This is a genomic window from Acidobacteriota bacterium, assembly GCA_039030395.1.
Lineage (GTDB): Bacteria > Acidobacteriota > Thermoanaerobaculia > Multivoradales > JBCCEF01 > JBCCEF01.
In genome coordinates this window covers 115343-173013 of record JBCCEF010000004.1, presented here as the reverse complement: position 1 = coordinate 173013, position 57671 = coordinate 115343, and the positions used below count along the sequence as shown (strand labels likewise).

General features: G+C 66.2%; 36 protein-coding genes (2 of these 36 running past the window's edge). 12 read left to right on the top strand and 24 right to left on the bottom strand.

Annotated elements, in window-relative coordinates; genetic code table 11:
- Positions 1 to 243 carry the 3' portion of a hypothetical protein gene (locus AAF481_06550; protein ID MEM7480815.1) on the top strand. 165 nt of this gene lie to the left of the window's left edge, so 243 of the gene's 408 nt are visible here — the last part of the coding sequence; its start codon lies off the left edge, out of view; its stop codon occupies positions 241 to 243.
- 191 nt (positions 244 to 434) lie between these two features.
- On the opposite strand, the gene AAF481_06545 is transcribed toward AAF481_06550, so the two are convergent.
- Together AAF481_06545 and AAF481_06540 are read right to left on the bottom strand one after the other, a co-directional pair.
- On the bottom strand, positions 435 to 1304 hold the full coding sequence (locus AAF481_06545) for a hypothetical protein (protein MEM7480814.1): 870 nt from the start codon (positions 1302 to 1304) through the stop codon (positions 435 to 437).
- Positions 1305 to 1630: 326 nt separating this feature from the next.
- Positions 1631 to 2488 carry a hypothetical protein gene (locus tag AAF481_06540; protein ID MEM7480813.1) on the bottom strand — a complete coding sequence of 286 codons (858 nt, stop codon included), beginning with the start codon at positions 2486 to 2488 and terminating at the stop codon, positions 1631 to 1633.
- A gap of 338 nt (positions 2489 to 2826) precedes the next feature.
- Between AAF481_06540 and AAF481_06535 the strand changes: the two genes are divergently transcribed.
- The 4 genes from AAF481_06535 (at position 2827) to AAF481_06520 (ending at position 10839) form a co-directional block, all read left to right on the top strand.
- A complete protein-coding gene (locus tag AAF481_06535; GenBank protein ID MEM7480812.1) occupies positions 2827 to 4770 on the top strand; it encodes a multicopper oxidase family protein in 1944 nt (647 codons plus the stop codon).
- A gap of 137 nt (positions 4771 to 4907) precedes the next feature.
- Positions 4908 to 7088: a M23 family metallopeptidase gene (locus tag AAF481_06530; protein ID MEM7480811.1), complete on the top strand. Its 2181-nt coding sequence runs from the start codon at positions 4908 to 4910 to the stop codon at positions 7086 to 7088.
- Between the two features lie 191 nt (positions 7089 to 7279).
- Positions 7280 to 9466 carry a M23 family metallopeptidase gene (locus AAF481_06525; protein ID MEM7480810.1) on the top strand — a complete coding sequence of 729 codons (2187 nt, stop codon included), beginning with the start codon at positions 7280 to 7282 and terminating at the stop codon, positions 9464 to 9466.
- 242 nt (positions 9467 to 9708) lie between these two features.
- A complete protein-coding gene (locus AAF481_06520) occupies positions 9709 to 10839 on the top strand; it encodes a hypothetical protein (GenBank protein ID MEM7480809.1) in 1131 nt (376 codons plus the stop codon).
- Positions 10840 to 10959: 120 nt separating this feature from the next.
- Here the strand turns inward: AAF481_06520 and AAF481_06515 are convergent, their stop codons facing one another.
- The 10 genes from AAF481_06515 to AAF481_06470 form a co-directional block, all read right to left on the bottom strand.
- Positions 10960 to 11364, bottom strand: a complete 405-nt coding sequence (locus tag AAF481_06515) for a PIN domain-containing protein (GenBank protein ID MEM7480808.1) — start codon at positions 11362 to 11364, stop codon at positions 10960 to 10962.
- Positions 11361 to 11606 (bottom strand): AbrB/MazE/SpoVT family DNA-binding domain-containing protein, encoded by a 246-nt coding sequence (locus tag AAF481_06510; protein ID MEM7480807.1) that lies wholly within the window; start codon positions 11604 to 11606, stop codon positions 11361 to 11363. Before AAF481_06510 ends, AAF481_06515 begins: the two co-directional genes overlap by 4 nt.
- A 50-nt stretch (positions 11607 to 11656) precedes the next feature.
- Positions 11657 to 12643, bottom strand: a complete 987-nt coding sequence (locus AAF481_06505; GenBank protein MEM7480806.1) for a hypothetical protein — start codon at positions 12641 to 12643, stop codon at positions 11657 to 11659.
- Between the two features lie 114 nt (positions 12644 to 12757).
- Positions 12758 to 15361, bottom strand: coding sequence for a CHAT domain-containing protein (locus AAF481_06500; protein ID MEM7480805.1), 2604 nt, complete (start codon positions 15359 to 15361; stop codon positions 12758 to 12760).
- 92 nt (positions 15362 to 15453) lie between these two features.
- On the bottom strand, positions 15454 to 16470 hold the full coding sequence (locus AAF481_06495) for a hypothetical protein (GenBank protein ID MEM7480804.1): 1017 nt from the start codon (positions 16468 to 16470) through the stop codon (positions 15454 to 15456).
- A 68-nt stretch (positions 16471 to 16538) separates the two neighbouring features.
- Complete coding sequence (locus AAF481_06490; protein MEM7480803.1) at positions 16539 to 17555, bottom strand: hypothetical protein; 1017 nt, start codon at positions 17553 to 17555, stop codon at positions 16539 to 16541.
- A 241-nt stretch (positions 17556 to 17796) separates the two neighbouring features.
- Positions 17797 to 18516: a hypothetical protein gene (locus AAF481_06485; GenBank protein ID MEM7480802.1), complete on the bottom strand. Its 720-nt coding sequence runs from the start codon at positions 18514 to 18516 to the stop codon at positions 17797 to 17799.
- Positions 18513 to 19079 (bottom strand): RNA polymerase sigma factor, encoded by a 567-nt coding sequence (locus AAF481_06480; protein ID MEM7480801.1) that lies wholly within the window; start codon positions 19077 to 19079, stop codon positions 18513 to 18515. Before AAF481_06480 ends, AAF481_06485 begins: the two co-directional genes overlap by 4 nt.
- A 511-nt stretch (positions 19080 to 19590) precedes the next feature.
- Positions 19591 to 22920: a choice-of-anchor D domain-containing protein gene (locus AAF481_06475; protein MEM7480800.1), complete on the bottom strand. Its 3330-nt coding sequence runs from the start codon at positions 22918 to 22920 to the stop codon at positions 19591 to 19593.
- Complete coding sequence (locus AAF481_06470; protein ID MEM7480799.1) at positions 22917 to 23594, bottom strand: hypothetical protein; 678 nt, start codon at positions 23592 to 23594, stop codon at positions 22917 to 22919. The genes AAF481_06475 and AAF481_06470 overlap by 4 nt, the downstream gene beginning before the upstream one ends.
- 231 nt (positions 23595 to 23825) lie before the next feature.
- On the opposite strand from AAF481_06470, the gene AAF481_06465 reads away from it, so the two are divergent.
- Genes AAF481_06465 through AAF481_06455 form a run of 3 tightly spaced genes read left to right on the top strand, consistent with a single transcriptional unit; the run spans position 23826 to position 31477 of the window.
- Complete coding sequence (locus AAF481_06465; protein ID MEM7480798.1) at positions 23826 to 26975, top strand: efflux RND transporter permease subunit; 3150 nt, start codon at positions 23826 to 23828, stop codon at positions 26973 to 26975.
- Positions 26976 to 26980: 5 nt separating this feature from the next.
- Positions 26981 to 28291, top strand: a complete 1311-nt coding sequence (locus AAF481_06460; GenBank protein ID MEM7480797.1) for an efflux RND transporter periplasmic adaptor subunit — start codon at positions 26981 to 26983, stop codon at positions 28289 to 28291.
- A 9-nt stretch (positions 28292 to 28300) separates the two neighbouring features.
- Entirely contained in the window at positions 28301 to 31477 is a 3177-nt protein-coding gene (locus tag AAF481_06455; protein ID MEM7480796.1) for an efflux RND transporter permease subunit, read from the top strand.
- Between the two features lie 40 nt (positions 31478 to 31517).
- Here the strand turns inward: AAF481_06455 and AAF481_06450 are convergent, their stop codons facing one another.
- Positions 31518 to 32462 (bottom strand): hypothetical protein, encoded by a 945-nt coding sequence (locus AAF481_06450; GenBank protein ID MEM7480795.1) that lies wholly within the window; start codon positions 32460 to 32462, stop codon positions 31518 to 31520.
- 751 nt (positions 32463 to 33213) lie between these two features.
- Between AAF481_06450 and AAF481_06445 the strand changes: the two genes are divergently transcribed.
- Positions 33214 to 34731: an L-histidine N(alpha)-methyltransferase gene (locus AAF481_06445; protein ID MEM7480794.1), complete on the top strand. Its 1518-nt coding sequence runs from the start codon at positions 33214 to 33216 to the stop codon at positions 34729 to 34731.
- Positions 34732 to 34790: 59 nt separating this feature from the next.
- On the opposite strand, the gene AAF481_06440 is transcribed toward AAF481_06445, so the two are convergent.
- The 7 genes from AAF481_06440 to AAF481_06410 all read right to left on the bottom strand — a co-directional run bounded on the left by AAF481_06440 (position 34791) and on the right by AAF481_06410 (position 44157).
- Entirely contained in the window at positions 34791 to 35360 is a 570-nt protein-coding gene (locus AAF481_06440) for a TetR/AcrR family transcriptional regulator (GenBank protein MEM7480793.1), read from the bottom strand.
- Entirely contained in the window at positions 35357 to 35485 is a 129-nt protein-coding gene (locus AAF481_06435; GenBank protein ID MEM7480792.1) for a hypothetical protein, read from the bottom strand. Before AAF481_06435 ends, AAF481_06440 begins: the two co-directional genes overlap by 4 nt.
- Entirely contained in the window at positions 35485 to 37449 is a 1965-nt protein-coding gene (locus AAF481_06430; protein ID MEM7480791.1) for a redoxin family protein, read from the bottom strand. The genes AAF481_06435 and AAF481_06430 overlap by 1 nt, the downstream gene beginning before the upstream one ends.
- Before the next feature lie 132 nt (positions 37450 to 37581).
- The gene (locus tag AAF481_06425) at positions 37582 to 40785 is read right to left on the bottom strand and encodes an efflux RND transporter permease subunit (protein ID MEM7480790.1); all 3204 of its coding nucleotides are present in this window, start codon (positions 40783 to 40785) and stop codon (positions 37582 to 37584) included.
- Positions 40782 to 41948, bottom strand: a complete 1167-nt coding sequence (locus tag AAF481_06420) for an efflux RND transporter periplasmic adaptor subunit (protein MEM7480789.1) — start codon at positions 41946 to 41948, stop codon at positions 40782 to 40784. The genes AAF481_06425 and AAF481_06420 overlap by 4 nt, the downstream gene beginning before the upstream one ends.
- On the bottom strand, positions 41945 to 43492 hold the full coding sequence (locus AAF481_06415) for an efflux transporter outer membrane subunit (protein MEM7480788.1): 1548 nt from the start codon (positions 43490 to 43492) through the stop codon (positions 41945 to 41947). Before AAF481_06415 ends, AAF481_06420 begins: the two co-directional genes overlap by 4 nt.
- On the bottom strand, positions 43489 to 44157 hold the full coding sequence (locus AAF481_06410) for a TetR/AcrR family transcriptional regulator (GenBank protein ID MEM7480787.1): 669 nt from the start codon (positions 44155 to 44157) through the stop codon (positions 43489 to 43491). The genes AAF481_06415 and AAF481_06410 overlap by 4 nt, the downstream gene beginning before the upstream one ends.
- 299 nt (positions 44158 to 44456) lie before the next feature.
- Here AAF481_06410 and AAF481_06405 point away from each other — a divergent pair, with 299 nt between their 5' ends.
- From AAF481_06405 to AAF481_06395, 3 genes are read left to right on the top strand one after another with little or no spacing between them, the layout of a single operon-like run.
- A complete protein-coding gene (locus AAF481_06405) occupies positions 44457 to 45605 on the top strand; it encodes an efflux RND transporter periplasmic adaptor subunit (protein MEM7480786.1) in 1149 nt (382 codons plus the stop codon).
- On the top strand, positions 45602 to 49198 hold the full coding sequence (locus AAF481_06400) for an efflux RND transporter permease subunit (protein MEM7480785.1): 3597 nt from the start codon (positions 45602 to 45604) through the stop codon (positions 49196 to 49198). Before AAF481_06405 ends, AAF481_06400 begins: the two co-directional genes overlap by 4 nt.
- On the top strand, positions 49198 to 52386 hold the full coding sequence (locus AAF481_06395) for an efflux RND transporter permease subunit (GenBank protein ID MEM7480784.1): 3189 nt from the start codon (positions 49198 to 49200) through the stop codon (positions 52384 to 52386). Before AAF481_06400 ends, AAF481_06395 begins: the two co-directional genes overlap by 1 nt.
- Positions 52387 to 52557: 171 nt before the next feature.
- On the opposite strand, the gene AAF481_06390 is transcribed toward AAF481_06395, so the two are convergent.
- The 4 genes from AAF481_06390 to AAF481_06375 all read right to left on the bottom strand — a co-directional run.
- On the bottom strand, positions 52558 to 53874 hold the full coding sequence (locus AAF481_06390; GenBank protein ID MEM7480783.1) for a glycosyltransferase family 2 protein: 1317 nt from the start codon (positions 53872 to 53874) through the stop codon (positions 52558 to 52560).
- Positions 53871 to 55307: a glycosyltransferase family 4 protein gene (locus AAF481_06385; GenBank protein MEM7480782.1), complete on the bottom strand. Its 1437-nt coding sequence runs from the start codon at positions 55305 to 55307 to the stop codon at positions 53871 to 53873. Before AAF481_06385 ends, AAF481_06390 begins: the two co-directional genes overlap by 4 nt.
- Positions 55308 to 55325: 18 nt before the next feature.
- Positions 55326 to 57221, bottom strand: coding sequence for a PIG-L family deacetylase (locus tag AAF481_06380; GenBank protein ID MEM7480781.1), 1896 nt, complete (start codon positions 57219 to 57221; stop codon positions 55326 to 55328).
- Positions 57222 to 57297: 76 nt separating this feature from the next.
- A protein-coding gene (locus AAF481_06375; protein ID MEM7480780.1) for a sulfatase crosses the window boundary here: on the bottom strand, positions 57298 to 57671 show its final stretch. The gene runs 1906 nt beyond the window's last position; 374 of the gene's 2280 nt are visible here — the last part of the coding sequence; the start codon falls outside the window, past its right edge; it ends in the stop codon at positions 57298 to 57300.

Below are 57671 nucleotides of genomic sequence, written 5' to 3'. Positions count from 1 at the left end.
CGGGACCAGTTCGGTCTGAGCCACGACCAGGTGATCCGGCCACGCTACCTGTGCAACCCGGTGAGCAAGAACTTCGAGCCGATTCCGCATCCCGAAGTCCACCTCGTATGTTTCGAGATCATCGAGGAGAGCGAACCGCGCGAGGTCAAGGTGCTGGTGCGCAACCAGTTCGGTGAGCAGACTTTGAAGGTGCAACAGCCGGAGCTGCTCTGCCTACCGTCGTCCAAGGAGCACGTCGAGTAGCAAACCGTTGACAACGAGCTTCGCTCGTGGCTCTGAGGGCAATGCTCAGCGCCCTGTTGCCCCGTTCGGCGTTTGGATCGCCGGGCGGGGTTTTGGTGCATTGTTCTTCAGAAAATGGTGGAGGCTGCGGGGGAAGCAAAGCGCGCCGGCGGCACGGCGCGTTCTCGGTCGGGGAGACCGGGTACTGTGGTTTAGTTGGCGCCGTGCACAATCGGCTCGAAGGGCTCGACAGGCTCCTCATCGACCGGCTCGAGGTCGGGATCGTCGTCCGGGCAGTCCTCGCCGCAGGGCTCCGTCTCGTGCTCGGCGCAGTTGTTCGAGAACTCGTAGTAGTTGAAAGGCTCGGGGGTCGGTCCCGGGCTGTAGCCCGGGTGGAAGTTGCCGGAGAAGCCCGGCAGGTTCTTGACGTAGTGGCCGTTGGTCGCCTGGATCGTGCTGGCCGGAACGCCCCAACTCGGCACACCGACATCCAGATGCACGATCTGACCGTCGGAGATGCGGGTGAAGCTGAAGCGCGGTATCACCGTCAAGCTACTAGAGAAGGTTCCGCCACCGGACCAGGTCTTGGTGGCCGTCAGGGAGCCCCACGGCTGGGGCGCAACGGTTGACAGACCGACGTGAACGTCCCACAGCTCGGTCGGCGATCCATTGCCGTAGTCCACCGAAATGGGGTTGATGCTTTCCAAGCTCAGTCCGTGCATCTTGATCGAGACGGTCGTTGTATCGCCGATGTTCGGCAGGTTCGGATCGCTCACCCTGCGAACGGACGTGTCGGCGTTGGCGGACAGGCCATGTCCGGCGCTCCGACCGAAGGGAACGCCGACGCAGTCGATCGTGTACTCCTCGCCGATCGAGGTGGGTCCGAAGAAGCCGTTCGGAATGTCGACGGTGACGTGGGTCCCGCCGGACGTCTTCCAGTAGTCGAAGATCTTGTTCACCGGCTGGTATTGGAACGGACCCGCCGGATGGGCCTGGGTTTGGGTACGAATCTGAGCCCCGGCCGCTGAGGCGATCGCCGCCATCACGGTCAATGCGAGGCCGGCAACGAAGATACGACGCATAAGCACTACCTCCTTGAGTCAACAGCGGCCCGAACACCGGGCCGCTACCCAACAAAGCGGGAAAGGCCAAGGCGGGGAATAGGTGCGAAGGATCTGGACGACCCGCGCGTTCGCCGGGACATCGGCGTGATCATCGCCTCGGGTACATCCGGGCGCTGAGTTCGCCTTCCGGTCCCTCGGCTGTCGGCCGTTCGCGGCAGGCCCGGGGGATCGGTGGCTAGGCCTTCGGCAAGGGCTTGGCCTGGCAGGGCAGACGTACTGTGGGGGGAGGATACGTGCGCCGGCGGCACGGCGCGTTCTCGGTCGGGGAGACCGAAGATCAAAAGTTAGTGGACACCGTGCACGACGGGCTCGAAGGGCTCGTGCTCGTCGATCGGCTCAACATCCGGACCGTCCTCGGGGCAGTCCTCGCAGGGCTCCGCCTCATGCTCGGCGCAGTTGTTCGAGAACTCGACGTAGGCGATCTGCTCAGGGGTCGGCCCCTGGCTGTAGCCGGGGTGGAAGGCACCGGACTTGCCGGGATAGTTGGAGATGTAGTGCGTGCCGGCGGCGGTGATCGTGCTGGCGGGAACTCCCGAGCTCGGCTCGCCGACGTCCAGCACCATGATGGTGCCGTTCGACACGCGGGTGAAGGTGAACTCCGGGATCACCGTCAGGCTGCTGTCGAAGGTGCCGCCGCCGGACCAGGTCTTGGTGGCGGTCAGAGATCCCCAGGGCTGCGGCGCAGAGCTCGACAGCCCGACGTGGACATCCCAAAACTCAGGACTGCCGCCGCCGTTGTAGGTCACCGTGATCGGTGAGGTACTGGCGAGGCTCAAGCCCCTCATCTTGATGGACGTGGTCGCCGACTGGCCGATGCCCGACGGCTTGGGGTCCTTCAACCGGCGCACGGAGGTGTCGGCGTTCGCCGGCAATCCCTGCCCGGCACCCGGACCGAAGGGCTGACCGACCAGGTCGATGGTGTAGGACCCAGCGTCCGAACCCGGTCCGAAGAAGCCGGCCGGCAGATCGACATCGACGTGGGTGCCCCCGGAGGTCTCCCAGTAGTCGAAGATCTTGTTCACCGGCTGGTACCGCACAGGGCCGATCGGCTGGAGCTGGGTGCGCTGAATCTGCGCCATGGCCGTCGAGGCGATCGCCGCCATCACGGTCAAGGCGAGTCCAACAAGGAAGATACGACGCATAAACACTTCCTCCTTAGGTCTAATAGCGACTCGATTAGCCGAGCCGCTATACGTCAAAGCGCAAAAGACCATGTCCAGCAATAGCCGGGGGGCAAGAGCAGAATGGGATGGAAGATGCCCAAAGAGCCGGAGTCCTCCGGCGACTCGTCCTGAAATGAATCCGCCTGGCACTACACTTAGTATTGAGAGAACCATTAAAAACAGCTTGCGCGACGCGCTGTCTCGGGGACCTGAGGTGTCTTCGGGTTCCAATCCAAGAGAGGCCGGATCTACAACCTCTCGTCAGTGGGAGCCCCCATCCGGCGTGCTGTTCGAGCACATCCATCGAGGGAGGACTCATGCATCATCCAGCGCACCGTTTCTCGACCGGCATCTGGATTCGTCCATATCCGCTCCTCGCCCTTGCCCTGATGGCTGCCGTCTGCCTTGCGGTGCCTGCCGCCTTGGCCCAGGATCCACCGAGCGACGAACGTCCCCTCTTCCGCTCGATGGACCGTCTCGAAGGCGGCAACGATGCATTGGTGACCCTGATCGCCAGTCAGCAGATCGACGACACCGGCCAGCGCCATCTCACCTACAACGGCACCTTTCCGGGACCCGAGATCCACGTTTCGCCCGGTGCCAACCTGGGGATTCGGCTCTACAACGCGCTGGAAAAGCTCACCGTCGCAGACCTGCAGGCCTTCAGTCCGCCGGTGGTCGGCAACCAGGACTCGGACAAGGTCAAGGAGTTCCTCGCCTCCCAGTCCGCCGTCACCAACCTCCACACCCACGGCTTCCATGTTTCACCCGCCGGGCGCGCCGACAACGTGCTGCTCAAGATCGATCAGCGCCGAAACAATACCTACACCTATGCCCTGCCGCCCGATCACGCGCCCGGCACGCACTGGTACCACGCACATCTCCACGGCGCCACGGCGCTCCAGGTGCAGGGAGGAATGGCGGGGGCCTTGATTGTCGACGCACCTCCCGGCCAAGGCCTGAATCCACCGGGGTTCCCGGTACAGGAACGAGTGCTGGTCATGCAGTTCGGCGACGGAGGCGGACTCGATCCGGACTCAGGGAACGCCGCAGGCGCGGGTGGCGGCGCGCCGAGGCTGTCCGCCGACGGGCAAGAACTCATCGGTCTTCCGACCCTCCGGATCAACGGACTGGAGCGTCCGCGGGCCCAAGTTCAGCAGGACGTTGCGGTTCAGCGGCTTCGCATCATCAACGCCGGTTCCAGGAGAAGCGATTACAAGAGCCTGTGGATCGAGGGTTATCCGATGTATCTCGCGGCCTTCGACGGCGTCAATCTCACCTCCTTGCCGACGAATGCCGGCGGCCAATTTATTGCCTATGACCAGGCGAATCCCCTGGTACTCGCTCCGGGGAACCGTGCCGATGTCTACTTCCTGCCGACGGAGGAGGGTTCCTTCTCACTGATGATGGAGGGAGAAATCGGCCTGCGCGACGATCCGGCCGTCTTGTCCCGTCAGGCCGATGCGGCCAAGATGGCCGTGGCGCGGCAGAAGTTCGTTCGCGAACTCATGACCTTCGAGGTGTCGGGACCCGACCTGTCCCCGCAATCAGCGGCAGGCGCCATCCCCCTGGAGAAGTTCCTGAAGGAACTGAACGCCCACCTCATCAAGCTCCAGCAAACGACCCCCTACAGCACGGGCTATCTGCGCCCCTTCACTCAAAGGACAGCAATCCGGCGCCAGATGACCTTCGACATCGAGAACAGCGGCACCCAGCAGCGTTCCTTCCTGATCAATGATCGTAGCTACAACGAGATCGTCAACGGCGTGATGCGGGGACAGAAAGACTACCTGGGCAAGGTTGCGGGCGACGGAGGCCGCGGCCCCCAGGGGCAGACCCCTTGGCCGCTCCGCTCCGGCACCGAGGAGCTTTGGAAGATCACCAACGTCTCGACCGTTCGCCACCCCTTCCACGTCCATGTGAGTCCGTTCTGGGTCCTCGACATCGAAGAAGATGATGGCACCGGCGCCATCGTCAGCGTGCGAAAGACCAATCCGAATGACCCGCGCCTCGATCGTTGGCAGGACGTCATCGACCTGCCGCCGAACGGCGGTTCGGTCACGGTGCAGCACCGGGTGAGCAAATTCACCGGCGTCTACGTGATCCACTGCCACATCCTGCAGCACGAGGACCGCGGCATGATGATCAACGTCATGACCATCCCGAACCAGAACACCCAGCCGCAAGCCGCCTTCGATGACTTCATGAAGAAAAACGCCAAGATCAACAAGGAGATCAACGGCCACGCGATGGCGCACTGACTTTCTGAGGGCTCGATGAGTCATTCGGCTCACTGACTTCGTTCCTTCCTCGACGCCGAGAAGTCTCGGCCGATGAATCCGGCGGGCGGTTTTTCCGCTCGCCGGCCTTTCACTCAACGAATCGAGGAAGGAACGTCATGAATACTTTTCGCACACTCGCTCTCTCGCTGGCGCTCGTCGCCAGTCTCCTGTCCCTGCCGGCTCTGGCGCAGCCGAACGTCGCGATCGTCGACATTCAGCCGTCCTTTGCCAACAACGCTCAGGCCTTCCCGTTGGCCGCGGCGAGTTCTCTCGACGACGAGACCTTCGAGATCTCCCTCGACGTGACCCTGCGCAATGACGAACTGGTTCGGGTGGAACTCGTCAGCGCGGACCTCGTGTTCGGCGCCGGCTTCACGCCGATGACGTCGAGCCTCTTTCCCACCCTGATGATGCAGTGCGGCGGCGGCAACATGACTCCGCTCACGCTGCAAAACCGCATCGCCCCGGGGCAGACCTGCCGGCTGTTGTTGACGGAAGACACCCGTCTCGAGCCCTGGGTACCGCAGCAGTTCACCCTCAACCTGTTCTTCTCCGGCTTCAGCCCGCTGTCGACGATCGTCCCGATCGTCAATTACTCCAACTCTCAACCGCGCGGGGGCTTCTTGTTCCCGGCCAAGGTGAGCGACCTGGCACCGGACGAGTTCTGGTCCACCCGCAGCACCGGCGCGGCCAACAGCCATCGGCAAAGCCCGGGACAGATGTTCGCCTACGATGCGGGCGTAGCCCGCTGGGACGCCGATGCCGGCGTCTGGACGGCATTCCATCCGCTCGACCCCGGCGAGCCAGGCAACGGCGACGAGAACGAGGATTGGCTGGTGTGGGGCAAACCGATCTACGCCATGGCCGACGGCGTGGTGCGCTCCTGTACCGACGGCATCGCCGACAACGTGCCCGGCGTGCGCGGCAACACCTCCAACAGCTTCGTGATCGATCACGGCCCGGAGCGGGCGAGCTACCTTCACTTGATGAACGGCAGCACCAACGGCGCCATCTGCTTCAACGGCGCCGCGGTCCAGGCGGGCGACTTCCTCGGCCTAGCCGGCAACTCCGGCTGGTCCTCGGCGCCCCACCTCCACGTGCATGTGCAGCGCGGCGGCCAGGGCTTCCCGCTATTGTTTCGGGACGCCTTCCTGGTCGACCGCAACACCTACCTCGATCCGCCGAACGGCAACGCCGACTGGGAGTACGTCGACGGCAAGGGCATTCCCTGGGAGGAGCTGGTCATCTGGCCTTCGCCGCTTCGCCGCCGGGACACCCTCACGGCGGGCACCGCTTGGAGCATCGACCTTCTCGACCTGAGCGCCGACACGGTGGTGGAGGCGCGGACCCACGAGTCCGGCAGCATGGAGCTGCGCACCTGGGGCCGCATCGGCAACGGGGACCTCTCGCCCTTCGAAAAAGAGCTGGAAGCCTCGATCAAGCGAGTCGCCCTCGCCAAGCCCTCCGTCACCAGCCAGTTCGTCACGGCGGTGCAGACAGAGAGCGACCAACTCAAAGTGATCGCCTGGGACGGATTCATCGGCCGCCAGGGCGACGCCAGCGGCGGCCAGATTCTCGATGTCGCCGCGACCACCTCACCGCACATGCCGGGGGTGGTGACCGCCGTGCGCACCGATGGCGGCTCGCTCCAGGTCACCGGCTGGCAGGTGGACAACTGGGGCAATGTGCAGAAAGGCGGCAACGACGTCCACGGTCCGATCAGCAGTGTCGCCATCGCCACGGCGCCGGCCATGGGCGGGGTGGTGACCGCCGTGCGCACCGGCGGCGGCGAGCTGCGGTTGAGTAGCTGGGTGGTCTCCAACAACGAGAACTTTGTCGACTGGCGGGACGACTACACCGATCAGCCGGTGTGGGATCTCGACATCGCCTACCTCGGCGAGGTCAACGGCCGCGACCGCTTCTTGACGGCGGCCGAGAACGCCGCCGGCAATCTCTACCTGGTCACCTGGGAGGTCGAGGGCAACGGCGACATCCACCGCCTGGACGAGGCCTTCGGCGGACCGGTCGAAGACGTGTCGGTGTCCGACGGCGGCGACTCCCACGCCCTGACGGCGGTGATCCAGGGGGACGACAAGTTCAAGCTGATCGGCTGGGACATCGCCTCCGACGGCACCATCGAACGCCACGGCGAGGCCGTCGCCGAAGAGGTGAGCCGGGTCGCCATTGGCAACGCCATGTTGGTCAACCCCACCAACCGCCGCCAAGCCGTTTCGGTGGTGCGGGAAACCGACGGCGACTGGCGCATCTCCTCCTGGGAGGTGGCCCTCGAGCCCTAGAGGCTCCACCAATCGAAGCCCTGCGAGCCGGCGGCGCATCAGCGTCGCCGGCTTCTTTTTTTCAAGCCCGGAATTTCTTCCGAGTGAGTCATTCGCTCACCCCTCGTCGTTCCTCCCTCAGGCGCCGAGCCGTCTCAGCGCACCGGCCCCACGGGGCCGCCCTCAACCATCATCTGGAAGGAAGCTGCATCATGAAGTTTCTTCGCCCTCACGTCCTCGCTCTGGCGGTCACCGCCAGCCTTCTCACCCTCCCCGTTCTGGCGCAGCCGAACGTCACCATTCTCGACCTTCAGCCGTCCCTGGCGAATGCCGCCCAGGCCTTTCCGCTGGCGGCGCAGACCTCACTCGACGACGAGACCTACGAGATCTCCTTCAACGTGACGCTGCGCAATGACGAGCCGACCCGGGTGGAACTCGCCGGTGTCGACCTGGTATTCGGTGCCGGATTCACCCCCTTCGCCAACAGCCTCGCTCCCCAGGCCTTGATGCGCTGCGGCAGCGGTGCCCTGCAGACCCTGACCACCAGCGGACGGATCAACCCGGGAGAAACCTGTCGCCTGATGCTGACCGATGACACCCGCATCGAACCGTGGGTGCCGGAGTGGATCACCATGAACATGTTCTTCACGGACTACAGTCCGCTGGTGACACTCATCCCCGCCGTCGCCTACTACAACGATCAACCCCGCGGTGGCTTCTTGTTTCCGGCTTCGACCAACGATCTGGCGCCCGGTGAGTTCTGGTCCGGCCGCAGCAAGGCGGAGGCCGACGCCCACCGACGCACCTCGGATCAGATGTTCGCCTACGACATGGGCGTGGGGCGCTGGGATCCCGATGCGGGCGAATGGACGCCCTTTCATCCGCTCGCCCCCGGAGAGCCGGAAAACGGCGATGAAAACGAGGATTGGCTGGTGTGGGGCAAGCCGATCTATGCCATGGCCGACGGCGTGGTCCAGGCCTGCACCGACGGCGTCGCGGACAACGTTCCCCGGCAGTCCGGTACCGGCTCCGGCAACGGCTTCGGGATCATGCACGGTAGCGAGCGGGCTTCCTACGTCCACTTCATCAACGGCAGCACCAATCCGGCTCTCTGCTTCGTCGGCGCGGTGGTCAAGGCCGGAGACTTCCTGGGACTGGCCGGCAACTCCGGTTCGTCGACCGCCCCCCATCTCCACGTACACATCCGGCGCGGCGGCCAGGGATTTCCAATCCTGTTTCGCGACACCTTCATCGTCGACCGCAACACCCACCCGGATCCACCCCTCGGCAACGCCGACTGGCAATACGTCGACGGCAAGGGCCTACCCTGGGAGGAGCTGATCGTTTGGCCCTCGCCGCTCCTCCGCCGGGACAGCCTGGCGACCGGCGACGGCTGGAACATCGACGTGCTGGATCTGGATTCAGACACCATCGCCGTGGCGCAGTCCCTCGACCAGGGCGGGTTGACGCTCCGCACCGTGGGACGGGACGGCAACGGCGACCTCTGGTTCGGCGACAAGATGCCCATCCCCTCCGCCAAACGAGCCGCCTTGGCCAAAACCTCGGTGACCAACGACTTCGTCACCGCCGTACAGAACGACAACGACGAACTGCAGATGACCGTCTGGGACGGCTTTCTCGGCCTGCGCAGCAGCGCCGTCGCCGGCGACTCGATTCTCGACGTCGCGGTGACCTCTTCGCCGCATCTACCCGGGGTGGTCACCGCTGCCCGCACGGAGAGCGGAGATCTGCGAGTCACCGGCTGGGAGGTCGACGGTTGGGGCGTCATCCAGGAGGGTGACAGCGACAGCCACGGCCCGATCAGCAGCGTCGCCGTCGCCACCGCGCCGACCTTCGGCGGCGTGGTGACGGCGGTACGCACCGGCGGCGGGCTCCTGCGCCTCAGTAGCTGGTTGGTCTCCAACGACGAGAGCTCCGTCGGCGTCCTCGGCGACTACGACGACCTGCCGGTGTGGGACCTCGACATCGCCTACCTCGGCGTGGTCAACGGCAAGGACCGCTTTCTCACCGCGGCGGAAAATGCCGCCGGCAACCTCTACCTGGTCACCTGGGAAGTCCAGGCCAATGGCGTCATCAACCGCCTGGACGACTATGTGGGAGGCCCGGTCGAAGACGTCGCCGTATCCGACGGCGGCGATTCCCACGCCTTGACGGCGGTGGTTCGCGGCTCCGGGCACTTCAAGCTGATCGGCTGGAACATCGCGAACGACGGCAGCATCGAAGTCCACGGCGAGGCGACCGCCGAGGAGGTGACCTGGGTCGCCCTCGGCAACGCCATGTTCGTCAACCCCACCAACCGCCGCCAGGCGGTGTCGGTGGCGAGACAGTCCGACGGCGAGATCCGCATCTCCTCCTGGGAGGTGGCGCTAGAGCCCTAACGGATCCTCCAGCGATCCACTCGAAGCCGGCGGCGCCTCCGCGTCGCCGGCTTCACTTGTTCAGCCCCCCGGCAAAGGCCGTGAGGCATTCACCCGCCGAGGTTCGTTCCTCACCTCAGTAGGTCTTGTAGTCGTCAGCTCATGCACGCGGGATTCGACTTCGATGCTCCTCAACGGTGGTCCCTTGCTGCTTCGCACTGAGGCGGTGAGGGACCCCCAACTTGGACTCAAAGGAGAACATCATGTCCAACCCCCACCCTCGGATGCGTGCCCGCGGCATCACCTTCACCGTGGCGATACTGCTCGCCCTGACCTTCCTGGGAGCCGATACCGCCCTCGCCGATGCCGGCATGGTGACGGCCATTCGCGACAACCAGGACCAACTCAAACTCATTCACTGGGACATCTCGGATGACGGAGAGGTGACCCGCCAGGGCAGCGCCTCGGCCGGACAGATCGGCGACCACTTCACCATGGACATCAGCCGACTGCGCGACCGGCGCCTGGCGACGACGGTGCGCACCGCATCGGACAAGCTCAAGATCATCTCCTGGCAGGTCACCGACAATGGCCAACTGCGGCGGCTCCATAGCGCCGGAGCCGGCGAGGTGCTGGGGGTCTCCACCACCTCCGCGGACAATTGCCTGGTGACGGCGGTGATCGATTCGGCAGGCGATCTCAAGGTCATCGCCTGGGGCGTCCGAAACGACGGACGCATCCGTCGCCAGGGCAGTGCCCAAGGCGGCAGGACGAAGGTGGTCGACGCCACCTTCATCGGCTCCTCGAACCTCGTGGCGACGGCCGTGAGGGACAGCGACGACCACCTCAAGATCATCACCTGGAGGATTTCCAACTCCGGTCAGGTCAGCCGCCTCGCCGACACCTCGGCCGGCGAAATCGAGTTCGTGCGGGTGGTGCGCCTCGGCGAAACCCTCCTGACGACGGTGGTTCTCGATTCCAACTGGAACCTGAAGATCATCGCCTGGGACATCGCCTCCAACGGCCAGATCAGCCGCCTGGGCGATGCGACGGCCGGCAAGGTCGAACGAGGTCTCGACGCCTTTGCCCTGAACGGTCCTCGGCTGGCGACGGTGCTCGGAGACGACGACGGCAACTTCAAGATCATCACCTGGTCCGTGTCCCCAGGATCCGGCGCGGTGACCCGTCTGGGCCAGGCTTCGGCCGGCGAGATCTACCGGGTTTCCGGAACGGCCTGCGCCAACAACCGCATTCAAACGGCGGTGGCGGACAGCGACAGCAAGCTCAAGGTCATCAGTTGGCGAACGAGCAACGACAGCGCCACCATCACCCGCCAAGGCAGCGCCTCAGCGGGCGTGGCCCATTTCATCCAATCGCTTTGCTGGAGTTCATGAATCAGCGCCAGATCGGAGGAGGGTCCTCCTAGTCGTCAGCCGGCGGCGCTACTGCGCCGCCGGCTGACTTGATGCTTTCGGAGGGTCCGGTCGCCGATCGCCGCAGAGACAAACGGAAGTTCAAGCCAGGTAGTGCAGCTCGACTCCAACCAATTCATACACCGCCGAGGCGCGCACATCCGCCGTCGCCAACACGGCGTCCGCTCGCTTTGCGGTCAAGGCCACGAGGGCGTCGTAGACGGCTCCACCGGTGCGCCCTACCTCGGCGAGGTCCCGCAAGAAGCCTTGCTGCTTCTCGACCTCGGGCGACGGGAGAATCGTGGCAAAGCGGTCGTCCAGCCACGAGCGAACCAGGCGAGGTGCGGCTCGGTGAGGCGGCGGGAACCCCGTGAGAACGGAATAGGTCTCCAGCATGGCGTGAGCGGGAATCGCCACGCCCTCGTCGAGAAGGTCACGGGCGGGCTCGTGAAGCTCGTGCCAATCTCCGAACCCGGCAATCGCGATGGAACTGTCGACGGCGATCATCGCCGCAGGAGATCCATCACCTCTCGCACCTCTTCGGCACCGATTCTCGGCAGTGGTTCGTCGGTCGTCGCGACCAGGCCTTTTCCCCGCCGAACCAAGCGCATCGGCACTGCAACCGGCTCGAGTTCTAGGAGACCCTCGCGAGCCCGGATCTCAAGCGTCGTGCCCGCTTCCAACCGCAGAGCGTCGCGCAAGGTCTTTGGAACGACGAGTCGACCTGCCTGATCGATGGTAACTCTCATACCATTATTCTACCATGGCACCGCATCGGTCACACTGGTGGGCTGAACGCCTAGTGGCCGAGGATCTCTGCGAAGAACCGCGTCGAATGCTCCTGCAACGCGCGGCGGTCGTGGTCGACGCCGTCGACCAGGAGAAACCGCGCCTGGGCTCCTGCTTGTCGGTACACCTTCTCCGCATCATCCCAACGGTCGAGGGGAGTGGCGCCGAACAGGCGATCGACGGTGGCGGCCGGTTCTTCGTCCCAACCGTCTCGGAAATCCACCGAGTCGTTGTCGTCCAAGGAGCCCATCACCAGCAGTTGAGGGACCTCGGCATAGGCCTCTGTGTCGAACGGCGCTCCGGTCAGCTCTTCGAGATCGGCGATGCCGATGGGATAGGGCAGGCTCTCGTCTTGCCAGCGAGCCAGGGGAGCGATCGGCCAGCCACCGGGCGAACCCGCCGCCACCGCCTTGACTCGCCGCGGGTGCAGCACGGCGAATCGGTTGGCGAACATGCCGCTCGCCGAGTAGCCTTGCAGCAGGAACCGCTCCTCCACCCGGATCCCCTCCGCCGCGAGCGACTTGCGGGCCTGTTCCACCATCGCCAGGAGCTGAAGGTCGACCCGTGCGAGATCCCGGCGCTCGGTGGTGAGGACATCGCGATCCAGCGCGTGGGTGTAGATCTGCCAGTCCTCCCACGGACGAACGAAGGCCGGCACCAACAGCACCACTTCGAGTTCGTCGGCCAAACCGTGGCGGCCGAAGGCCGTCCACCAGGCGTCCTTCGAGTGGACCTCCGCATCGTCGGAGGGGATTCCGGAATTGTTGGGCTGAACGAGCATCGTCACCGGCTCGCCCGCCTCGGCGGCCCGGCGAGAGCCGGGAGACGCGTAGACGAAAAAGGGCGCGTGGTACCCGAGTTCGGGTTCCGCCTCGAAGCGCTGAACCCGCAGGACATACGGCCCCATCACCGCGCAGGGCACGGCCAGCAATAGCAGCACGACGGCCACGATCGCGGAGAGGATCTTCCGCTTCTTGCTCCAACGCTTGCTTTTCATCCCATGTCCTTCCCCACCCGTGCCTGCCGGCCACGGACTCCGGGGTGAGCCGTCTCGCCGGCCCGATTCAATTCATCCTACGACCCGTCGAGCGCTCAGGATTCCGGCGGCGCATTAGCCCCGCCGGCGGGCTCGCCGGACGAGGGCGATCAGCATCATCCCGAACCCCAGCGCGATCCACCACCACAGCCGGTGACCGTCGGTGCCCGGCGAACCGCCCGGGAACGGCACCACCGCACCGTCCCCCAGGACCACCACGCCAGCCCAGGCGACCGCCGGAGCGCCGCCCTGGCGCCTTTCTCGCTGAGCCGCAGCCAGGGCCGTGGCGACGCTCTCTCCACGCCCGAGGTGGCGGTAGAAGTCGCGGAACAGGTCCGCCGCCTCGTCGTCCCGCAGGCGCCAGAGGCTCGCCACCACGGTCCTGGCGCCGGCCTGGAAGAAGGAACGGGCCAGGCTCATCGGTCCCTCGCCATAGAGCACCCGGCCGGAGCCGCTGCGGCAAGCCGCCAGCACCACCAACTCGCCGTCCAAAGGCAGGCCGGAGATCTCTTGCGGGGTGAGGAGTCCGTCGTCTCCCTCGCCGGCCGCGAGCACGACGCCGGCCTCGCCCGCCCGCCGGCTCTCGGCCAGGGCATGGGTTGCGAAGTGCAGCACCTGGTACCGCTCCCCGGAGGCGGCCTTCACCCGCCTCTCGCTCGCCTCGGCGCCGCTCAGCAGCTCGCTGTCGCCACCCAGCCGGCGCACCACTCGGCGGCCCTCCGCCAGGGCGCCGGGCAACGGATCCCAGGACGAGCCCTCCGGGCCGGCGGCCGGAGCCGCGATCACCAGCGCCGGCGCCCGCGCCTCCGCAACCGGCCGTTCCACCGCCCGCGCCTGCCGCCGCCAGCGATGCCAGAGGGTCGCCGAGGGAACCCGCGACAGGCGAAAGCGTTCGATCAAGGGGCGGCCTTCGGCGTCCGGTAGGGCCCCGAAGGGCAGCCGATGCAGCGCGCCGTCGGGCACCAGCACGAGGTGTTCAACCGACGGCGGCAGGTCCGCCAGGGCCGGGGCGAGGAGGTGATCGGCGATCACCCGGGCGGCGGTCGCCTCGCTGCCGTTCCGCGCCTCGAACAGGCCCCCGAAGTGGCGCAGCGCCGGATCGAAGTGCTGGGCGTCGGGCAGGGCGTAGAGATGGCTGGCGTCGCGGGTCACCACCAGCAGCCAGGCCCCTCCCTCGAAGCGCCCATAGAAGTTTCGCCACAGGCTGAGCTGGAAGGACAGCACGGCCTCGTCGGGAGCCAAGGTGCGGCGCACTTCTTCCAGGGAAACGAGCCTTGGCGGGGCGGCCGAGGAAGCGGTGTCCAGCAGAATGCGCCCCCGCATGCGCTCGGTCACCGTGAAGGCGCGGTCGAGCCAAGAGGTCTCGAGCACCGGCAAGGGCAACGGCGCCGGGGTTTTAGGGTCGATCGGCGAAGGCGGGTCCGTCCCGCCGTGCAGCCAGGCAGCCCGGGCGTAGAGGTTGCCCGCCAGCCATTGGTGGGCCGGCAGCCAGAGGGAGAAGTACTCGGCCCGTGCCGCCGTCTGGCCGAGGCGCAGGCGTTCGATCTCGTCGAGCACGGCGGAAGATTCCACCATCGCCTGAGCCGGCGGGTGGATCCGCCAAACGGTGCGCAGCCGGTGGAGCCAGCCTTCGGCCAAGAAACTGGCCGTGCCGTCCGCCGGGCGAACCGCCTCCGCCTCGGCCAGGAGGGACTCGACCTGCGAAGCCTTCGGCAGCCGCGAGGCATAGGCGAGGAGAGAAGCGTAGAGCACCTCCGGCTCGTCCAGTCGACGGGCGATCTCGAGGCTGCGGCGAAGCAGCTCGACGCCCTCCCTCGCGGGTTCGAGTTCTCCCAGCTTGCGCAGCGCGATCACCTGGATGCGCAGATTGCCGGCCTGCTCCGCCACCGCCAGCGCTTCGGCCAGGCGACTGCGGGCGGCGGCCTGCTCGGCCGGCGCCGGAAAACCCTGCAGCGAACAGGCCGCGGCGTTGAGCCGCGCCGTCGCCTCGGCGTAAGAGTCGCCGCGCTCGCGGTACTGCTCGGCGAGGTGGTCGAAGGCGCGCTGGGCGCGGTCGAGATCGCCGAGGCGGAAGCGCACCCGCGCCAGCTTGTCGGCCACTTCGAGCTTCAGCTCCTCGGCGGCGCCATCGCCCAGACGCTGTTGCAGGGCCACCAGCCGCTTCTCCAGTCCGATCAGATCGTCTCCCCGGCTCAGGGCGAGGCTGATGAATTCGAGTTCGGTGCGGTCCGCGAGGGGGCGATCCTCCAGCCTGCGAGCCGCCGCCACGGCGCCGTCCATCTGCGCCAGAGCCTGCTCGAACTCGGCCCGGCCGCGGTGCCAGCGGGCCAGGCTCATGCGGGCATAGAACTCCCCCTGCCACTGCTCCCGGCCGGCGTAGAGCCCGATCGCTCGGGCGTAGGCGCCAGCGGGATCTTGTCCGTCGGCGAAGCGGAGGCTGGCGAGGTAGAAGAAGGGGCAGGGGAGCTCCGGCGCGGACTCCGTCAGTTCGATCAGCCGTCGCCGGGCTTCTTCGCCGGTGGCCGGATCCCGGGCCAAGGGAAAGAAGCAGGCACAGCCGTTCCAGTCGTCGCGGTCCGCCGCAAAGGAACCTTCGCAGGCAGCGAGGGGAGAGTCGGCCGCGGCTGGAGGCGCACCGCATCCTAAAGCGAGAATGCATGCGAAGGCGGCCCCGGACACCCCGAGACCCCTACCTGATTTGGCGCGGGCTCCGATCGTTCTTCTCCCTTGATCGGGGACGATCCTACCGAAGCCCTGCGATCCGCCGCGGGTCAGGGTCCCTGCGGCGGCGGCCCTGGTCCGCCGGGGAGCAGGGGTCCGTCGTGGTCGGCGCCGAGGGAGGATTCAATTTCGGCTCCGCTGGGGATCCGGATCAAGATCTCGATGTCGACCAGCCGACCGGGACTCGTCCCTGCCGTCCGCGAAGCCGGTGGCGGGCTCACCAGATCGGTCAGCTCCTCCCACAGAATCGGGAAATGTACCGATTGCTCACGCGCCGGTGCCGACCAGACGGCGGACCAGCCGAGGCCCCGGGCCATCGGTACGGACAGGTACTCGAAGTCCTCCAGGCCGCGGTCGCAGAGGCTGGCGCTCACGTCGAGAACTCCAGCCCACGCACCGGCGAGGGCCAGATCGCTGTCGGGAGTGGCGGCCCCGGCCGGTGCCCAGAGAGCCGCGTTCCGACGTTCCCCCTCGGCGTCGTAGTAGGTCTCCACGTCGATGATGCGAAAGCCGTTCGCTTGCAGGTCTTCTTTCTCGTCGTAGAGGGCCGCGGCCGAGAGGCCGACCCGGAACGGATGGTCGCCCTCGCCGGGATGAAATACCGCAGCGACGACCTGTTCGCCCCCCACTGAGCGGTAGATCTCGATATCCACCATCCGGAAGTTCCGGCCGGCATACCTCTCGACCAAGTCGCCGATGCCGGTGAGGGAGGCGTCGACCACCAATTCGGCAGCCGGCCCCCGCCGCTGTGCCGCCGGAGTCTCGTGCCACAGACCGACGAACAGGCGATCGTCCGCCGAACCCCAGGTTTCGAAGTCGACCAGGCGAAAGCCTTGCTCCTCGAAGGTAGAGTCTTGAGCCCGAAAGGCGGCCAGATCCTCTTCCGCAGCGACGCGGGCCGCACCCGGTCCGGCCTCCCACAGGCCCCCGTAGCGAGTGACGAACCCCTCGTCGCCCGTATCCAGCACCAGCTCATCCGCCGGTTGGGCGGAACAGGAAGCGGCCACCAGAACGCCGCACCCCATCGCCCACACCCTGAATGCCCGCAATGCCGCAAATCGATTCATTCTTCGTTCCCTCCCAAGGAAAGGACCATCGTAGGCGATCCCCGTGGACCGCCTACCCCGCGCAACGATCAAGAGCCCTCTGACGGCTGGGCGTTGGGAATCAGAGGCCCGTCGTGATCCGCCCCCAGGGACGACTCGATCTCCCCGGCGTAGTGCCACAGGATCTCCAGGTCGATCAGCAGTCCACCTTCCGACGCCGGCGGCACCGGGCCCGGGAAGGGCGCGTCGAGGCGCGCCTCCACCTCTTCCCACGTCGCCGGAAACAGTACCGACTCAGCCACCGCCGGCGCCGTCCACAGGCCGGCGGCGGTCCATTCGTCCTGCTCGGCGTCGCGCCCCGGCATCAGCTCCAGATCCGTCAAATGGCGGCCGCAGGTCATGCCGGCACTCAGGTCAAGGATCCCCTGCCACGGTAGGCCGACGCCCAGGGTGGTTTCCGGCGAGGACTCCACCCCCTGCGCCCAGATCGCCGCAAAGTACCGTTTCCCGCTGGCATCGTAGTACTCCTCGATGTCCACCTGGCGACGCCCCTGGCTCTCGTTGTACCACTTCGCCTCGTACAACTCCTGAGCGGACAGGCCGACACCGTAGCGCGGCGGAGCATCGCCCGGATGAAACACGGCGGCGACCATCAGGTTTCCGCTCATCGAATAGACCTCGATATCCACGAGCTGGTAGCCGGTGGCGGAGTGATTCGAAATCACCCCGGCAATGCCATCGAAGGGATAGTCGACGACCAGCAGGGAGGCGTTCTCGACCGGCCGCGCGTCCCCCGGCACCTCGTGCCACAGGCCCACATAGAGGCGCTCGTCGCCGAATCCAATGGTTTCGAAGTCGACCAGCCGAAAGCCCTGTTGTTCAAATGCGGCGTTCTCCAGGTCGAACGCGGTGAGGGTCTCTTCGGAGGCGATGCGCGCCTCGCCCGGCGAGGCGGTCCACAGGGCGGCGTAGCGCGTCGACATGGGATCGTCACCGGGGTTCGAGGTCACGCCACCCACGGCATGGACAGCGGTCGCCAGAAGCAGCGCGGCGATGAAGTGAAGGAGCGTTTGCAGAGTCTTCGGTGCGTTGGTATTGCGGGTCATTTCGGGTTCCTCCGAATCGTGCAGGTGAGGGATTGTCATCGAGTTCGTTGTTCTTCGGTGGGTCTTGCCGACCCACTCGAAAGAACGACGATGGGGATCCGAATGACTCAAACTTTCTTGGGCTCGAGCAACGGCAGGCTGCGGAGGCCAACAGACCGGCACCGCGTGGGTCCATCGATCGACCCTTCGGACTCGCCGATCCGGCGAGTCGATTCTCTTGAGATGGTGGGAGAGGAAGTGCCTACTCGCCCGGTGCTGGGCGGCTCGCCTCGGGGAGTTCTACCAAATCCGGTTTCCAGAGCACCCGGAAGGTCTGGGATTGGAGGGGTTCACCATCCGGCAACTCCGCCTCCACCCGCCACAGCAGCACGCCGTCCGCGGCCAGACCGTCGACGACCGTCGGCGGCAGTTCGACGGCACCTTCGCCGTCCGGACCGACTTCCAGATCCGCCGCCCGGAAGACCTCTCGCAGATCGGTCTGACGCAGGACGGAGATCCGGTAGCGCCCCTCCGGCGGACCGCTCCAGCGCAGGACGAGCGATTCGCTCGACAGCTCCGCGTCGGCCGGCAGCAGCGACTCGATCGCCGCTCCGGCAGGGTCCCGGTAGACCGGTTTCTGTTCCGGCTGGAAAATGAACCACGACGCCATCACCGCCACCAGCAGGGCGGCGGCTACCGCGGAAAGACCACGCCATCGGGAGGGCGGAGTCGCCATCTCCGAGCGCTGCCTTTCGTCCTCCGCCAGCTCGGCCTGGAGTTCGCGCGCCAACTGCCATTCGAGCGCCAGGTCCGGATCCTCGATGGAGCGGTCCAACAGCTCGCGCAACTCCGCCGGCGGCAGTTCCCCGCGCACGGCCGCCCACACGGTTTCCGACGCGATGTCCGATGATCTTTCCGTTCGTCCGGCACCTTCGCGCAGCGCCCGGCTCAGCCGCTCCCGCTCACCGTCTTGCCGGGTCATGGCTGGAGCCCCTTGCCGGCGAGGCAGGCGCGGAGATCAGCCCGCCCGCGCTGGATCAGATTGCGGGCTTGTTTCAACCCCCAGCCACCCAGGTCCGCCGCTTCGGCGGCCGAGTGACCGTGTAGATGGAGCACCACGGCGGCACGCCGTGGCGCGATCAACCTCTTCAAACACTCAGCGATTTCGTCTCGCAACTGGCTCCCTGCGGTGCGCGCCTCCGGGTCCGGGACCCTCGCTTCAATCGGCATCGGTTCTCCTTCGTCGTCCTCGATCGCCACTTCGCGCCGCCGGCGCAACCGCCGGATCTCGTCGACCAACGCGCTGTAGGCGACCTTGTACAGATAGGACGAATTGAAGGTGCGTTCTTGCTCACTCGCTGCGAGAACATCGACAAGTCGCAGCATCGCCACCTGCACCAGATCGTCCGACTGGCTCTTCAACCAGGGCGGGCAGATCTTCCGCAACACCCGCTCCAGCCGGGGTCGCAGGCGGTCCATCGCCTCGGCGGAGATCGCCGCGTCCGGGGCGGCGGTGGCGCTGGGGTTGAAGAGTTTGGTGGCCATGCGTCGATAGGCGAAGAAAGGGAGAACCTCGGCGTTCTGCTAGAGAGCAAGGAACGTACCCCGCAAGGATAAACGGCGATTGCGGGGTTTCAAAGTTGCATCGAGCGCGGGGATTGGAGCGAGACCCGACCCATGTCACCCACGATTCGCGAGAAAGCGCGACAGGGCTCCGGGACGCTCCGCCACTCCAGCGGGTCGCTCTGGGCGCTTTTGGGGACCTTGGAGAACGCCAAGGCCTTCTAGCCTCCTCAGCGCGCCTTCGGCCGTAGACTCGCGCCGAATAGGTCGAATCTCGGCCACTGCGTTTCCTTCATGGGAGAGCAGGATCGTCCGCCCTTGCCGCAGCACTTGATGCAGGATTTCCCTGAAGTGTGCTCGCGCCTCGGAGGTGGAGATAGGTATCCGTCATCACCCGAAGATTCTAGACCGATCCCAGCGAGTCAAGATCCATCGCGCCTGTCGAGACTAGGCCCGGGTACGAAAGGAATCCGTACCCGGGCGCTTGCAGGGACTAGAAGGACACTTCGAGGCCGAGCTGCACCTCGTTGTACTCCAGGTCCGGCGAAGCGGTGAATGCGACGTGGTAGTCGTAGGCCGCCTCCAGGGAGAATCGCCGGCCGAGGGGCACGGCCAGGCCGAGGCCGAGGTTGGCGCCGCCTTCGAAATCACCCGGATCGAAGTGGTACATCCCGAAACCTCCGTTCAAGTACACCTGCACCGGATTGGCGGGATTGAAGGTGAACCGGTAGTTGCCGGACAGGCGGTAGATGTCCGTATCCGGCAAGGCCGGGCGGCCGTCGAGCTGTGCCCGGCTGAGCCGCACGTCCCAGGCGTGCTTCGGCAGGTAGGGATAGACGAAGCCCACCGTGAACGCCGACCCGTTGCGCGCCACGGCGCTCAGGGCACCGTGGGGATCCGCCAAACCGCCGCGCAGGCTGAACCGTGGCGGCGTGCGGCCGGTCAAGGTTCGGGTGACGAGGGGAGTGGTGGGATCGTCGCTGGAGATCGCAAGCTGGCAACTCTTGGGCCCCGGTAGGTCCGGGGTGAAGGCCACCGTCAGGTCGATGCAGCTTCCCGCCGCCAGGGTCTGCGGCAGCGGATTGCTCACCAGCGAGAAGTCGGTGCAGTCGATCGAGGCACCGGTCACCGCCAGGTCGCAGGATCCGGTGTTGCACATCGAGACGACGTTCTCCGCCGGCGTCCACGCCGAGGCGATGCCGAAGTCGGTGGAGCCGGTCACCGCGATGTTCTGCTCCGTTCCGATGCCCTCCGCCTCGACCTCGACTTGCGGGAAATTGACGTCGTTGCTCTGGACGAAGAGGGTGGCGCTCCGCGGGCCGGCAGCCCCCGGACTGAAGTCCACCCGGAAGGGGAAGCAGAAGTCGTGGCTGATCGACACCGGGAAGCCGCCGGACGGCGGTCGGACTTCGAACTCCGCATCGTTCGAGGTGATCGCACTGACCACCAGATTGCCGGCGCTGGTGTTGCACACTTCGAGCACCGCTTCGCCCTGGTCTCCGACACACACCTCGCCGAAATCGACCCCGCCGGGCACCTGAATCTCCGGCACCGGCACCTTCTGGAAGGTGATGCGCCAGGTGCTCCGCCCCTGGGTCCCCAGGTAGAGATAGATGTCGTCTCCCGGGGCACCGTGGTCGAAGTGGGCATAGCGCGCCCGGGGAATGTGCGGCACCCCGCTGATTCCCGGGGTGTTCGGATCGGTGACGAGTTGCCAGCGGGTGCCGCCGTTGACGCTCAGGAAGACGCCGGAATCCGCGCCGGCGGCCACCACGATGTCCGTATCGGCGGGATCGAAGGCGATCAGCGTCGGCTGCGCATAGCCACCGAAGCCGGTGAACGAGGTCGGCCCCATGCGGTTGGCGTACTGGAAAGTGCCACCGCCGGTCATCATCTGGTCGAGGGCGGGCAGCGCATTCCAGGTGGCGCCGCCGTCGTGGGTGATCACCATTTCGGGTTCCCCCGCGAAGGGAAGGTTCGAAGCGATGATGCGGTCGGTGTTGCCGGGGTCGACGGCGTACCGTCCGATGCCGTTGAAGGACGGCGGATTGACCGCCTGCCAGGTGCCGCCCGGATTGACCCCCTGGTAGCGGAAGAGTCCGCCCCGGCGATCGCCATTGCAGCCACCGCTCTTGACGAAGAAGGTCGGCGGCCCGCCGCTGTCGATCACCTGCACGCCGCAGGCCTGGAAGGGCGTGGAGGTGGCGCCGATCTCCGTCCACACGATCGGACTGGCGGTGATGTCGTCGGTGACGAAGATGCCCTGAGACGTGATCACCACGTAGTCGTCGGTACCGAAGTTGACCAGCGAATCGAGCTGCTGGAAGGAACGCAGCGTGCCCGGCGGATAGGTGTTGATCTCCGGCGATGGGCCGGAATACCCCGGCTGACTCACGAACAACCGGGTCGCCGGCGGCGGTGAGAAGCAGCAAATGGTGTTGAGCACCCGATTGGCGTCGCCGGCGACGTCGAAGCCGTCGCAACAGCGTTCGTTGTTCCAGGCGGGCGCCACGGCACCGCCGTCCGACGAACCGAAGCTACCGTTGTCCTGGTTACCGAAGTAGAGATCTTCCGATACCGCTCCGGCGCGGTTCACGCCGTGGAAGTCGAAAGCCCACAGGGCATGGGGCGTGACGATCGGCTGCTCCCACACCGGCGTATGGCAACCGGGGCTGGCGCCCAAGGTGTTGACGTAGACCCCACCGTCCGAGGAATAGATCAGCGGGCAGGCGTCCGAGGCCACCGCGGGATCAAAGGCGATGTCGCCCAGGTCGTCGTGGCCGCCGACGCTCCGGGTGAAGGGACCGGCCCAGGCCGCTGACGCCGCGCAGCGCGCCGCGCCGCCCGGTGCCGGGGAGGCCGGCGTCGTGCAGGTACCCCGGAACAGCCGGATGTCGCCGAACCACAGATCGTAGGTGGCACCGGCCCGTTGGTTGGTCGCCACAAAAGGAATACGCCCCTGGGCGCTGGGATTGGCATAGGCGTTCTGCCAGCTCTGGCCGCCGTCGTCACTCTCGAAGATCGTCGTACCGACGACCGCGAAAAGCACATACGACTCGTCCGGCGAGACGGCCAGGGAACAGCGGCCGCCGGGCAGCGGCGAAGGGCCGGCGGTGGTCCAGGTGGTACCGCCGTTCGTCGACCGCTGGTGACCGTCGTCACCGCAGAGATCGATCGTTCCCCCGTCGTGGACCACCACGTCCCAGATGCTGTCGGCACCGTCCGCCGGGGTGGGATCGAGATAGGTCCAGGTCGCCCCCCGGTTCTGGCTCACCGCCAGGCCGCAGCTCGTGCCGACGTAGATGTCGTTCGGGTCGGCCGGGTCGATGGCGATACCGAAGGCGGTCAATTCCGTCTGCCGGGCGGCGGTGGTGCAGAAGCCCGCCGGCGGTACGGCACTGGCCGGGCGATTCCAGGTGATGCCGCCGTCGGTGCTGACGTTGATGCCCGACTCGCTGACGGTGCGGCCGTCGTAGAAGGACGTGGCGTAGACCCGCTGGGCATCGTTGGGGTCGACCTGTACGTCCCAGGTGGCGGTCGGTACGTGACCATCGAGATGGGACCAACGCTGACCGCTGTCGGTGCTCTTCCAGAGGCCGCCCCACTCGCTCGCCGCGAACATGGTGGCAGGGGCCGAGGCAGCGACATCGATGCCGTTGATACGGCCGCCGGACGCTCCGTCCGGATCGGACGGATCGAGGGTCGAACGGCTCGGGCTGATATCCGACACCGTAGCCGTGAAGGCCGCCAAGGCGAAGGCCGGCGTGAGCACCAGCAGAAAAGCGAAGATCGCCCAGGGGGAGACGAAGACTGAACGCTTCATTGCGGTCCCTCCTCTCCCACCAGATCCGCCGGGCACACCGGCGCGGTGCAGGTCACCGACGGCGACAGCCATTCCCCGGAGGGAGAACCCACCACCACCCGCCAGGTGTAGTTTAGGCCCGGTTCGAGGCCTTCGACCACCGCGAAGATTTCGGCACTACGGGCGTTTTCAGAGACCTTCGAGCGCAGGGACTGGGCACTGGTCGAGTCGGTGATCTGCAGCTCATAGGCGCGAAGACCGCGGTCCGCCCCGGTCATCTTGCGGGACTGCGCCGATTCGTCGGAGGCGTCGCCCAGCGACAGGGTCAGGTAGTTTCCGCGGTCGAAACCGTGCTTGAAGACGGTTGTTTCAAGCCGCCTGGGCGCGTCCGCAACGGAGCGTAGGGCCTCCGGTGATCGATCAGCGAGCGACCAAGCGATTCGCGCCTTGCCGGTCCGCAAGACCAAATCGCTGCAGGACACCTCGCAGGTCAGTTTGGGTGGATCGGCCGGCGGCGGCGCGGCCTTCTCTTGCCGCGGTGGCTGCAGCTCGCCATCGGCCACCGCGGCGGTGGCCGCCTGGTCGGAAACACCGCGCATGTCCGCGGCAGAATCCTTCGTCCGGGCGGAAATACAACCCACCACCCCGAAGAGTCCCACCGCAACCAGCGCTGCGACGATCGATTTGAAATTCATTTCAGACCCCCTTGTCGAAAGTTCCGGAGATCAGAATCCCTGAATTCAAGCCATGCTCCCTAGGCGGCCCGACATGGCGTTCGTTACAACGCAATTCTTTGAAGATCGAAAGGGGGAAGCTTCCAGTTCAGCGCGGAATCGCAAGCTCTCGCCATCTCGCGGGTTTCACTGCAAGGGTGTAGGCTCTTCCTCCGACAACCGTCGTAAGAATCCGCCGCGTCCGACCTCGCCATGAGCCCCGAATCCACGTCCGCCGCCCCGCTCACCGGTCTGGTGCGCGCCGCCATCGATCGGCCGGTAACCCTGGCGATGGCGGTGGCGGGGGTGTTGGTGCTCGGCGGGGTGGCGCTCACCCGCCTGCCGCTCGAGTTCCAGCCGACCTTTTCGTCGTCGAACATCTCGGTGCAGGTGCCCTTCCGTTCTTCGTCGCCGGAGGAGATCGAGCGCGCCATCGTGCGGCCGCTGGAGGACTCCTTCGGTACCCTGAACGGCCTGGAGACCCTCTCCGCCACCGCCACCTCCGACGCCGCTCAGCTCCGGCTGAGTTTCTTGGACGGTACCGACATGGACCTCGCCACGGTCGAGGTCCGGGACCGCATCGACCGCGCCCGCCAGCGCCTACCGGACGACATCGACCGCATCACCATCCGCCGATTCCAGTCGACGGACATTCCGGTGTTGCGTTTCCAGGTGAGTTCCGACGGCTCCCAGGAAGCGTTGTTCGACTTCGCCGAGAACACCCTGCGGCGACGCCTGGAGCGACTGGACGGCGTGGCCCTGGTGGAGATGCGGGGACTGCGCACGCCGCGGGTGGAAATCGATCTCGACCCGGACCGCCTCGCGGCCCACGGCCTCGACGCCCGCTCCCTCGGCGAGGCGCTGCGCCGGGACCAGCGCAACCTCTCCGCCGGCGACCTACGGGAAGGCGGCCGCAAGCTCCTGGTGCGCGCCCTGGGCGAGCTGGACACGGTGGACGCGATCCGCCGCCTGCCGGTGGGCGACGGCACGGTGCGCCTGAGCGATGTCGCCACGGTCACCTTCACCCTGCCCGAGCAGGAGGAGTTCTCGTACTTGAATGGTGTCGAGGCGCTGACGGTGCAGGTCTACAAAGCGTCGACTGCCAATCTGCTGGCCGTGGCCGGTGCAGCCCGGGCGGAACTCGATGCGGTGCTCGCCTCGCCGGCGGGAGAGCCCTTCGCGGCGCACATCTACCACGACTCGTCGCAGGACGTGGAGAAAGGCCTCGCCCAGCTCCGCAACACCGGCCTCTTTGGCGGCGTGCTGGCGATCTTCACCATCCTGCTCTTCCTGCGCCGCTGGCGGCCGACCCTGCTGGTCGCCATCGCCGTGCCGGTGAGCGTGATCGCCACCTTCGTGCTGATGTTCGTGCTGCGCCAGAGCGGCGCCCTGCCGGACCTGACCTTGAACGTGGTGAGCCTGGCCGGGCTGATGCTCGCCCTGGGCATGCTGGTCGACAACTCGGTGGTGGTGATCGAGTCCATCTTCCGGCACCGCAACGACCTCGGCCAAGATGCTCGCACCGCCGCCCTGGTGGGCACCGCTGAGGTCGCCCTGCCGATCGTCGCCTCCACCGCCACGACGCTGTGCGTTTTCCTGCCGCTCACCTTCCTGACCGAGGGCGGACGCTTGGCGCGTTACTTCCAGAACATCGCCTCCACCCTGTCCATCGTCATCGCGGCATCTCTGGTGGTGGCGCTGACCGTTGTGCCGGCGGTGGCGCGACGAATTCTGGTGCGTCAGGAAGTCCGCCCGGAGCGCTCCACGGGGGCGACGGACCTCTACGTCCGCACCCTGGCCTTCACCCTGCGCCACCGGGCGCTCTTCCTGGTGCTGGTGGTGGCACTCCTGGGCGGTTCGATCTACCTCATGAGCACCGTCGAGCGGTCCTTCTCGGCGCGCACCGAGGAACGCCAGATCACTCTTTTGATCGACACCCCCCGGCAGTACACGGAGGCCGAGACTCGCGCCCTCTATGAAGGCCTCTACGAGCGCATCGACACTCGCCGGCAAGAGCTGGACATCGCCGACATCTCCTACACCTTCGATACCGGCACCGGCCGCTCCGGCGGCGGCTGGAGTCGCGACCGGCGGATCGAGATGTACCTGGTGGACGAGGCGGTCGCCACCCAGACCACCGCCGAGGCCCGCAACCGCCTGCGCGGGATGCTGCCGGAAATCCCCGGCGTCGGCCTGCGCATCAGCCAGGGGCGGGGCCAGGGCAGCGTTTCGGGCGTGGAGGTGGAGCTGACCGGCGACAATCCGGAAGTTCTGGCGCGCATGAGCCAACGCATCGCCGACCGCCTCGCCACCCTGCCGCGTATCCGCGATGTGGACACCTCCCTGGACTCCGGCGACGAAGAGATCCACCTGCAGGTGGATCGCGAGCGGGCGAACGCCGCCGGCCTATCGACCCTCGCCGTCGCCTCGACGGTCTCCGGGGCGCTTTCGGACCGGCCGGTCGCCTTCATGAAGACCGCCGACCGCGAAGTCGACCTGGTGCTGCGCTATCGCGAGGATCGCCGCGAGACCCTGCAACAGCTCCAGGGTTTTCCGGTGGGCGACCTGCCGCTATCGGCCTACGCGAATTTCGAGACGGTGCCCGGCCCACGCAGCATCCAACGCGAGGATCGGCGCTCGCAGGTGACCATCACCGCCAACACCCTGAGCGCCCGGGACGCCTTCGCCGCCAGCCGCGCCGTGTCGGAAGTGATGAGCGCCACCCCCATGCCACCGGGCACCGCCTGGAGCTTCGGCCGCTGGAGCCGTTTCGAGCGGGAGGATCGCGAGAGCGGCAACTTCGCGCTGGTCATGGCGCTGGTGTTGGTCTACCTGCTGATGGCGGCGCTCTTTGAGAGCTTCGTTCAGCCGCTGACCATTCTCTTCTCGGTGCCCTTTGCCCTGATCGGCGTGGCCCTCCTGATGCGCTTGACCCAAACCCCCTGGGACAACATGACCACCCTCGGCCTGGTCATCCTGCTCGGGGTGGTGGTCAACAACGCCATCGTGCTGATCGACCACATCAACGGCCTTCGCGCCGCAGGGCTGAGCCGGGACAAGGCGATCCTGGCCGGCGGACGCCACCGGCTGCGGCCGATCGCCATCACCGCCGTCACCACCCTGGTCGGCCTGCTGCCGATGGTGGCGCCGATCCTGGCGCCGGCCTGGTTCGGCCCCCTGGAAGGGCGCGCCGCCACCTGGGCGCCGATCGGCCTGGTGATCTTCGGCGGCTTGACCACCTCGACCTTCTTGACCCTGATGATCATCCCCACAATCTACTCGCTGATCGATGACTTCGTTCTCTTCGCCGGCCGGGTCCTGCGGGCCGCCCGCGGCCGGCCGGTTTCGCTCGCGAAGGAGTGACCGTGATGAACCGATGGAATTCGCTGGCGCTTCTCGCAGTCGCCTGGACCTTGAGTGCGGCCTGCGGCGGATCCGGCGATGCCGACAGCGGTGGAGCTTCCGGCCGCCGCGGCGGCGGACCGCCGTCTTTCGGCGGCGGCCCCGCGGCGGCGGTGCCGGTGGAGGTAGCCACCGTCGAGCGGCGTACCGTGTCGTCCTTTCTGGAGACCCACAGCACCCTCGAAGCGGAAAACGAGGTCGACCTGGTGGCCCGCCTGTCCGGACCGATCGTGCAGCTGGCGGCGGAAGAGGGCATGCGGGTATCGCGGGGACAGCTCCTCGCCCGCATCGACCCGGACGAAGCCCGCGCCCAGCGCGAGATCGCCCTGGTGGACAAGAACGAGAGTCAGCTCATCTACCAGCGTCTGCGACGGCTCTACGACGAAGGTCTGGTGAGCCAAGAACAACTCGAGCAGGCGCGGGCGCGAGCGGAATCCACCGCCGCGCAGCTCCAAGGCCGCGAGATCCAGCTCGACTGGGCGGAGGTGCGCGCCCCCTTCGCCGGTCTGATCGTCCGGCGCTACGTCAAGCAGGCGGAGACGGTGAGCGTCAACACCCCGCTGTTCCGGCTGTCGGACTTCGACCCCCTGCTCTGCCCCATCCAGGTGCCGGAGCGCGAGCTGGGGCGCCTAGAGCCAGGCCAGCGGGCGCGCCTCGAAGTGGAGGCCTTTCCGGACGAGACCTTTGAGGCGCGGGTGCTCCGCATCAGCCCGATCGTCGACGCCGACTCCGGTACCGTCGAGGTGACCCTCGAAGCCTCCGGCCGGAGCAAGCTGCGGCCGGGCATGTTCGCCTCGGTGTTCCTCGAAACAGAGAGCCGCGCCGACGCCCTGGTGATCCCCTTCTCGGCCCTCGCCCTCGACCGCCTCGGGGATTCCGTCTACGTGGTGGAGAACGATCAGGCGATGCGCCGAGAGATCGAGCTGGGCTTCCGCGAGGGGGACGCCGTGGAGGTGCGCTCCGGCCTCGCCGAGGACGAGGTGGTGGTGGCTGTGGGCCAGGACGGGCTGTCCGACGGCACGCCGGTGGAGATCGTCGAAGCCGGCGGCGAGGTCCGGCGGCCGGCAGCCGGCCGCCCTCCCGGCGGAGAAGCGGCGGGCGCCGTGGGCGAGGCCCGGCCGTTTCGCGCCGGTGGTCCGACCGGCGGCGAAGGCCCTTCGCCCGAACAAATCGAAGCGATCAAAGAACGCATGCGCCAGCGGGGACTTTCCGAAGAGCAGATCGAAGAGCGTTTGAAGCGCACGGGCGAGCGGCGACAAGGCGGCGGTGGGCAGTAGCACCTTTCCATGAAGATCGTCGATTTTTCGATCCGCCGGCCGGTGACGGTTTCGATTCTCGCCGTGGCGGGGATCGTCTTTGGCCTGGTCGCCTTCCAGCGCCTGCCGACGGACCTGCTGCCGGATCTCACCTACCCCTCCCTGACCGTCCGCACGGTGTTCGACGGCGCGGCGCCCTTCGAGGTCGAAAGCCTGGTCACCCGGCCGGTGGAGGACGTGGTCGGGGTGGTCAACGGCGTCACCCGGGTGACCTCCAGCTCACGGGCGGACACCAGCGAGGTGACCCTGGAGTTCACCTGGGGTACGGACATGGACATCGCCGGCCTCGACGTGCGCGAGCGCCTCGACGTGCTGGACCTGCCGGACGAGACGGATCGGCCGATCCTGCTGCGTTACGACCCGTCCTTGGATCCCATCCTGCGCATCGGCCTCACCGGTAGCGAGGGGGACGGAGCACAGGAGGGCGACGACGACCTGATCCGCCTGCGGCGCATCGCCGAAGACGAAGTCCAGCGCGCCCTCGAACGACTGGAGGGAGTGGCGGCGGTGGTGGTGAGCGGCGGCCTCGAAGAAGAGATCCAGGTGGAAGTGGACGAGCGGCGCCTCGCCAACCTCGGCCTCGACGTCGACCTCGTCACCCAGCGCCTGGCGCAGGAAAACGTCAACTTGACCGGTGGCCGCCTGCGCCAAGGGCGCGCCAAGTTCCTGGTGCGCACGGTCAACGAGATCCTGCGGCCGGAGGACCTGAACCGACTGGTGATCTCCCGTCAGGGCGAAGCCAACGTGCTGCTCGAAGACGTCGCCCGGGTGCGCCGCGGCCACCGTGAGCGCGAGATCATCACCCGCATCGACGGCCGCGAGTCGATCGAGGTCGCCGTCTACAAAGAGGGTGGCACCAACACCGTCACCGTTTCGGACACGGTGCGGGCGAACCTCGACACCTTGCGCGCCGAACTGCGGAAGGTCGATCCGAACCTCGACCTCACCCTCATCACCGATCAGGCTCGCTTCATCCGCAATGCCGTCGCCGAAGTGCTGGAAGCGGCTCTGTGGGGCGGCCTGCTGGCGGTGCTGGTGCTGTTCCTCTTCCTGGGCAACTGGCGGAGCACCCTGGTCATCGGCCTGGCGATTCCGATCTCCGTCGTCACCACCTTTTTCCTGATGTACGCCTTCGGCGTGTCCTTGAACATCATGTCGTTGGGCGGACTGACCCTGGGCATTGGCCTGTTGGTGGACAACGCCATCGTCGTCCTCGAAGCCATCCAGCGGCGGCGGGACTTGGGGTTGGGCGCCGTCGAGGCGGCCCGTGCCGGCGCCGGCGAAGTGGGCCGCGCGGTGGTGGCGAGCACCTTGACCACCCTGTGCGTCTTCGTGCCGATCGTCTTTGTCGAGGGGGTCGCCGGCCAGCTCTTTGGCGACCAGGCACTGACCGTCACCTTCTCGCTCATCGTCTCCCTGGCGGTGGCCCTGACCATCCTGCCGATGGCCGTCTCGCGAAGCCTGGGAAACGAGGCGGAAGCCGGCCCGGGCGACGAGCAGCACCGTGGCCTGTTCTTTCGCGGCACCGTCGCCGTCGCCCGCGCAGTCGCCTTGGTGCTGGGAGCCCTGGGACGGGTGATCCACCTTCTGACCACTCCCGTGCTGAGGATGTTTCAGGCCGGTTTCGGAAGGATCGAAGCTCTCTATGACCGTGCCCTGCCGCGCCTGCTGCGGCGCGCCGGCTGGGTGCTGGTGGCGGCGGTGGTGCTCCTGGCCCTGTCGCTCCTCCTCTACCCACGCCTCGGCCGCGAACTGATCCCGGAGATGGTGCAAGGGGAGATCTTCGTGGACGCGGAAATGCCCCCGGGCACGCCTCTCGAAACCACCTCCTTCACCCTCCGCCAGGTCGAGCAGGCAGCCCGCGCTCACCCGGAAATCACCGAGGTCTACGGCCTGGCGGGCACCTCGAACGAACAGGGCGGCGTGGCCGGCGAACTGCGCGAAAACCTCGGCCAGGTGACCTTCCTCCTGACGCCACCGGTGTCGCGCCAGCGAGAAGACGCGGTAATGGCCGACCTGCGCGCAACCCTCGACCGCCAGGAAGGTCTCACCTACCGCTTCGGCCGGCCGGCCTACTTCAGCTTCCAGACCCCCATCGAGCTGGAAGTGCGGGGCTACAACCTGGAGCTGCTCGATCGCCTCTCGGACCAGATCGTCGAGGGCTTGGCAGGGATCCCGGGGTTGACGGACATCAAGGCCTCCACCGAAGGCGGCAACCCGGAGCTGCGCATCCGCTTCGACCGCGAGCGGCTGGCAACTCTAGGCGTTGGCCTGGCCGATGCGGCGGCGGCCATTCGCACCAAGGTCAACGGCACCGTCGCCACGGACATCCAGCGCCGCGACCGCACCATCGACGTCCGGGTGCGGGCACAGGAAAACTTCCGGGACAGCACCGCGGACCTCCTCTCCCTGGCCGTCGAGCGGCGTGGCAAAACCTCTATCCCGCTGTCCGCCGTGGCGCAAGTGGAAGAGGTCGAAGGACCGGCGGACATCCGCCGCGCCGAGGGCGAGCGGGTGGCGATCCTCACCGCCAACCTCGACGGCCGCGACCTCGCCTCGGCCTCCGGCGACATCACCGACCTGATGAACACCCTACGCCTTCCGGAGGGTTTCGACTGGGAGCTGGGCGGCCAGCGCCGCGAGATGGCGACCTCCTACGACAGCCTGCGCCTCGCCCTGCTGCTGGCGGTATTCCTCGTCTACCTGGTGATGGCCTCACAGTTCGAGTCCTTCCTCCACCCGCTGGTCATCCTGTGCAGCGTGCCCTTCTCGGTGGTCGGGGCCCTTGGCATTCTGTGGCTGTTCGACGTCGCGATCAGCATCGTGGTGCTGATCGGCATGGTGATGCTCGCCGGCATCGTGGTGAACAACGCCATCCTGCTGGTCGACACCGCCAACCGCCTGCGGAGGAACGACGGCCTGGGGCGCGACGAAGCCATCGCCGCCGCCGGCAAAGCGCGACTGCGTCCCATTCTGATGACCACTGCCACCACCGTCTTCGGCCTCACCCCGATGGCCATCGGCCTCGGTGAAGGCAGCGAACTGCGCACCCCGATGGCCCTGACGGTGATCGGCGGTCTGGCGGTCTCGACCCTCTTGACGCTGGTGGTGCTGCCGGCCTTCTACCGGTTGGTCGAGCGCGAGTAGATTCCGGTTCGTTCCTGCTTCGAAACCGGTGCGGTACTCCCTAAAGGTCGAGCCGCGTACCGTCGGCAAAAAGAACGCTAAGAACCGTCATACTGCCGGTCATGTCCTCCAGATCCGTGGAACGCACCCACTGGTGATCGTCCATGAACTGGTTGTACTTGAACCCCTGACCCTTTTCTACGATCGACCCACCCGGCGCCAGCGGCTCTTCTAGAGTCCACTTGATATTCATCCGAGTCTCTCCGAAGAGGTCCTGCAAATGCAAGACACCTTTGATCGCCCGAGCCGGCTTTTCGAGTCCCTGGGCCGTGAACTCGATATCGAAGAAAACGAAGTCTTGGTAGTCCTGCTTGGTGAAGTTCTTCCGCAGCAGGCGAACTCCAATCATCTCCGCCCCGATGGATGCCTCCTGATCCTGGGTGACCGGACCCGGAGCAGCCTCATCTCCGGCCTGTGAACCAAGTGACTCGAGCTGCGGGATCGCCAGACCGTACTTTGCAGCCAAAAAGCGTTGCCTGAGCATCGCCAACGTCTGCTCCGAAGTGGCGACGGTTGCCGCCTTCATGCTGGCTACGAGTCCTCCGGAATACCGGTCGGCTTCGGCTCGGGCCTCAGCGAGACCCTCCTGCATCCCAGAGATCTCCGACTCCAGGCGTTGCGCCAAAGCGGCATCGGGTTCGGTCCCCGACACAACGACATCTACCTTCGCACCGCTTTCCAGGGCATGAACTCGCTGCTGGATCAGCACCTCTGTTGTCTTGAGGACTTCCAAGCGCGCCTCGATCAAACCCTTGACGAGACCCCCCACGTATTTTTCATTCTTCTTCTCGGTTTCTAGAATCTCCGTCCGCAGCAGCTCCAACTCGGCACGCAGTTCTCCGGCTCGCTCTAGCTCTTCAGTCGAAGGCTGAGCAAAACAGGCCGACGAAGACACTGAAACTCCCGCAATAATCCATGGCCAAAGAAAGCCAATACCTTTCTTCACGGCACCCCCCGTTCTCCCGTCAAAGATACCCACCGTTCGACACCGCAATCTGGGTCTGATCCCACAAGCAATGGGTAGGACTCGCAGCTCGACCCGACTCCTTACTCTAGGAAGCGCCATCCCTCAAAGTGGCGGGTCGAGGGTGCCCAACCTGGTACCCACCGAGGAAGGCAACACCGCAAGACGGCGGGAGGAGATCGACGAGACCCTTCGGACGTAAATGGTGCAAGCTCGGCGCACGCAAAAAAGAGAGCTGCCGGCGGGCGACGTCGTAGAGCGCCGTGTCGAGGTTTTCCGCCGGCACCACGTAGGCGCCGACAATGGTCCTGAAGGTGAAGGAGAGTAACCCCTGGTCGGTGACTGCATCCGGTCGTAGGACACCAGGGCCACGAGAGCGACTTTGACATCCGCCGGACCTGCCGGTCTTCGCAGGTTCGCCTTCGCTAGAAAACTGGATAGAATCCTTGGAAAGTGTTGCGCTAGAGCGCCCTAAAGACTCGAAGGGTGAAACCGCACCGACGCTGGCCCGAGCGCTCTGGCCGCGAGCTTGAGAAGGGTGGTCCCAGACGCAGGCTCGGCGGGCAGCCAAGCTGGATTCGTAGAAGAATACAAGCAGGGTGAAGCTCCTAGGCTCTGAGTACCACGAGAAGTTCTATGAGCGATCATTCCAAGCGGACCGCGTGACGGAGTCAACAACCTGCTGGCGTGCTGGTTCGCCGGATGGTCCGGTGGTCGGAAGGAAGAGAAAGAGATGTCGAACAAGAAGAAATCCGTAGTATTCGTAGGCTCATCTCACGAGTCGCGTAGATTTGCATATGCAATTCAGGACGCTCTAGAACACGATGCCGACGTAAGGGTCTGGAACCAGGTTCGCTTTGACCTGTCTCGAACCGCCCTGGACACGCTCCAGCGGGAGGTAGATCGAGCTGATTTTGCCGTCTTTGTCTTCTCCCCAGACGACGCGCTCGAGCATCGCGAAGAGAAGCTTCTAACCACTCGCGACAACGTCATTTTCGAACTGGGCCTCTTTATGGGTCGACTTGGCACAGATCGGTCATTCGTCCTATTCGCCACAGGGACTGAGAAGTGCCTCAGATTTCCAAGCGATCTTCTCGGAATTACAACGGCAAATTTCGATTACTCAAAGTGCCTCGAATCGGCCCATGACATCGGGGTAGAACTCGGACCTGCCTGCAACAAAGTTAGAGTCGCCATCGCACAGATGGGGCCAAGGACCCACAAGGTCTCACAGCGTGTCAAAGGAGTTCTCTCCCGAGGAAGCACAGAAGACATCAAGGTGTTTGCTGATGCAGGTATTCATGTAGCAGAGGATCGACATGACTACCTCGACTCACTCAGGAGGAGCGTCCTCAGTGGAGAACTTCTTCCTACCAAGTTCCTATACTGGCCACCCCAAGGAAGTACGCACTGGCTCCAGGTGTGCAACCATAAGCAGTATGATTTCTACCGACAATCGCTACGACAACTCCGCAAGAACATCCACGAGATCGCCTTGGAGATCATTCGCGCGAACGATTCTCCAGAGGTCGACATCGTCAGCGTAGGTAGCGGAAACGGCGTCAAGGACAACGTAATTCTTCTCGCGCTCATCTCTCATCTATCTCGACACGAATTGCTCTATTACTACCCAATCGATATTAGCGATGCCCTTCTAGTTCGCGCCGTTCGGGCCGCCCTTAGGGGAATCCCCCGACTTTCTAGCGTTCGCGTCAAGGCCTTGGTCGCCGACTACACCAAACTTGAAGAACTTCAAAAGTTTTATGAGGATCGTCCAGCCAGGAATCTATTCTCATTACTAGGAAACACCATCGGCAACGCAGATGAGTCGAAGCTCTTTGACGTGCTCGGAGACGCCATGCTGGACGGCGACCTACTGCTTCTGGAATTCAACACCGCGCCAGCCCTGCCGGACGACTCAAGCCTGAATTTCACCGCGAATAAGGAACATGACTTTACTCCGCTCGCTTGCTTCAATGTTCCCTTCGACCCCGAAAAGCTCAGCTACACCCCAGTTACCGACCTCAGCGTCGTCCCCAATACAACAAGTATTCTCTCTATCTACTCCGCAGCCACAATCGGACGAAAAGAAATAAAAGATGTCAAGCTGTCGGTCGTTCATCACTACGACCGAGACTCATTTCTCCGAGAACTGACCTCAAGGCTCAATATCTCCGTCTTGAAGGTACTAGAGGGACCCAAAGGCGTTTGCCTCGTACTCGCCCAGAAACAGGCCGTCAGGAACCACTAGAGACTACACGAGGGCCTCGAAATCCCGCTCCACTTTGACAGCTCGGAAAGCAGGCAGGCCTAGCGTTGGCGAAGGCCGTCGACCAGAGTGCGATAAACCAACCGGGCGGCGTCACCCGGTGCCATGACGCCGCGATGGATGCTGTGCCAGGCGGCCCAGATCGAAGAGTCGATCACGGCGACGATCCATTCGGTAGGCAAGTCGTCGGCAAAGAAACCCTCCGTCTTGGCCTGGTCGACGAAGGCGGCCAGCTCGCTGAGTTGGCGGTTGGTCTCGCTGGCAACTTGCGGATCGGCGCCCGCTTGGGTCTCGTTGGCCAGAAAATGGTAGCGATCGCCGAAGGGAACCAGTGCTTCGATCATCTCCCGCAGGGCCGTCGCTGCATTCTGATAGCGCTCGAAGACCGGCGCGGTTGCCTCATCGGTCAGCCGAATCGCCTCGAGGGAGAGTTCCTTGACCAGCTCTTCGCGCGACGGAAAGTGACGATAGAGCGTCGCCCGGCCGACTCCCGCAGCCTGCGCCAAAGCAGCCATCGAGGCACTCGGAGACTCGGTCAGGACCAACGCCGCAGTGTCGAGAATCGCCTCGCGGGTTGAGCGGCGGGGTCCTCTTTGGGTGCGGCTCCTCAAGGTGCCGGCTCCTCGAAGCAGCCCTCGGGCAGAGCCACTCCGGCGAAGATCAGCTCCTGCTCGCGGCGAAACCACTCCTCGAAGATGTACGGCTCGAGGGGCAAGACTGGCATTTCCTTGGGCATCACCGACCGGCTCCCTGGGCGTGTTGGGCGCCATCGAGATCCGCTGGGCGCTGCCATGCCGCCCGTGAGGCACGCCGCAGCTTTGCGACCGCACGACGGTCCTCCTGGATCACCGTCAAATAGAGTTCCGCCATCTCCTGGTCCGACCCCCAGCCCCATTTGACGCGCCGCGGCGGGGAGTTCGGATTGACCGAGTTACTCGACGAGTTGTCGAAGCGAAACAGGGCTTCCAGGGTGCTGCCGGCGGGGATCAGCTGCGGTTGTCGATAGGTGTAGATTCCCTGCCATCGCAGGTCCCAGTCGGTGACGTGAAGCAACGGCAGTTCTTCGCCGTCGGGCAATTTGGCAACCACTCGCGCCTCGCGCCCTAGATAGTGCATGTGCGGCGAGATGTCGACCAACTCCATGTCGACCGGGACCTCCATCGTCACTCGCCTCCAGTAGTGGGCCTCCCCGGCTGGAATGTCGACATCCTGGGTGCCGACCATCAATCCGGTGACACCCCGCTCGACCGGCTCGTCGGCGAAATAGAAGGCGATTGAGCTTTGGTCCATCGTCGGCTTGCCGGTCAGGTGGTAGTGGACTTCGAGGACGATGTCGCCGCCGCCGGGCAGGTCGAAACCGCGGCCGGTGGGGAGGCGGTAGGGACCGACGCCCGGTGCCCAGGCGCCCAACGCGTTGGCGCCGTCGTAGGACATGAAGCCGCCGGTACCGAAAACCGAAAAGCCGGGCCCGGGATCGCGCCGGTCGAGCCGGCGGGCGCGGCCCGAATAGTCGACGAAGTAATTGCAATGGTGGACGACCGAAGCGTCGCCAGGCTTGAAGTCCATCGCCACCACGACCGCGTCATCGAGTTCTCCCATCGGCAGGACGAAATAGCGGTAGATGTCTTCGCCGTCCGCCGGTACCGAGAAGGCCGCCGGCATGGTGAGCTCGAGGTCCGGCGGCCCTAGCTGCCACTCAGACGTTTCAAAGGTCGGCTTCGGCAGCCGCATTGCGGGTTCTCCCAAGGGGGCGCCGGCACTGGCCCAAGCACTCAGCAGTCCGATCTGTTCGGGGCTCAGAAAACGTTCTTGGCGAAAGTGGCCGAAATCGCGCTCGGCCGACCACGGCGGCATCAGGCCGGCACGGGTCACCGCCGCGGTCATCGTCGACCAGCGCTTGGCGGCGCCGTAGTCATCGAGCGCGAACGGGGCGACGCCCCCCGGCCGATGGCATTCGACGCAGTTCGCGTCGAGGATCGGTGCGATATTGGAGGTGTAGGTCGGTGTGGCCTCGGTTTCCGGCCAGCCGTTGAAGACGCAACCCACCGCTGGGGTGGCGACCGGGTGCTCGACCCGGCCTGCAGCGACCGCTTCGATGGCGCGCAGCAGATCGTGGCTGCGAGCTTCTCGACGAGCTTTCGTCAGCGCCGGGAATCGGTCGTCGATACGCCCGCGGTAGGTGATCCGCCCTGCCAGATCCACGACGAAGGCCGACGGCACGGTCTGTGGCTCGAGCTGCCGCGCCAGCTCGCCGTTGGCGTCGAAGAGCAACGGGACGTGGAGCTGGTATTCGTCGCGAAAGGACCGCGCCGCCTGCCAGGTGATCGCCGGATTCGAAACCACGGTAAAGAAGTCGACGCCGGCCTTGCCGGCGAGTTCGGCCAGTTCGTTGAGTCGCCGTACATAGCGCCGCGAGATCGTGCAGCCGTCGTTGAGAAAGACCACGGCGACGGGGCGGCTGTCGTCCGTGAGTCCGAGGTGGACGACTTCCCCGTCGACGGTCTGCAGTCGCAGGCCGATGACCGACGTGGTTTCGGCCAGACCGTGGGGCTGGGCGACCTGAGATTCCGCCACCGTCCGGTGGCTCTCATGACCGAGGTGTTGGTGCTCGGCCGCCACGGCCGCCACCAGGCCGACGATCAAAGCGAAGAGGATTGCGATCGCAGGAGACAAAGCTGGCAAGCGCGGGTCGTGTTGCATGTCGAATCTCCGGTAGCCGAGGCGCCCCGAGGGGCGCGATCAGTAGATTGAGACAATTATGTCTCATAAGAGACCGCACTGTCAACGATATCTATCGAAAGAGCTACCCTCCCGCCGTTTTCACCGGCGTTGTCAAGTCGCCGTCGCCAGGGTCGTCTCGCCTCCGTCTTCCGCCTCGTCCCGCTCCATTTGGGAGCGCTGGAAGAGGCCCTTGATGTCCTCCAGGATGCTGTAGAGCACCGGCACCAGCACCAGTGTGATGAAGGTGGCGAAGAGCACCCCGAAGGCCAGGGAGCAGGCCATGGGGATCAAGAACTGGGCCTGCATGCTCTTTTCCAGCAGCAGCGGTAGGAGCCCAGCGAAGGTGGTCAGCGAGGTCAAGAGGATGGGTCGGAAGCGATCGACACCGGCTTGGCGGATGGAGTCCAGGAGCGGCGTGCCGCCGCGGAACTTCTCGTTGATCCAGTCCACCATCACCAGGCTGTCGTTGACCACCACACCGGTGAGGGCGACGATGCCGAAGAAGGACAGCATGCTCAGGTTGATGCCCATCAGCACATGGCCCGCCACGGCGCCGATCAGGCCGAAGGGGATGGAACTCATCACGATGAGCGGCTGGAAGTAGGAACGGAAGGGGATCGCCAAGAGGGCGTAGATGGCGAGGAGCGCGATGCCGAAGCCGCGCACCAAACCGCTGATGGTCTCGCGCTGCTCCTGCTGCTCGCCTTCCAGGGAGTAGCGCACGTCCGGGTAATCCGCCAACATCGCCGGCAGCACCGAGCCGGTGAGGTCATTCAAGATCTCCGTCGGGTTGCCTTCGTTGAGATCGACATCCGCCGTCACGCTCACCACCTGCCGGAGGTCGGTGCGCTGAATGGACGCTGGACCGCGCGACAGCGATGCTTCGGCGACGGTGCTGAAGGGCACGCTACGGCCGTCCGGCGTGCGGATGCGCATCTCTTCGAGATCGGCCAAGGAACGGCGATCGGCCTGCGGGAAGCGCACCATCACCCGCACGTCCTCGCGGCCGCGCTGAATGCGCTGCGCCTCTTCGCCGTAGAAGGCCTGGCGCACCTGCCGCCCGAGATCGCTCAAGGTGAGACCGACGGCTTCGCCCTCGGCGGTGATCCCCAGCTCGATCTCCTGCTTGCCGGCGCGGTAGGAGTCCGCGATGTCCTGGACTCCGGGGTACTCGGCAATGGCCGCCTTGAGGCGATCCGCCACCTCCTGCAGGCGTTCGCCGTCGGCACCGGAGAGCTGCACGTTGATCGGCTCACCGGCCGAGAACAGGGCGGAACTGAAGGTCAGGCTCTCGGCGCCGGGGATCGCCCCGGCGGCTTGACGCCAGCGGACGGCCAGCTCCGGACTGGTGATGGTGCGCTCCTCCGCCGGCTCGAGTTCGATGTTGATCTCGCCGAGATGGCCACCGGAATAGTCCTGGCCGACGCCGCCGGCGCCGCGGCTCTGGTCGGTGCGGAACGGCTGCGCCCCGAGGGTGGTAGAGACGTTGCGGTAGACGCTCTCGCCGGTCTCTTCCTCCACTTCTTCGAGCATCCGGAAGGCCGCCTCCTCCAGCGCCCGCACCGCTCCGGTGGTCAGCTCCGAGGGCGTGCCCTGGGGCATTTCGAGAATCGCCACCACGTTGTCCGCCTCCGTCGGCGGCAGGAAATTGAAGCGAATCCAGCCGCCCTGCACCACCGCGAAGGTGATCAGCAACAGGGCCAAGGACGAGGCGATCACCATGTAGCGCCATTCGAGGGCACGGGAGAGGGCCGGCCGGTAGTAGCGCTCCGCGACGCGCGCCAGGGCGGAAGCGAAGCGCTGCTGCAACCGCCGCCAGCGCAGACGCAGAGCCGAGGCCTTCTGCTCCTTGGCGTGGGACAGGTGCGACAGGTGGTTCGGCAGAACCAGCAGCGACTCGATCAGCGAGAAGACCAGCGTAACGATGACGATGATCGGAATCACCCGCATGATCTTGCCGACGTTGCCGGGCACATTCAGAAGCGGCGCGAAGGCCGCGACCGAGGTGAGAATGGCGAAGGTCACCGGCTTGGCCACCCGGTGGGCGCCGTCCACCGCCGCCTGCAGGCCTTCCTTGCCGCCCTCGAACTCCGAGTAGATGTTTTCGCCCACCACGATGGCGTCGTCCACCACGATGCCGAGGACGATGATGAAGGCGAACAGCGAGATGAGATTGATCGAAAGGTCGAACACCGGCATCAGGGCGACGGCGCCCAGGAAGGAAATCGGGATGCCGAGGGTGGTCCAGCCGGCGAGCTTCAGGCGCAGGAAGAGGGCCAACGTCAAGAACACCAGCACGAAGCCGGCGCGGCCGGAGCGCACCAGCAAGCCCAAACGGCTGCGCAATATCTGGCTGTCGTCCTGCCAGGCGGTGAGGGAGATTCCCGCGGGCATCCGCCCCTGAGCGCTCGCCACGTAGTCCTTGACCGTATCGGCGACGTAAATGGCGCTCTGTTCGCCGACCCGGAAAACCTGCACCAGCGCCGTCGGATCGCCGTTGAAGCGCGCCGCGACATCCGTGTCGGCAAAGCCGTCGACCACCGTCGCTACGTCCTCGACCAGCAGGCGCCGGCCGTCCGGCAGGGCTTTGACCGGCAACCGCTCGAACTCTTCGCGCTCGTAGGCCTGTCCCTCCGTGCGCAACAGGATCTCACCGCCGCGGGTCTCAATCTCGCCGCCGGGTAGATCGAGGGACGAGCGGCGGAGCGCCATGGCCACTTCGTCGAAGGTCAGGCCGTAGCGCCGCAGTGCCTGCTCCGAAACCTCGATCGAGATCTCGTCCGGCCGGATGGCGGCCAGCTCCACCTGGGTGATCCCCGGCAGCGCCGTGATGTCGTCCCTCACGCGCTCCGCCAAACGCTTGAGAACCTTTTCGTCGGCCGCGCCGGCAACGGCGACGTTGATCACCTGGCGGCGGATCACCAGCTCTTCGATCACCGGCTCCTCGGCCTCGTCCGGGAAGGTGTCGATGGCGTCAACCCGGCTCTTGATCTCGTTGAGGAGCTTCTGGGCATCGGCGCCGCGGGCCAGCTCCACCATCACCGAACCGACATTCTCGGAGGCCGTGGAGGTGATCTTCTTGCTTCCCTGGAGGTCCTGGATCGCCTCCTCGACGCGGATGACGATACCCTCTTCCACTTCCTCCGGCGCCGCCCCCGGATAGGGCACCACCACCGACACGCGATCCGCCGAAAACTCCGGGAAGACCTCTTGCCGCAAGGTGAGGGCGGCCATCACCCCGAGGGCGATGATCAGCACCATCAGCAAGTTGGCGGCGACGCCGTTGCTGGCGAACCAGTGGATCAGGCGCCTCACGACGATGCCTCGCCTTCGATCCGCACCTTCATGCCGTCGACGGCGGTCACCAGCGGTGAGACCACCACCGCATCGCCGTCCTCGAGCCCGCTTTCGACGATCACCGTTTCGCCCTGCGTTCGGGCCACCTCCACCTGCCGAAAGGCCAGCGTGTCACCGCCCTCCACCACCATCATCCGCTCCCCCTCACGCAGCGCCGCCCGGGGCAGCAGGAACACCCCGTCGGCCGCCCGGCCGGCGATCTCCGCGCCGACGAACAGGCCCATCGGCAAGGCCGGATCGCCTTCCCCACCGGCGCGCCGCCGGAAGGGGTCGTCGACCTGGGCGATGAGGTCGATCATGCGAGTGCGAGCGTCGATGGCGCCGCCGGTGCGCACCACCCGCGCCGGCCACTCGGCGGCCTCGCCGGCTAGATTCGCCTTGAGCCGCACCGCCGGGCCGTCGTCGCCGGTCGCCGCGCCGAGGGAGATGTCGAGAAACTCCAGGTCGCTCTGCGACACCGGCAGGCGAACCTCCGCCACCTCGGTACCGAAGATCGCCGCCAGCGGCGTGCCGGGAGCCACGAACTGCCCGAGATCCACCTGCCGACCGGCCACCCGGCCGGTGAAGGGCGCGGTGATGCGGGTCCGGCGCAGATCGAGCTGCGCCTTTTCCAGATTCGCCTCCGCCGCCGCCAGGGCGGCGCGCGCCTCGGCGAGCTGCGGCTTGCGGAGCACCAGGGCGTTGGCCTCGCCGTTGCCCAGTTCCCGCCACTCCTCCCGCGCTACCTCCGCCTCGGCGGTGGCGAGTTCGAGGCGCGAGGCGGCCTGGGCGACCATCGCCTCGGCCTGAGAAAGGGCCAGCTCGTAGTCCGCCCGTTCGAGGCGCAGCAGCAGATCTCCCCGGCCGAAGAAGCCGCCCTCCGCGAAGGACGGGGACACCCACTCGACGCGGCCGGCGACCTGCGCCACCAGGGTGGTCTCGGTGTGGGGCATCACGGTGCCCTGGCTGGTGACGTCCAGCCGTGCGGCGGTGCGCTCGGCCGAAACCGTCTCGACCAGCGGCGGCGGCGAGGTGGACGACACCTTTTCCACCTCGGGCTTGGCCCGGGCGATGAGCACCGCGGCCAAGACGCCACCGGCGAGGACGAGGAACGGGAGGAGAATACGGACGGGTTGCTTCATGGCGAGGAGACCTCCGTTGCGGGGCTCGCGGTCGGTAGTTCGGATGTCGGATCGAGGATCGAGGAATCCTGCGGGGCACCGTCGGCGGCTGCGCCGGCCGTCGCGCCGGCGCCGGCCTCGAAGCCTCCACCTAGAGCGAGGTGGAGATCGGCCCGAGCATCGAGGCGCTGACGCCGGGCCGTCAACAGTTGACGACGGGCCTGAAAGGCAGCGCGCTCCGTTTCGAGTACCGCCAGGTAATCGACCAGGCCGGCGTCGTAGCGCTGGGCCGCTAGCCGGCGGGCTCCTTCGGCTTCCGTCGCCGCCCGCTCCGACGACGCCATCTGGTCGGCGAGCAGCGCCTCCGCGGTCAGCGCCGCCTCGACTTCCGCGAAGGCCCGCTGCACGGCCTGCCCCCACAGCGCCACCGCTTCACGCTGCTGCGCCTCGGCGAGTTCGACCCCGGCCCGCAGGCGACCGCCCTGGAAGACCGGCTGCAACAGATTGCCGGCGAGGCGCCAGATGGAGAAATCGCTGTCCACCAGGTCCGACAGGTCGTCAGACGACCGGCCGGCGGAGCCGGTGAGGCTGAGGCGCGGATAGAGCGACGCTCGCGCCTCGGCGACTCCGTATCCCGCCACCGCGACGCGCTGCTCGGCAGCCACCAGATCCGGCCGGCGCAGCAGCAGGTCCGAGGGCAGGCCGGCGGGAATCGCCGGCGGCAGGGCCAGCGACTCGGCCGCCGGCACCTCCACCTCGCCTGCCGGGTAACGGCCCACCAGCACTTCGAGCTGGCGACGCGCCGCCGCCAGCTGCAGGCGCCGGGCGGGCACCAGCGACGCGTCGCCGGCTTCGGCGCTGATCGCCAAGCGCAAGTCGAGGGCGGAGCGCAGGCCGCGTTCGTAGCGACGGCGAATGCGCTCGGAGCTGTCTTTGCGGTTCTGGAGTTCGCTCTCCGCCAGGTGGAGCTGGCGCTGGGCGTCGAGCACCGCGAACCAGGCCTTGGCGGTCTGGGCGGCGATCGACTCGCGCGCCGCCACCAGCTCCGCCCGGGAGGCCTCCACCTGCGACCGCGCACCGGCGGTCATCGCCCGTAACCGCCCCCACAGATCGATTTCCCAGGAGACGTTGAGCGATGCCCCGAAGGTGGTGGTCGTAGTGCTCAGCACGCCGTCGCTACCGGGGATCGGCAGGCCGATGAAGTTCTGCCGCGCTCGGGAACCATCGAAGGAGGCGCTGGCGCTCGGTTTGGCGGCCGCTCCGGCGAGGCGCGCCCGGGCAACGGCAGAATCGACCCTTGCCGCCGCCGCCACCAAGTCCTGGTTCGAGGACAGCGCCTCCTCCACCAAGGATTCGAGGGTGGGGTCGCCGAAGGACCGCCACCAGGCCGATTCGGCAGCGATTGCGGTGACTGGCGAAGAGGATGGCACCTCGACGGAGGCGTAGGAGTCGGGCACGTCGAAGGGCACCGGCGGCGAGGACGGCGGCGCGGTCGCGCAGCCCGCCGCCAGCAGCAGGAGCGCCGCCGAGGGCGCAGAACGAACGGCTCGCTGGATCCGGCTCATTTGGAATCTCCGGTCTCTCGGGCGGCGATGGTCATCGGCGACTCTTCGACAACGGGATTCGCCATGCCCGCTTCGGCGAAGGTCACCAAGCGCTGGAACAGCGCCTCGGTGCCGCCGTCGCCGCCGTGCAGGTGCTCCGCCAGGGAGCCCGCCGCCACCGTGTGGATCATCGATCCGACCATGAAGTGGAAGCGCCAGAAAATCTCCTCCGAAGGAATTTCCGGCAGGGCCATGGTGAAGGCCGCCACGAAGCGGTCCACCACCGGTTGGAACTCGGCGACGAGGATCTTGCGAACCTCATCGCCGGGCTCCGAGAACACCCGCCCCACCAACCGGGCGATGGCTTCCGGGTTCTCCCCGGGATCGGCCATCATCCGCGCGACCGGTGCGAAGAAGGCCTCGATGATCTGCCGCGCCGTCGGCGAGCCGTTCCCTTCCAAGGCATCGAGTCGCTCGAGACGTTCCTGATTGAGGGGTCCGATGCGCCGGGCGAACACCGCCCGCACCAACGAAGCCTTGGAGCCGAAGTGGTAGTGGACGGAAGCCAGGTTCGCGTCCGCCGCCTGGGTGATGGCGCGCAACGACGAACGGGCGATGCCGTGCTCTGCAAACAGCCGCTCGGCGACATCGAGCAGCAGTTCCTTGGTGGTGGGAGCGTCGGGCATGGGCGGCATCGGATTCTTGTCAGAACTCTCAAACAAACGTTTCAAACATACGTTTGAATGGTAGATTCTCGAACTCCGGCTGTCAACCCATAGGCTGAATCCGCCGGAGCCGCAAACGCCTTGCGCGGCCCTCGAAGCAGCACTTCGGCATCCCGAAAAGACCGGCCGAAAACCAAGGCCGGAAACAAAGCCCAGAGCCGCGGCGTAGTACTGAACAGCGGAAGCAAGAGTCGCTTTTCGATCTACAAAGAAGATGAGCTCGGGCCCACAGCCGGCTCGCATGGGGGAGACTGATCGTCATGACCATACTCAGAACACTGCTCGTCGCCCTTTGCCTCGTCACCTTGGTCGGACTCCAGGTGGGCTGCGCCGGTGGCGCCACGGACGCCGCCGAAGCGAGCACGGAAAAAACCGATGCGGAGAACAACAAGAAGAAGGCTGAAGAGGACGAAGAAGAGCCCGAAGCGGTTCCCGTCGAGGTGGTCGAACTGGCGACCGGTTCGATCGAAGAAACCCTCCGCTACTCGACCAATCTGGAAGCTGAAGAAGCGGTGACGGTGTTCGCCGAAGCGTCCCGCCGGGTGCAGCAACTGCGGGTGGAAGAGGGCAACCGGGTGCGCAAAGGACAGATTCTCCTGCGGCTGCAGGACGACGAGCAGCGCACTCGCCTGGCCAAAGTCCAGAGCCAGCTCGACAAGGCGGCGCGGGAGTACGATCGCCAGAAGCGCCTGTTCGGCCAGGAGTTGATCTCCGAACAGGCTTTCAACGACGCGACCTACGAACTGGAGCAGCTCCAGCTCGAACTGGAAGAGGCCCAACGGCAGCTCTCCTACACGGAGGTGCGGGCGCCGATCTCGGGCACCGTCACCAGCCGCATGGTGAGCCTCGGCGACTTTGTGACCATGAACCAGCCGCTGTTTGAGATGGTGGACTTCAACTCCATTGTGGCGCGGGTCTTCGTACCGGAGAAGGAATTGACCCGGGTGTCCGTAGGCCAGCCGGCGCGCATCGCCGCACCGGCCCTGGGCGACGAGCGGCTGGCCGGCGAGGTCGAGCGCCTGGCGCCGGTGGTGGATCCGCAGAGCGGCACCGTCAAGGTCACCGTCTCCACCCCGCCGGCGAGCGCCCTGCGGCCGGGCATGTACGTGGACGTGGAGTTGGTGACGGCGGTGCGCGAAGACGCCCTACTCCTGCCCAAGCGGGCGCTGGTTTACGACGAGGATCAGATCTTCGTCTACCGCCTGAAGGGCGACGACACGGTCGAGCGGATCCTGCTGCGCGCCGGTCTCGAAGACAAAAACTTCATCGAGCCGGAGGGCGGCTTCTCGGTCGGTGACCAGGTGGTGATCGCCGGTCAGGCGGGCCTCAAGGACGGCATCGAGGTGCGCACCGTGGCCTCGCCAGGTGCGGATCAGCGGGCGGACGCCGACGGCCTGGAGGCGAGATGACCGGGCCGGGCTCCTCCAAGGACGGGGCTCTGTCGAACTTCACCACCAGTCGGCCGGTGGCGGTGTTGGTGGTGTTCATCGCGGTGACGGTCTTCGGCTTCTTTTCCTACGGCCGCCTGCCGGTCACCCTGATGCCGGAACTCTCCTACCCCACCCTGACGGTGCGCACGGAGTATCCGGGAGCGGCGCCGGAAGAGGTGGAGAACGACATCAGCCGGCCGATCGAGGAAGCCCTCGGGGTGATCGGCGGCCTGGAGCGCATCTCCTCGATCAGTCGCGCCGGGGTGAGCGACGTGGTGATGGAGTTTTCCTGGGACACGGAGATCTCGGATGCCACCCAGGACGCCCTCGAACGGCTCGACTTGGTGTTTCTGCCGGATGAGACGGAACGCCCGCTGATCCTCCACTACGACCCCTCCCTCGACCCGGTGATGGAACTCTCCCTCTCCGGCCGGGGCGACCGCTTCGAAGGCGAGGAGGGCCTGCGGCGGCTGCGGCGGCTGGCGGATCTCCAGATCAAACGCTCCCTCGAGCCGATCACCGGCGTGGCGGCGGTGCGCATTCGCGGTGGCCTCGAAGAAGAGATCCACGTGCTGGTGGACGAAGACAAGCTGGCCCGCACCGGCATCTCGATCCAAACGGTGATCGACCGCCTGCGGCAAGAGAACATCAACGTCGCCGGCGGCACCATCAAGGAAGGGCGCACCGAGTACATGGTCCGCACCCTCAACGAGTACCAAGACACCGGCCAGATCGGCGATACGGTGATCGCCCGCCTCGAAGGACGAGACGTTCGCGTCAAGGACATCGGCCGGGTCGAGTGGTCTCACCGGGAGCGCGAGATCCTGACCCGCACGGACGGCGACGAGAGCGTCCAGATCGACATCTTCAAGGAAGCCGACGCCAATATCGTCGCCCTCGCCAAGCGGGTGACCGAACGCCTCGGCGAGATCGACGAAGAGGCCGCCGCGGTCGGCGGCGGCAACCGGGAAGGCGGCCGTGGGGGCGGCCCTCAGGGCCGGCAGAGCGGTGGCCTGGCGCAAGCGATCTTCGACAACGAGGGCGCCCGCCTCAAAGTGGTAGCGGACCGTTCGCTGTTCATCGAGAGCAGCATCAACGAGGTGCGCAACACGGCGATCCTCGGCGGCCTGCTGGCGGTGCTGGTGCTGTTTCTCTTCTTGCGCAACCTGAAGACCACGACGATCGTGGCGGTGTCCATTCCGACGTCGCTGCTGATCACCTTCGCGCCGATGAACCTGCTGGGGATCTCGCTCAACATCATGTCCCTGGGCGGCCTGGCCCTGGGTATCGGCATGTTGGTGGACTCCTCCATCGTAGTGCTCGAATCCATCTTCCGCTGCCGCGAAGAGGGCGACTCGGTGAACGGCGCGGCGATTCGCGGCACCGGCGAGGTGCGCGGCGCGGTGATCGCCTCCACCTTGACCTCCATCGCCGTCTTCTTTCCGATGGTGTTCGTGGAAGGCATCGCCGGCGAGGCCTTCGGTGACCTCGGCATGGCGGTGGTGATCTCGCTCCTGGCTTCCCTAGCGGTGGCGGTGTTCCTCATTCCGATGCTCGCCAGCCGGCGCTGGAACGTGAGCACGGAAGCGGTCCAATCCTCCCAGTCCGAAAGCCGAACACTCTGGCAGTGGTGGTCCTTGGAGGATCTGAAGCGCGACCTACGCTCGAAGCAGGGCGAGGGGCGGCGAGGGGCGTTTTGGAGCCTTCTGGGCGGCCTCCTCTGGATCGTCAAGTTCCCGTACCTGATCCTTCGGTTCGTCGTCTCGATCGTCCTGGAAGCGATCGGCAAGCTGGTCCTGCTCATCGCCTTCGTCTTTTTCACCGCTCTCCGGTTCTTGCGTGTGCCTGCCAAGTTCGTCTTCGGCTTTCTCTTCGCGCTGCCCCTGCGATTGACGGAAGGTGCCCTCAATACCCTGCGACGCCACTACCCGCGGGTTCTGGGCTGGGCCCTGCGGCGCGCCGGCACGGTGGTGGTGGCGATGCTGCTGCTGGTGGGACTGACCACCGCTCTCGCCCTCGAACTCGACAGCGAGCTGCTGCCGGAGGTCCACCAGGGCGAATTCACCTTCGAAGTGGCCATGCCGGTGGGTACGCCGATCGAGGAGACCGTCCGCATTCTGGAGCCGGTCGAGCAGGCGATCCTCGCCGAACGGGACGACATCGACGCGCTGATCGTCACCTTCGGCTTCGACGCGGCGAATTCCCAGCGTTCCGACGAGGGCGAACACTCGGCGCGCTTCAAGGTGCTGTTGGAGCGGCCGGAGATGTCCTTCGGCGAGAAGTTGGGCGCACTGCTCAGTGGCGAGGGCAGCGTCCGGTACCGGGAGGAAGCGGTGATCGGCCGCATCCGCCAGAGTCTGGCGCAGGTGCCGGATCTGGACGCCCGGGTGGTGCGGCCGGTGTTGTTCAGCTCCAAGACGCCGATCGAGCTGGAAGTCCACGGCGATGACCTCGCCGCCCTCAAACAACAAGGCGAAGTGGTGCGAGCGACCATGGCCGCAATGCCGGAGCTGGCCGATGTCGACGTAACCTTGAAGAGCGGCGCACCGGAGGTGCAGATCGTCTACGACCGGGAGCGACTGCTGCGCTACGGCCTCAACCTGCGCGGCACCGCCGAGTTGGTGCGCAATCAGGTCAAGGGTTTCGAGGCGACGCGCTTCAACATGCAAGATCGCCGGGTACCGATTCTCGTCCGCCTCGGCGAGGAGGATCGCGAGACGGTGGAAGACCTGCGCGCCCTGGTGGTCAATCCCGGCACCGGCGCGCGGCCCATCCCGCTCTCCTCCATTGCCGACGTCACCTTGGGCGAAGGCCCGAGCGAGGTACGGCGGGTGGACGGCCGGCGGGTGGCGCTGGTCAATGCCAACATCGCCGCCGGCTCGTTGGGCGGCGCCGTCGAGGCGATCGACCAAACCTTGACCCAGAAAGTTGACTGGCCCGAGGGAATGACCTACTTCATCGCCGGCCAGAACGAGGAGTGGCAGCGCAGCAAAGGCAGTCTGTACCTGGCCCTGGGGCTGTCGATCTTCCTGGTGTTCGTGATCATGGCGGCGCAGTTCGAGTCGCTTCTCCAACCGCTGGTGATCATGTTCACCATTCCTCTGGCGTTCGTCGGCACCGTCCTGGCCCTGGCGCTCCTCAACATCAGCCTGTCCATCGTGGTGGTCCTCGGCATGATCATGCTGGCCGGTATCGTGGTGAACAACGCCATCGTGCTGGTGGACTACATCAACACCCTGCGCGGCCGCGGCATGGATCGCGACGAGGCGATCGTCGCCGGCGGTGAGGCGCGCCTGCGGCCGATTCTGATGACCACCGCAACGACCGCCCTCGGCTTGCTGCCGATGGCCATCGGCCTCGGCGACGGCGCCGAGATCCGCACCCCCATGGCGATCGCCGTGATCAGCGGCCTGATCGTTTCGACGGGATTGACCCTGCTGGTCATCCCGGCGGTCTACTCCCTCTTCGATCGCGGACGGGCGCGAATCTTCGGCGGCGCCGAGGAACCGGCCGGCCGCGAACCCTCTTCCGGCAGCGGCATGCTGCGCGATCCCGAAACGGCGGTGCCCTGATGACCCAAGACGACACTCAGCGAAAAAACTCCCGGGGTTCACGACTGGAGGAGATACTGCCGCGCTTCTCCCTAGACCGGCGGATCACCGTACTGGTGCTCCTCGCCACCACCCTGGTGGTCGGCCTGGTCGCTACCCTGGGCATTCCCCTGGAGCTGTTCCCGGCGGGCTACACGGAGCCCTATCTGGGGGTCAACGTGCCGTGGTCCGATGCCCCGGCCCGGGAGGTGATGGACAAGGTCATCCTGCCGCTCGAAGAGGAGCTCTCCACCGTCAAGGGGCTCGATCGGCTGAACTCCTTCTCCACCACGAGCTTCGGCCGGGTGTTCATGATGTTCAAACAGGGCACGGACATGGACGTGGCCTACCGCGAGGTACGCGACCGGGTGCAGCGGGCCAGGGTGCGCATGCCGGAGGATGCGGACCGGGTGTACATCCGCAAGAACGACACTTCCGGATTCCCGGTGGCGATGGTCGGCCTGGGCGTCGACCCCTCGGTACCGGATTCCTACAGCCTGGTCGAAAAGGGCGTACGAATGCCCCTGGAACGGATCGACGGCGTGGCCCAGGTGAGAACCCAAGGGCTGGAAGAAAAAGAGATTCTGATCGAGCTGGACCGCGAGCGCACCGAGGCGGCGGGCCTGAACATTTACGCCATCGCCCAGGATCTGGCCGGCGACAATTTCAGTCTGGCGAGCGGCAGCGTGTTCACCGGCGGCAAGAAACTCCTGCTGCGCTCCGTCGCCCGCTACCCGGACCTCGACACCGTGCGCGAGCGCTCGGTGGCGCCTTCGGTGCGGGTGGAGGACATCGCCCGGGTAGCCTACGAGGAGCCGGACAAGAAGTATCGGGTGCGGGTCAACGGCCGGCCGGCGGTGGCCCTGGAAGTGATGAAGGAAGGCGAGGCGAATACCCTGGAGGTCTCCCAACAGGTTCATCGGGTAGTGGAAGAGCTGCAGGCGGACCCGCGCCTGTCGGGCATCGAGATGACCGTCTTCTTCGATCAGGGCTCGGTGATTCTCGAATCCCTGAGCACCCTTTTGGACAGCGGCAGGATCGGCGCGATCTTCGCCATCGGCGTGCTGTTCTTCTTCCTGCGGCGCGGCCGCATGACCCTCATCATCACCCTGTCGATTCCGCTCTCCATGCTGATCGCGCTGACGGTGATGTTCTTCGCCGGCGAGAGCCTCAACATCCTGTCGCTCCTCGGCCTGATGATCTGTGTCGGCCTACTGGTGGACAACGCCGTGGTGGTAGCGGAGAACATCTACCGGGTGCACAAAGAGGGCGCCGGACGCCGCGAGGCCTGCATCCGCGGCGCCGGCGAAATCGCCCTCGCCGTGACCATGGCGACGCTGACCACGGTCATCGTCTTCCTGCCGGTATCGCTGGTCGAGGGGCAGGCGCAGTTCTTCCTCCTGCGCATGGCCATTCCGGTCTCCGTATCGCTTCTCGCTTCGCTCTTCGTGGCGCTGGTGTTCATACCGCTTTCGGTCTACCTCACCCTGCCGGCCCGCGGCGCCGAGGCCACCGGCTGGCGCCATCGCCTGCATCGCCGGGTCAACGCCGCCCTCACCAAGAGCTACAACAGCACCTTCGAGCGGGTCAACGGCGCCTACGGACGACTGCTCCAGTTCTTCCTCGGAAGGCGACTCGAACTGGTCATGAGCATCGTGCTGGTGGCGGTGGTTTCGGGCATCGCGATGAACGCCCGGGAACTCAAGGTGGTGGAACAAGACGAAAACGAGAGCCCGGGGATCGAGGTCGACATCGAGCTGCCCCAAACCTACTCCTTCGAGGAAACCCAGCGCTACTTCCTGGAAGTGGAAAAGGTGATGGAAGCCAACAAGGAAAAGTGGGGGCTCGACGGCCACTTCTTCTTCCACCGCACCAACTGGGGCGAGATCGAGGCCTGGTTCCCGCGCGAAGGGGAGCGGCCGATGACCCCGCGGCAGGTCACCGAAGCGGTGCTCGCAGCCCTGCCGGAGGCCGCCGGCGTACAGTTTTACACCGGCTCCGAAGACGAGGGCGGCGACGACGACAAATCGATCTACCGGGTCACCTTGAACAGCGAGGACCCGGATCAACTGGAAGCCGTCACCGAGGATCTCGAAGACGTCTACGCCTCGGTGGAGGGCGTCCTCGGCATCAAGAAGCTGGCCGGCAACGACCGCCAGCCGAACGAGTTGTCCCTGGTGGTGGACCGAGACCGGGCGCAGCAGCAGCAGGTCAATCCGGAGGTAGTGGCCGGAGTGGTGGGCTACGCGCTGCGCGGCCAGTCGCTGCCGAAGTTCTACCAGGACGGCCGGGAAATCGAGGTGCGGGTACGGTTCGAGGAAGAAGACCGTGAGAGCTTGACCGAACTGGCCGGTTTCCAGGTGCCCACCGAAACCGGCACCTTCGTACCCCTGGCCTCCCTGACGGACGTCGAATCGTCCGCCGGTGCCAAGTCCATCTTCCGGCGCAGCAAGCGCATCGCCCGCACCATCACCCTGGAGCTAGAAGAGGGCAAGGAGGACGAAACCCGCGACCGCCTCGCGGCCCTCACCCGGCGGATCGATCTGCCGGAGGGAGTGACCTTCGGCAGCAGCCGCCGACAGAACTCGACCAACGAAGAGGCCCAGGCGATGGCCTTCGCAGCCCTGATGTCGGTGCTTTTCATCTACCTTCTGATGGGCTTCTTGTTCGAGAGTTTCATCCTGCCATTATCGATCGTCTTCACCATTCCCCTGGCGGGCATCGGGGTGATCTGGGCCCACGTGCTGGCCAACCGGGACATCGACTTCCTCGGCATGGTGGGAGGAGTGCTGTTGATCGGAGTGGTGGTCAACAACGGCATCGTGCTGATCGACTACATCAACCGACTTCGGCGTCAAGGCATCGAGCGGGCGGAGGCCATCCTGTTGGCTTCGAGCCGCCGCTTCCGGCCGATCATGATGACCGCCCTCACCACCATCTTCGGCATGATCCCGCTGACCCTCGGCCAGCCGTCGACCATCGGCATGTCCTACAAGAGCTTCGGCTTCACCTTGATCGGCGGCTTGACCACCGCGACGCTATTGACCCTGCTGGTGGTGCCGGTGCTCTACACCCTGTTCGATGACGCTCGAAGGGTCTTCGACACCCTCGTACGACGGGTGTTTCGTGGGACTCCGGAAAACGAAGTCTTCGTCGATCCCGTCATCTAGCAGGTAGCTGAAAAAGGCCTTCGGCCCCTCATTTCAGCTGCCCTGCTAGCTTTCTTGGTCAGGGGGACTCAGCGTCCCCCTCGCCCGAAATGCATTGCATTTGCGGGCTCACCCCCATCTTCGGCGGCTCCTCGTCGGAGGCGCCCAGCCCTTCGGGCTCGGAGCGCCCGCTCAACACGAGGGGTTGCCTTCCACCTCCATCACCTCTTCGAGGTTACGATCCACCAGCGGTAGATCCGCCGGCAAGCTCCGGCGGAACCCTTTCCGGGCAAACAGCAGTTCGTCCCCCGGATAGGTCGGCACCAGGTATACCGGGAAACGCTCGAAGAGATAGGCATCGCTCACCTTGCGGCGTGCCTGCACCGCGGCCCGGTGCGCGGCGATGCGGTCGAGATGGCCGAGGATCCAGGTCTGTGCCCGCAGTTGAGCGACGGTGCGGTGGTCCGTCAGCACCGGGTGAGGGCCGCCGGCCAGGCGTGCTTTGAGGTGACGGGCGAAGGTGCGGGGCTTGAGCCAGATGGGCCGCCCGCGCTTGCGGCGAATCGGCAGCGCTTCGGATCTGGCCTCTGACTCCTCTTCGCCGTTGCCCGTATTGGCGATCATGCCGGCGTAGGGGTCCTGAGTGAGGATCTCGCCGCCAGGGTTGTTCTGCACCAGCAGGGTCTGGGTGCGGGAGGCCAGCGCCCACTGCACCGCCGGCATGACGCGCTGCCAGAGGCCGTCTTCGTAGTTCTTGTAGGCGGTGACGAAGGCGTTTCGCTCGAACAGGAAGCCGCGGTGATAAAGACCTAGCAGATCGCTGGTAGCGCTCGACCGATGGTGCACCACCGCGTCCGCCACGTAGCGCACCCGCTCACCGCCGGCCCACAGGCGCCAGCCGAGATCGACGTCCTCCAGATAGGCGAAATAGTCCTCGTCGAATCCACCGGCGGCGAGGAAGGATTCCTTGCGGATCAGCATGTTGCCGCCGCAGGCGAAGAACAGTTCCTCGCCGTCCGCCGGGTCGTCCACCGGCCGCAGGCGATCCAGCGGCCGCCGGAAGCCCATCTGAAAAGCGTGGCCGTCAAAGGTCATCACCCCGCGGGCGAAGTCGAGGCGCTCGCCCTCCCAGTCCAGAATTCGGCCGGAAACGGCGGCGATGTCCGGCGGCGAGCGGCGCAGTCCCTCCACCAGGGCGGCCAGCCAGTCCTGCCGTGGGCGAGTGTCGTTGTTCAAGAAGGCGACGGCGTCGCCCTCGGCCTGCCTCACCAACCGGTTGTTGCCGGCGCAGAATCCCAGGTTGTGACGACTCTCGACCAGCCGCAGCGGCAGGCGATCCACCGCCAGCCACTCCTTTCGCAGCCACTCGGCGGTGCCGTCGGAGGAACCGTTATCCAGCACGAGAACCTCCCACGGCACCCCCGGATCCCGCTGCCCGGCGAGGGCTTCGAGACAGGGACCGAGATGCTGTCGGCCGTTCCAGCTCAGAATGGCGACGGAGACCTTCAAGCGCCTTCCCCGCGCCACCAGCGCCCGAGGCGGCGGCGCAACCGGAAGGGCAAGCCGTCCGCCGGCGCCACCGTCTCCGGCCGAAAGGCAAAGGCTTCCTTCGTCTCGTCCCGCCGCGGCCGGCGGCAAAACTCCACCAACGGAGCCAGGGAGCGCGGCCAGGTGAAAGCCGCCACCAGCCGCCGGCGACCCTCCGCCGACGGCTCCCCAAGCATTCTCGTGGCGCCTCCCGACATTCGGGTGGCACCTGCCGACATTCGGGTGGTACCTGCTAGAGAAGTCTCTAAGTCGTTGATTTTGTTGGCCTCTGACATTCGGGTGGCACCTTCCAGGGTGGCCTCTGACATTCGGGTGGCACCTTCCAGGGCGGCCTCTGACATTCGGGTGGCACCTTCCAGGGCGGTGCGAAGGACGTTCGCGTCGCCGGGGGGGACGACGCGGCCGGCCTGGTGCTCGGTCAGCAGACGGCCGATGGTGCCGCCGGCGGTGGCGATCACCGGACAGCCGACGGCTAAGGCTTCGAGGTAGCGGGTGCGCAGCGAGAGGCGGGTTTCAAGGCTCGGCCGATGCGGCGCCACCAGCAGGTCGACGTCACGCAGCAGATCCCAGCGGCGCTCCGCCGGCACCCAGTCGAGAGCCCGTACCCGCTCCCCCCACCAGCCGCGCTCACGGCATTTGGCTTCGACCTCGGACATCAAGGCCTGGGGGGTGGAGTCGGCGTTGGGGTTGCGGATGAAGTAGAGCACCCAGTCGGCCTCCATTCCTTCGAGCGCTGCGAGGAGCACCCACGGGTCGTACCAGTCGTAGAGGCCGCCGAAGAGGATACGGAACGGGGCCGGTCCGGAGGCTCTCTCCGGCAACCAGGGGCGATGCGGCGGCAGCTCGTCCGGCAGGCCGAAAGGGACCGGAGCGATCAACCCGGCGAGATCCGGATCGTCCGCCATGCGGTGCGGGTTGATTCGCCCCAAGGCCGACAGGAACCCACAGTAGAAGGTTTTCTGCTCTTCCGACGAGCACAGGAAGAAATCGCCGCGGGACATCTGGAGCACCCAGGTGGCGTGGTCGTTCTTGTACGGGTCGAGGCCCAAGGATTCGACGTAGTGCAGGTTCTCCACCAGCCACGGATCGTAGAGGTCGATGGCCGTCGGCAACTCCGGGCATTCGAGCAGCAGATGATTGGCGAGCTGGCCCTGGGCCACGGCGCCGTCGCAGTCCGCCAGGAGATCGCCGAACCCACCTGCCGCACAGGAGCGCACCGGTACCTCGGCCGCGGCTTCCGCCATCTCCTCCACCGTTGCCGGCGACACCAAGACGACCTCGACCTCGCCACCGGAGAGTTTCGGCAGCCGCCGCGCCATCTCCAGGTAGCGGATGCCGATGCCGGCCATGCGCGGCCGGATGGGCTCGCTCGAAAGAAAGGCGATACGGGTCATGAAGCGGTGAGGGTCCGGTTATCGGCGGAAGCGCTGGTAGAGGCGCCAGGCGCGGGTAGATTCCATGTCACGGATGATTCCCTCGAGGCGCGCGATCTCGGCGTAGGTGCGGCCGAGGTGTTCGGTCTGATCCTCGGTTACGGCGCGCAGCGCTCGTTCCTCGTCATACAGGCGGCGAAGATCCTCCGATAGGCGCTCGTGCTCGGCGCGCAGCACCTCGACTTCACCGTTCAAGGCGTGAAAGCGTTCGGCCCATTGGCGGTGGCGCCGGCGTTCTTCACCGGCGGCACGGCGACTCGACGCCGCTTCCTCGGTGGCCTCCACCGCTTCCCGGCGCAGGTCGTCGACCACCGCCGCCAGACGTTCCGGGGTGAGGCGGTCGGCGTGCTCGGCGAGCACCCGGGCTTTCATGGTGAGGAAGTCGGCGCGGCGGCGCGGCGATTCGCCGAGCACGTGGTGCCCGGCACCTCGGAAGTGGCGGTACTCGCAGGTCACCCGCGCCCGGTGGTGGAAGGGCGTCACCGCCGCCAAGCGGATCAAGAACTCCCAGTCCTCGAAGAAGGGCAGCGACGGATCGAAGGCGCCGCCGTCCTTGAGCGACAGCTCGTCGCACAGCGCCCGCTCGATCAACAGGGTGTGAAAAGGGATGTAGTTGTCGACCACCAGGCGATCCGGATCGAAGTCGCGGCTGTAGGGTAGCCGCCGCTCGACGCAGCGCCAGCCCCCGGTGCCGCCGCCGGAGTTCTCTCCCGGCTCTCCCGGCTCCGCCGGATCCAGCTCGTAGACGCCCACCGCCGCGTCCGTGTAGGCCACCCGCACCTCCGCCGCCGACACCATCGCCACCAGTGTGGCGTAGTGCTCCGGCGCCACCAGATCATCGTCGTCGAGGAAGGCGACATAGTCGCCATCGGCCGCCGCCACCCCGGCGTTGGCCGCCGCCGCCCGGCCGCGGTTGCGCCCCAAATCGATCCGCTCCACGGCAAAGGGAAAGTTCGCCGGCACTTCCGGCGCCGCGCCACCGTCGTTGACCAGCACCAGCCGCAGATTGCGATAGGTGCTGTCGGCCAAACTCGCGAGCGCCTCGGCCAGCAGCTCCGGCCGATCCTTGGTGCGGACGATCACCGACACCGCCGGTCCTTCGGTCACCGCCTTGCGGCTTCTGTCGGCGCCCAAGTGGGCCAGGAGCTGCGCCGGACTGCGACTGACGAAGTCTTCTAGGGCCAGCCGCCGGTAGCCTTCCGCCGCCTCCACTTCAGGCGACAGACTGAGGGTGCGGTAGCGACGCAGCCCGAGGGAGGCCCGCCAGTAGCCGTGGCGCTCCTGCTGGCTGCCGTAGCTCTCCATCAGTTCCGCCAGCTTCGGCACTTCGGAGGTGACGTCCAGCAACAGGTCCGGATGGGCCGGCCGGTTGATTTCATAAACCAGGATCTCGACCTCCCGCAGCGCTTCGGCCAGGGGATCGTCACCGCCGCGCAACCCACCGAGGAGCCGATGGAGCGCCCCAAAAGCGGCTCGGTGGTCGGCGGAGCCTTCGAGGGGGGAGGGCACCAGAACGGCTTCCGGCGTTCGCTCTTTGAGCACCGCGCCGATGCCGTCCGCCGCTTCGGCGAGATGGAAGGACAGCTTGCCGTCCGGCAGATCGAGAAATCCGAGGGTCGTGCCCATCGCCTCGGCCACCGCTTCGGCCTCCTGCCGCCGGCGCTCGCCATAGGCCTCGCGGTCGGCGATTTCCTCCACGCCGCCGCCACCGTCGGTCAAGAACAGCACCCGCACCGCCGCGCCCGCCGCCAAGCGCTGCAAGAGGAGGCCACCGCAGCCGAGCACTTCGTCGTCAAAGTGCGGCGCCAGCACCAGCAGATCGCCGGCGGTGACCTTTCCGGAAGCCCCGGGCAATGGCGGATGGGGATGGCTCATCTTCGACTCAAGGGTCCTTTCTCGCTCACTGGCGGGTAGCTGAGAAAGGCCTTCGGCCTATCATTTCAGCACCCTGCTAGAGGTAGCCTAGCGCCTTCAGGCGCTCACGGGTTTCGTCCGACTCCTTCGGCGCGGCGGCGACCTCCCTCTCCGGTGCTTTCCACAGGGCGAGACGCGCCTCTTCCGGTACCGGCCACCAAACGCCTTCGGCGGCGCTCGTGGCACCGCCGGGCCGCCACGGCACACCGGCGGCGAAGACGCCCTTCGAGCTCCTGTCCCCGAGGCTCACCGAGAGCACTTCCGCGATGCCGCTGAGGCGCACCCCGCGGCTGCCCAGCGGACCCGCGGCGAGCTCGAGGATCAGCCGGTCGCCGCTCGCTTCATTACGCTCCACGCGAACCCGGTCGTCGGGTCCGAGGAAATGGCCCTGCCAGATGATCTCGCCGTCGG

Excerpts from the sequence above, each read along its gene's own strand:
- AAF481_06545 (MEM7480814.1), bottom strand. The coding sequence starts at position 1,304 with ATGCGTCGTATCTTCGTTGCCGGCCTCGCATTGACCGTGATGGCGGCG.
- AAF481_06415 (MEM7480788.1), bottom strand. The coding sequence starts at position 43,492 with ATGAGCCGGATCCAGCGAGCCGTTCGTTCTGCGCCCTCGGCGGCGCTC.
- AAF481_06400 (MEM7480785.1), top strand. The coding sequence starts at position 45,602 with ATGACCGGGCCGGGCTCCTCCAAGGACGGGGCTCTGTCGAACTTCACC.
- AAF481_06485 (MEM7480802.1), bottom strand. The coding sequence starts at position 18,516 with ATGACCCGGCAAGACGGTGAGCGGGAGCGGCTGAGCCGGGCGCTGCGC.
- AAF481_06445 (MEM7480794.1), top strand. The coding sequence starts at position 33,214 with ATGTCGAACAAGAAGAAATCCGTAGTATTCGTAGGCTCATCTCACGAG.
- AAF481_06505 (MEM7480806.1), bottom strand. The coding sequence starts at position 12,643 with ATGAAAAGCAAGCGTTGGAGCAAGAAGCGGAAGATCCTCTCCGCGATC.
- AAF481_06495 (MEM7480804.1), bottom strand. The coding sequence starts at position 16,470 with ATGAATCGATTTGCGGCATTGCGGGCATTCAGGGTGTGGGCGATGGGG.
- AAF481_06535 (MEM7480812.1), top strand. The coding sequence starts at position 2,827 with ATGCATCATCCAGCGCACCGTTTCTCGACCGGCATCTGGATTCGTCCA.
- AAF481_06435 (MEM7480792.1), bottom strand. The coding sequence starts at position 35,485 with ATGCCCAAGGAAATGCCAGTCTTGCCCCTCGAGCCGTACATCTTCGAG.
- AAF481_06460 (MEM7480797.1), top strand. The coding sequence starts at position 26,981 with ATGAACCGATGGAATTCGCTGGCGCTTCTCGCAGTCGCCTGGACCTTG.
- AAF481_06410 (MEM7480787.1), bottom strand. The coding sequence starts at position 44,157 with ATGCCCGACGCTCCCACCACCAAGGAACTGCTGCTCGATGTCGCCGAG.
- AAF481_06405 (MEM7480786.1), top strand. The coding sequence starts at position 44,457 with ATGACCATACTCAGAACACTGCTCGTCGCCCTTTGCCTCGTCACCTTG.
- AAF481_06530 (MEM7480811.1), top strand. The coding sequence starts at position 4,908 with ATGAATACTTTTCGCACACTCGCTCTCTCGCTGGCGCTCGTCGCCAGT.
- AAF481_06515 (MEM7480808.1), bottom strand. The coding sequence starts at position 11,364 with ATGATCGCCGTCGACAGTTCCATCGCGATTGCCGGGTTCGGAGATTGG.
- AAF481_06490 (MEM7480803.1), bottom strand. The coding sequence starts at position 17,555 with ATGACCCGCAATACCAACGCACCGAAGACTCTGCAAACGCTCCTTCAC.
- AAF481_06380 (MEM7480781.1), bottom strand. The coding sequence starts at position 57,221 with ATGAGCCATCCCCATCCGCCATTGCCCGGGGCTTCCGGAAAGGTCACC.
- AAF481_06420 (MEM7480789.1), bottom strand. The coding sequence starts at position 41,948 with ATGAAGCAACCCGTCCGTATTCTCCTCCCGTTCCTCGTCCTCGCCGGT.
- AAF481_06465 (MEM7480798.1), top strand. The coding sequence starts at position 23,826 with ATGAGCCCCGAATCCACGTCCGCCGCCCCGCTCACCGGTCTGGTGCGC.
- AAF481_06430 (MEM7480791.1), bottom strand. The coding sequence starts at position 37,449 with ATGCAACACGACCCGCGCTTGCCAGCTTTGTCTCCTGCGATCGCAATC.
- AAF481_06480 (MEM7480801.1), bottom strand. The coding sequence starts at position 19,079 with ATGGCCACCAAACTCTTCAACCCCAGCGCCACCGCCGCCCCGGACGCG.
- AAF481_06520 (MEM7480809.1), top strand. The coding sequence starts at position 9,709 with ATGTCCAACCCCCACCCTCGGATGCGTGCCCGCGGCATCACCTTCACC.
- AAF481_06475 (MEM7480800.1), bottom strand. The coding sequence starts at position 22,920 with ATGAAGCGTTCAGTCTTCGTCTCCCCCTGGGCGATCTTCGCTTTTCTG.
- AAF481_06540 (MEM7480813.1), bottom strand. The coding sequence starts at position 2,488 with ATGCGTCGTATCTTCCTTGTTGGACTCGCCTTGACCGTGATGGCGGCG.
- AAF481_06510 (MEM7480807.1), bottom strand. The coding sequence starts at position 11,606 with ATGAGAGTTACCATCGATCAGGCAGGTCGACTCGTCGTTCCAAAGACC.
- AAF481_06455 (MEM7480796.1), top strand. The coding sequence starts at position 28,301 with ATGAAGATCGTCGATTTTTCGATCCGCCGGCCGGTGACGGTTTCGATT.
- AAF481_06395 (MEM7480784.1), top strand. The coding sequence starts at position 49,198 with ATGACCCAAGACGACACTCAGCGAAAAAACTCCCGGGGTTCACGACTG.
- AAF481_06470 (MEM7480799.1), bottom strand. The coding sequence starts at position 23,594 with ATGAATTTCAAATCGATCGTCGCAGCGCTGGTTGCGGTGGGACTCTTC.
- AAF481_06525 (MEM7480810.1), top strand. The coding sequence starts at position 7,280 with ATGAAGTTTCTTCGCCCTCACGTCCTCGCTCTGGCGGTCACCGCCAGC.
- AAF481_06385 (MEM7480782.1), bottom strand. The coding sequence starts at position 55,307 with ATGACCCGTATCGCCTTTCTTTCGAGCGAGCCCATCCGGCCGCGCATG.